The organism is Amycolatopsis sp. NPDC003865 (genome assembly GCF_053605345.1).
The window spans coordinates 53445-104572 of record NZ_JBSGJA010000031.1 but is presented as its reverse complement, the minus strand read 5'-3'; the positions used below and the strand labels follow the sequence as shown (position 1 = coordinate 104572).

The following is a 51128-nucleotide window of genomic DNA, read 5'->3' as shown; positions in this document are numbered from 1 at the left end:
GTGCACGCCCGGGCCCTGGCCGAGGGGCTGACGTGGCTCGCGGAGGGCGACCGCGTCGCCTACGAGGTGGCCAGTGGAGACAAGGGCCCGCAGGCCCGCGACGTGCACCTGGTCCGGGGCGCCGAGCCCCAGCCAGCGCCACAGCGGACGGCACCTGCCGCGGCCGCGGGGCCGGCGGCGCGGAACGTGCCCGTACGAGGCGGCGAGGGCGTCGTCGCGCGCTACGACGCCGACCGCGGCTTCGGCTTCATCACCCCGGACGCAGGCGGCGACGATCTCTTCGCCCACGCGTCGGTGATCATGGGGTCGGAGCCGCTGCGGAAGGGTGACCGGGTCCGGTACGCGGTGCGTCAGAGCGACCGGGGCCCGCAGGCCGACCGCGTCGAACGCCTCTGAAGAGGCGCGGCTGCAGCCTCCTCCAGGATATCGATCTCCCTCGCGGTGACGGGGCCCCGTGCCGACCCGAGGACCTGCTCGGCATTCAGAAGCTCACCAGTCACCTCCACCCAACGACACAGAGCTACCGATTGCGCCGGCTTTTGAGACCGGGTCTTCAGAGCGCGAAGACGATCCCGCGCAGCACGACAACGCCGATGAAGACGAGCGTGAAGGCGAGGTCGAGCGAGATCCCGCCGATCCGCACCGGCCGCACGACCCGCCGGACCGGCCCGATGACCGGCTCGGTGGCCGAGTAGGCGAGACTCCGCGCGCGCCGCGCCCACGGCGGGCTGTCGGCGATCATCCCGACCCAGTCGAGCACCATCCGCGCGATCAGCACGAGCAGGTAGACGGTCAGCACGAAGCCGAGCAGCGTCCCTAGTGCACCCATGGTTCCTCCTCCGTCCCCCTGAGAACGCGCCGGCGGGGCGGGGAGTGCCGGGTCTGCCCGATTCACAGCGTTTCACCAGGATCGGCGGCCGGCCCAGAGCTCTTCGTCGCGGTCGACGTCGTAGGACTCCGGTGCGGACGGGGTGACCGCGCCGGTCGATGTACGCGCCGGATGCGCCGGACCGTGGCCCGAAAGCGGCGTCGGCCAGCAGCCCGCCCGCCTCGGTGGCGGTCATGGCGAGCGGGGTCGCGGCGAGCGAGCGCAGCAGTATGCGCGAGAGGAACCGGACCGCCGGGCTCGCTCGTGGACGAGCCCGGTCCCGGGAACGAGGCCGGGTTTGAAGGTGTAGACGTCGACGCCGTCCGGCAGCCGCCTGGCCAGGGCGTGCACGAGGTAGACGACGGCGAGCTTGCTGGTCGAGTAGGCCCGGCGGCCGTCGGTGGCGGTCCGCTGGTCCGGCCGCGGGCGGGCGAGCGGGGTGGGCACCATGCCCAGGTTGTGCCGGAAGTCGCCGAAGTGGGTGTCGCTGCCGACGAGCACGATTCGGGCGGGTGCGGCGAAGGAGTTCCACAGCCGGCGGATGAAGAGGTGGTTGGCCAGGACGTTCACCGCGAAGGTCGGTTCGACGCCGTCTCCGGTCGCGTGGGCGCGGCTGGTCAGCTGCAGGCCGGCGCCGATGAAGCCGTGCAACGGTTTCATCGGCGAGCTCCGCGGCGGCGGCCCGGATGGCCGCGCTCGACGTGAGACCGCAGGTCAAGGCCGCGCTGGGGGCGCACGTGGGACTGGCGTGCTTCCGGGCGGGCCGCGCTGTCGCGGGCGACGATCCCGACGCGTTCGGGCCCGCCGTCGACCGTGCTTTCGAGGGATTGCTGCGGGACTGGTGAGTCACCCGAGCTGACGGCGGACGGTCATCCGGCTTCGACCCGGCCGGGTTCGCGGCGACAGGCTTCAGGATTGCCCGCTCGGGCGGAGGCGGTGCGGGGCGATGAGCCCCGGTCTGCTGAGCACGGCGAGCTGATCCTCGAGGGATGCCAGCCGCTCCTCGATGCTCGTTTCGATGGTCTTGATCTGGGAGCGGTCGCACCCGTACTCGAACGCGATCGCGCCGAGGTAGCAGCCGGCTATCACGATGACCGCGCCGAGCCACCACGCGGCGCTGACGACGTCCGGACCGTCCGCGACCCAGTCGAGCACCAGTGCGAGCGTGGCCAGTACGGTCGCCGACGCCGCCAGCGCGATGTGGGGGAGGGTGACCCACGGGCTCCGCTTGCGCCACCACCCGACCAACCGGGACGTTTCGGGTGCTCTGAGCGCGGCGACCGCACCGCGGATGCCGGCGAGTGCCACCTGGGCATCCCGCTGCTGGGCCAACGGCAGCGGCGCGGTCCACGATCGAAGCCTCGTCTCCAGCTCCACGCACGCACGCCGGACCCAGAACGGTGTGGCCACGGCGGGTCGCTCAGGCCAGTCCGGCGTTCGCGCCTGGTTACGCAGCCAGGCAACGGCCATGACCAGCACGGCGCCGAGAGCGATGGTCAACGCGAGCGTCAGCGTGCCGGCGTCGAGTCCGGACGCGGAGACGAGCATCAGCGCCACCATGACCAAGCCCAACAGGAAAACGCCCAGACCGAACACGACGAACGCGCGGTTGGGCGTCCGTGCGAGCCGCTCGTCGAGCCAGTCCATCGGGCGGCGGAGTGCGAACCTGCAGCCGCTGACGAACAGGCCGATCAGCAAGTAGAACGTCGGCACCCCGGCGAACAGAGCCGCGTTCCACACCGCGGAAATCCGCGGGAACGGCACGAATCCCACCGCGGTGTTCGCGCCGCCCAGCAGCACGGACAGGAGGAACACGCCCGCCGCGGCGCCGACCCTGGACCGGTCGGGCAGGGGTTCGGCCCGCACGACCAGTTCCGGCGGCCGCGGCGACACGACGAGCTCGATCTCGGCGACGACGGCCTGGACCCCGGCGGCGAGTGACCCGAACCGCAGTTCCACGCCCTGTGCGTGCGCCAGCTCGCCGATCGTCGCGGGAAGCTCGTGACGCTTCGGCATCGTCGCGCCGGCCAGCACCACCGGTACCAGCCGGATGCCGTTCTCCAGCGCGGTGGCGATCTCGTCGTGCACCCAGTCCCGGTGCCGGCCCGACCGGTCGGCCAGGTCCGAGAGCCAGGTCGGGTGGATGACCACCACCAGCACGCCCGTCTCCGCCAGGCGCGCGCGAAGCGCCGCGGGGTAGGGCTCGCCGACGCGCAGCGTCGTGTCGAAGTACACCGCCTCGCGTCCGAAGTAGACGGCCAGCTGGTCGGCGAGCGCCTCGACCAGCAGGGCGTGGGGCAGCAGCTCGTCAGCCGCGTTCCGCTGCCGGTAGTTGACGAAGACCTTCCCGTTCACTCATGACCTCGCTCGGCCGGCGCTCCGTGCGCGGGAATCAGGAAAGTGAGTTTCTGTTGCCAAGCCGCGATTTCCGCGCTCCACCGTCGCGAGTCACGCCTGTCGAGCAGGCGGTTCGCGTAGAGCGCCGCCGCGGTGAACGCGATCGCGATCGCGATCGTCAGTCCCGCCGCGCGGAGTGACCGCCCGAGCGCGGGCTCACCGAACACGCTGACGCCGATCGCCGTGAACTCCAGCGCGACGACACTGCCGAACCAGCTGAGGTAGGCGATTGCCTCGGTCCGGTGGCCGCCCTTGAGCCACGCCGGGATCGATGCGCGGGCTCGGCGGTCCAGTTCCTCGCGAGCACCGTCTAGTCCCGAGAGGATCGATTCCGCGTCCCGCCGATCGGCCTTCGTGAACGGCTTCCGCGACTTCCCGCCGGCGATCAGCCGTTGCTCCAGCCGATAGGCGGCCCGGCGGAAGACGACGGGCTCGGTGGTCACCGGCGGCGGCCACGCTTCCTCCCGCTCCGCCGTGCGCAGGTACCAGAGCCACAGAACCCAGATAGCGACCGAGAAGAACGCGACGTAGGAGAATATCTTCTCCAACCTGAGGTACTGATCTTCGACGATCGCATGAACGCTCGTGAAGACACTCGACAGGATGATGAGAAAGGGTACGATCCAGTAGCGTCTGAACATCTTCTGTATGCCACTCGCGCCTGCGCCCTTCTCCCATCGGTTGGTCAACGGTTGAAAGATGAAAACGAGCGCGGTCGCGACCGTCGAGACCAGGCCCAGTAGCACGGTCGAGATGGCGGCGGGACGTGCAAAGAATTCCCATGCGGTTCCACCTGTGTAGAGGAGAACCGGTGTCAGTGCGAACAACGAGACCGTGCTGACCAGCAGTCGCAGCCAGAGCCGCTTCTTGCGCGGCGCGGAACTTTCGGCGGGGGTGCTGGCTGGTGCGACGTGATTCTCGAGCTGGCGGATCAACCTGTCGAGGTCGGCGGCATAAGTGGTGGACCGGATGTGTGCTCCCTGGCGATGGGCGAGCTCGCCGATCTCGGAAGGCAGTTCCTCCCACGTCGGCATCGCGGCATTCCCGATCGGTACGGGGATCACGTGGATCCCCCGGTTCAGCGCGGTCTTGATCTCGTGGAGCACCCAGTCCTTGTGCCGAGACTCGGAGAAAGTGTCTGTCCACCCTTCGTGGATCATCACGAGGAGCACGGAGCAGTCGCGCAACCGCGACTCCAGGACAGCCGGGTATTGATCACCGGAAAGTATGCCGTTGTCGATGAACACCTCGTCGACACCGAAATAGTGCTGCAGCCCGTCGGTGATGGCGGCGACGGTCGTCCCGTGTGGATTCTTGCGGTAGCTCACGAATATGCTGGACATGGTTCTCTCGGCTTGCGTTTCCTGTCTTCGGTCAGTATTTTCGATGCTGTGGAAAACAATACGGAAGCGCTCGCCGGTGTCGAAGAAACGCTCAGAGGCATCCGAGGCGAGCTTGCCGGTCTGCACGCGCAGAGCAAATTCCTGAACGAGGTCGTAGACCGGCTGCACGCCGAGAACGAGCAGCTCCGGCGGGCCGGTTCCAAGGCCGCCGTGCAACCGGCCCTGCGCGAACTGATCAAACTGGCCGACGACTGGCGGAGCAGAGCGCTCGCGATCCGTGACGACATCGACCCGGGCCGGCTGTGTGCCGATGTCATCGAGGACGTGACGCTGGTTCTGGAACGGCAGGGGATCGAGGCGTTCTCGGCCGAGGCCGGTGCCGAGTTCGACCGGCACCAGCACCGCGCCGTCGGCACCCAGGAGACCGAAGACGAGGCCCTCGCCGGCCGGGTCGCCGAGGTGCGCAGGCCCGGGTATCGCAACGACGAGCGCGTCGTGCGGTTCGCCGAGGTCGTGGTGTACAAGGTGACGGCCGGCCGCTAGACGGTGACCGGCTGGCTCGCCAGGATGCCGATCAGCACGACCACTCCGAGCGCGGTCAGCGTCACGGCGATCACGAGCATCGCCACGGCTACCCGTCTTCCGTTCACCACAGCTTTCGGCACGTCGTTCACGAGACCGCCTTCCTGTTGATCAGCCACAGCACCGGTGCCGCGGGGTCGTCGTTGAGGACGCCACCGGCTGGTGAGTCGTGCGAGGTCACGTCGCGGGCGTCCTCGTAGCTCACCACGAAGTAGGCGACCGTCGCGAACTGGTTGTCGATCGAGGCCAAGAGATCGCGCTGCCCCGCCGCGTCCAGCCACGCCCGTACCGCGGCGTCCCGCTCGGTGCGGCTCGTCGTCGTCATGCCGGCGTAGGGGTGGTCTGTGCCGGACGATCGGGTCGTCAGCGCGTCGGACTTGGTCAGGACGACGGCGACGGGCATCTTCAGGGGACCGCCCGCCTTGACCTTGAGGTGCTCGCGCTGGGCTTCCACGAAGCGCTCCAGCGAGGTCTTCGGCGGTGTGTTCGACGCGTGCACCCGGCCGAGAACCGACCGGTCCGCCTCGGAGCGCACCTGCCGCAGCGAGAACGGGTCGACGACGAAGACCACACCCTTGGTGTGCTTGAGGAACTGTGCTTCGGCGAGCTGATCGGGGCTTTCGGGGATCTCACCCGCCGGGTCGTAGAGGTACAGCAGGCGGCGTGCCCGGCCCCCGCCGACGTAGAGGTTGTATGCCCTCGGCCGCGTGAGCACGGTCTTGAGCGCGCGATTCGGGTCGTCGTAGACACCTCGCTGCAGGTTGCGCTCGAAATCCTGCTTAGCCCGTTCGTCGGCGAATTCGAACCCGTCGTTCAGCACCAGCAACCGGCTGACCGCCGAAAACATGTAGACGGACTTGCCTGCCGTCGGCCCGGCGATCACGGGAATGTGCACGGTCGGTGCGATCAGCCCGCCGATCGGCAGCTGGGACTCACACCCGGCGCACTGGGCCGGCAGTTCCGCCTTGCCGTTCGCGAGGAGGGTCGGCAGGACCTCTTTGCACCGGCAGGTGCGGTGCAAAACTCCCGCTGTGCCCGGCAACAGCTTCTTGTGCTCGGCTCGGCAGTTCGGACAGCGGTAGATCGGGCGCGTGGCACGCTCGTGGCAAGTGGGGCACTCGATCGTGATGCCGCGCACCCAGAGCACGCCGATCTCGAACACCCACGACACGCCCGCGGTCACCATCGCGACCAGCACGAGGACCGCCAGCAGAACCGCGAACACCGCGGACACGACAACGAGGAAGGCACCGGCGGCCGTGGCACCCAGCACCAGCCCGGCGATGACCGCCACGGCGAACGAGTACGTCACGGCGTGGTTCAGGGAGGAGTCCCGTGCCCGGTTCCACGTCTTGCCCGCCAGCGACCGGGAGAACCGGGGATCCGGCCGCGTCTTCGGATCGTCGGCGACGACCCGTGCCCAGGTCCGGCTGATCGCCTGGGTGAGCACCTTCTGGTAGTCGAGCAGTACCGGCCCGGCGTAGTAGCTCCGATAGGCGGGATCGGCGCCGGGCTTCCTCGATGCCGGGTCGATCCGCAGGTGCGCCGTCGGGCCGTACGGGGTGAAACCGGCGAATGCCGCCGTGACGAATTCGATGAGCCCGATGGTGAAGGCGACGAGCCCGCTCACGACCAAGAACAGCGAACCGAGGTAGAAGAAGGCGGTGAACAGCACGGGGATCAGGCTGCAGAGGAGGATCCCGCCGATCACGATTCCGATGAGGTAGCCCATCAGCGTTGCCTCCGCAGGCCGAGCAGGCTCAGCAGTCCACGGTTCTGCTCGTGCGCCGACCGCCAGTCACGCCACCACTTCGCCCAGCCAGCCTTGGGCGCGGCGCCGTCGAGCCGCGACCGCGCGGCGGTCGACTTGAGCTGGTCTCCGACCTTGTCGAGGTGTTTCGGCTTTTTCCTGGCGATCGCGGAAACCAGCGTCTCGTTGACGAGCCGCTGGCGGACCCGACGGTCGGAGAGGCTCCACCACACCACGATCACCGATGCGACGTAGTTCGGGGCCGCCTTGGCCAGCCGCATGCGCGCCTTTTCGCCGTATGCGGCCAGGAACTGGGCGCTGGGCTCTCGCAGGACCGTCTCCAGCAGGTCGTGGTGGGTGCAGATGTCGGCCCGCAGCACGTACTCGGCCAGGGCACCGAGCAACCGCTCCGCAAGCTCACGAGGCAGGGAAGACAGCAGTCGCAAGGCCTTGTCCACGCGAGGGCCGGCGTCGCCTTTCGGAGTGGCTTGCCGGAGGTCGCCGAGGAGCTCGATCGCCTCGAGCAGGACGGCGTCTTCCGCGCTCATCGATCCGACCAGCTCAGGGTCGAGCAGGTAGCCGACCAGTCGAGCGTGTTCGGGCTCCAGCTCGCCACCGGTCGCCCGGTCCAGCGTGTCGGTCACGATCCGGCTCAACAGACCGGTGCCGACCAGCGTCTCGGCGTGCAGTGAGCTCAGGGCTCGTTCCGCCTCGGAGGTCGTCAAGCCGGCCGGCCACAGCACCGGACCGAACTGCCGCCAGGCCAGCTCGTGATCGTCCAATACCTTGTCCAGCACCGAAACCTTGTCTTCCCGATCGGCCCGGGCGAGGACCAGGTCCGCGAGGAGCGCGACGCGGCCGCGGCCGCCCATCTCGCGGATGACCTTCCCCGCTCGCGTGGTCAGCGTGGTGCACAGCGGAATGACCTGCTGGGGGTCGGCGAGCCGCGCCGAGAGCACCCGCAGCGTCGCCGAGCGCAGCTCTGCGTGCCCGGCCAGGCGATCGAGGAGGCCGTTCGGGTCCGGAGCGGTCATCGCCGGGAGCACGGCCTCCGCCGCGATCCGGTCGAGTTGTGCCGGGGCGAGCCGGGGTAGCCAGAGCTGCTCCGGTGTCGTGAGCGCGGCGAGGTAGTACGTGCCGAGAAGCTCGGCGGGGACCGGTTCCCGAGCGCGGTCCGCGGCGTCGAGCAGCGTCGCCCAGCGGCGCAGATCGGCCGGGCCACCCGCGGTCCGCGCCCGCTCGGCGAGCCGGTGCCAGCCGTCGGGGGAAAGGGTTCCCGGCATCCGTTCGACCGCGAGCGCGATGGTGTCCAGCAACAGGTGTTCCGGCACGGCCGGACCGGCCGGCAGGTCCGCGAAGCACCCGACGAGCACGGCGAAGGCTTCCAGGTCATCCGCCGAGAGCGGCGACGTCAACCGGTCCGCGGGCAGCATCGCCGCCTGGACGTCACCCAGGCTCCACAGCGTCACCATCATTGCCGCGTACCGCGTTGGCTCCTCGGCCGCACCGGTCCGTGTCAGGTCCACGACGGTGAAGTCGCCGTAGTTGGGGAGCAGCACGTCCGGAGTGGTGCAGCTGACGAGCGTGCCCGCGTCCTCCGGCCGCGATGTGTAGGTCACGAACGAGATGGCGAGCCCGAGCCCGCGGGGGAAGGACCGGCAGAGCGCGGCCAGCCACAGCGCGGCCGTCCGGTCGTCCGGAACGACGAGCACGACCCGGCCCCGGCCGTCGGCGAGCACCCGTTGCACCACGCTGATCACCCGGGCCAGGCCTTCGGACCTGGCCGGTGCCGACAGGAACCGGCGAACTTCGGCGGGACTCGTCTCGCCGCCGGGAGTGAGTGCGTCGACCGCGGGGAGGTCGGTGCCGTTCTGCCGCGAATGGACCCAGACCGAACTGCGCCACATGTCGATCGGCAGCGCGCGCCCGAGCTCCCGGCCGGCGTCGTCGAGCAGCAGCGCGTGGGCGAAGTAGTTGCCGGTCCGGCCGGTGAAGTCGGCGCCCGTGTACCGGGTCTGGAACAACGCGGCGGACCGGCCGGTGCGGATGTACCCGAAGGCGACGGGGAAGGCACTGAGGTCGGATTCATCGGCGCTGGCGAGCTGCGGCCCCACTTCGTAGGCGCTGGCCCGCACCGCGAGGTCCACCAGCTGCTTGGGCGCGCCGGGGGTCAGGGCACTGATCTGAAAGCCCTGGATGCCCTCGAGCCCGTTCTCGCACGACGTGTAGTGGAGCTGGTGCATGCTCATCGCTTGCCTTTCGTCGTCCTGATCGCACCGAACCGCGCGAGGAGCCACAACATGGGATCTTCGAGGCGGTACGGGTGCACGCCTTCCGGTGCCAGGTGGTTGCCATCGAGCGGTGGCGATCCCAGCGCGGAGAGCCCGAAGTACTGGTAGGTCTCGAACGTGTTGGCCACGCTGCGGTCGAAGGCCGGGTCGTACCACTGGTCGAGCCACGCCCTGACTTCTTCGTGCACGTCGAGCCCGTCCGCCTCGTCGTAGCTGCCGACGTGCCGGGAGGGCTGCCGCAGCGGCGACTCGGGAGCCAGGGAGTCCGGCAACAGGTCCAGCTTGGTGAGCGCGACGGCCAGCGGAGTGCGCAGGCGCCGGTTGACCGAGCCGGCGCTGCGTTCCCGGAGCAGCTCGCCGAGCCGGTTCAGCACGTGCAGCTGGTCGGTGTAGCCGGTCTTCGCGCCGTTCGCACCGACCAGGTCGCGGACCTTGGGCATCTGCACGGGATCGAGCAGCAGAATGATCCCCTCGGCTGCGTCGAGGTAACTGATCAGCTGGTCCATCGCCGTGGCGCGGGCGACGTCCTCACCCGCCGTGTCGTAGAACACCGTGACCACCGGCGCGATCCGGACCGACCCGAGCAGCCCGTCGCGCCGGAAGCGCAGGCTGAACATCAACGGTTCCGGGTTGGCGATCCGGGCCGACGCCGTCTGCCGGAGCGGACGGTGCTCCTCGAAAAGCGGCTTGTCGAAGTCGCGCTGGTAGCGGACCCGGGACTCCTCGCCGAGCAGGTCGAGCGACATGCCGGTGAACCGCTCGTTCACCAGCCCGCGCTGGAACTCGTGGATCAGTACGCCGACCCAAGTGCTCTTGCCGGAGTCGGACGACCCGATCACCGCGATGTTGCGGCCGCCCCCGTCGAGGTACTCGCGCAGCAGCTCCCGTCCGCAGCTCGGGCAGACGCGCCGGCTCTGCGGGAGCTTCCCGTGTGGACAGTGGCCCTTCTTGAGCTGACGTTCCCCGAACGTCTCCCCCTTGTGGTCGCACTGCTCCCCACACCGCATGTGCAGTTCGTTGCGCCGGAAGCTCGTCCAGCAGTACGGGCACTTCGTCTTTGTCACACTCGTTCCCAGCACGCGAAGGAGTTGTCAGGTCAGTACGAGTTGGCCGGGACTGGCGGCAACCAGCTGCACGCTTCCGTCGCGGGAGAACGCGCGCAGGTGGACGGGTCGCCGCAGGTCCGGTGGCACCGTGAACTCGATGCGCAGCGGGGTCTCACCGGCTTCGGTCGCCAGCAGCTCGAGACCGTCGCCCGCCTCGCGCGGGCGGAGCCCCTGCTTCGCGACCACGACGATCGGTGGCACCGTCGTGCCCGGTTCGCCGTCGACGACGAGAATTCGGCGCGTCCGCCGGAACGACCACACCCGCTCGATCGAGTAGCGGATCGACACGGGCGTCGACGCTTGGCCGAAGACGAGCGGTCCGAAGCTGCGGGCCTGTCCGTCCACCAGGGAAGTGCACACACCGAACCAGTGGTCCCCGGCGCGCGCGGTGATCGAGACCCCTCGGCTGTCGTAGGTCACCCGGGTCACGTCGAGCTTGGCCGCGTCGGGATCGGTCGGGCCGGTGGGCTTCTTGCCGGTGCGCCACACCACTCGCGCCGAGGTCGCTCCCGCGGGCCACTCCCATGTCAGGCGGACAGTCGAACCGAGCCGGTCGGCACGCAGCGACCGGACGGTGCCGTGCCGGACGTCCACCACGCACGGGGTTCCGATCGCGGCGAGGTCGCCCAGCACAGTCACCGGCACGAACTTCCGGTGCCGGGCCGACGCGTCGAACTCGGCCCGGAGCCAGTCCCGCCCGGCGCCGGACGCGCTGCGTACCGGCACGCCGTAGGTGCGCGCCTTCGACACCGGCACGACCTCCTGGACCGGTGGGCTCACGTTCCGGCCCAGCTCCAGGATTTCGACGTCACCCAGAGCCGGCGCCGTCCAGCGCACGACGAGCTCGTCGCCGTTCGCTTCGGCGGCCAGGTCGGTGACGGCATCGGGAATCTCCTGGCATCGGGCGGAAGCGTGCACGCCTTCGCTCTCGACGATCGTGCCGTCCGCCAGCCGGTAGGTCGCCTTCACCACATATTCGTAGACGCGCCCGGCGCGTACCCCGGCGTCCGCGAACGTCGAGGTACGCACGTCCCGCACCACGCTCCCGTCGCGCCGCACCGCGGCTCCGACGGCGCCGGCGGGGAGGCGCCAGTGGCCGGTGATCCGGTCGGGTTCGCCGCGCAGCACCAGGTCGAGCACGTCGCGCAGCACCGTCACCGCTGCTGTGCGCGCCTGTCCTGTCGACGGTGTGCCGTCGCGAGTCGTGCGGACTTCGTAGCGCAAGGGCGTACCGCCCGGAGGTTCGTCGTCGACCACCTCGAGGTCGCGCGTCTCGTCGCAGATGAGCGTGCCGCCTCGGGTGACGCGGTAACCGATGCGGCCGACCCGTGCGCCGCTCGGCCGCCACGTCACGACGACCTTCCCGTCGCGGACGACCGCGGTGGCCGATGGGGGTGCCGGTGGTGCGCACCGCTCGATCGCGACGTCGACGTCGTGATCGGAAAGCTGTTCACGGATGCGGTGGTAGCCGGCCGCGGCCGCCTCGACGTCGTGGCGTTCGAGCTCTTCGCACCGCGCGATTTCGGCGTCGAGCCCGGCCAGCTGGGCGGCGAGGCCGGCGCGGCGTTCCCGCCATTCGTCCGGCAGCCCGGGCTGGCTGTCCAACACGGCGAGCGCGTGCCGCAGCCGCAAGTCGCGTACCGCGGCGCGGTAGTCGTCGTGCCAGGCCGGTTCGGTGCTCGTCGAGCTCGTGAAACGGCACCAGACGGCGTAGGCGGTGGCATCCTGGTCGGCAGGCAACCGCACCGAGGCCAGCAGGTCCGCGACCGCCCTGGTCGCCGCGGCGACTTCCGAGTAGCCGTACGGGACCTGTGCCGCGATGCCGGCCAGCACTTCGTGGCGCAGCACGGCGATCAGCTCGTCGTTGTCGAGCCACTGCTGGATCCGTTTCACCAGGGTCTGCTCGGCGGCGCTTTCGGCATCCCGGGAAACCCGCAGCGCACTCCGCCGCTTCTCGAGGTCGTTCTCGGTCGTCCGCGTACCGCTGAGCGTGCCGGTCAGGTAATCCCACAGCGAGACGTGGCCGAGCTGGATGAGCAAATGGAGGGTTTCGGACCACTGGCGCGGCTCGGGGGTGGGCGGCAGCGTGACGGGTTCGAGCTGCCGGGCGCCGATCTCGGCGAGTGCCGCCAGCACCGAGGTCCGCGTCAGCGCACCGGATGACTCCCGGACGAGCGACTCGATGCGCTGTTCGGGCAGGCCGGGCGCACCGTGCAGACGTTGCCGCAGGCTCGCACCCAGCTTGCGCGTCCGTGCGGACACCTCGGCCCGGTGCGCTGCCAGCTTCGCCGGATCCGTGAGCGTCGCCGTCGCCGACTCGTGCAGCGCTCTCAGCTGGGTGCACGCCCGTTTGAACCCGCCGTACTGCCGGTTGCCCAGCTGGCTTTTGACCCCGGCGAGCGCCGCGCGCACCACGGTGGCGTCGGTGACGTCCGGCGGCAACAGGTAAACGCGGAACAGGTCCTCGTCAGGCCGCCAGCCGTTCTGCACGGGTTTGAGCACTTCGTCGACGAACCGGCTGCTGTCGAACTGCCACCCGTTCACCGCTGGAGAGCGGGGAGCGGCGCCCGCTTCACCTCCTCCGGCACCAGGCCACTGATCTTGGCCTCGAGCCGAAGCTCCTTGCCGTTACTCGCGACCGCGGATACCCGGAGGATCCCGTCCGCCTGGAGGGTGAACGAGACCGTGAGCGGCTGCCCGGCCGGCTGGTTGGGCGGCAACCCCACCAGGTCACCCTGCACGAGTTCGAGGTTGTCCGGCAGTTCCACGCTCAGCACGTCGGTCTTCGACTCGTAGACCACGATCTCCACCGTTTCCTGGCCGTCGGAGACGGTGCGGAAGGTGCCCTGCGGCGATGCGGGAATCTCGTCGTTCGGCTTGATCAGCCACGAGACGATCCGTTCGCCGTCCTGCTTGTGGGGGTCGCGGACGATCGCGATCCCGTAGCCCTTGGACGTGACGTCGACGATCTTGGGGATGGGCTTGCTCCCGGGGAGGCTGCCGAACGAGGACGACGACGAACCGTCCGCCTCCGCAACGCTGTTCGCGGCGAATAGCGCCGCGCCCTTGGCGACGATCTGGTCCGGGTCGGCCAGCTGCGGTGCCGGGAGGTCGGGGAAGCTCTCGGCGAGCCGCTGCTTGACCGCGGGGGAGTGCGACATGCCGCCGACGAGCAGCAGCTCGTGGATCTGGCTCACACCCTTGTTCCGGGCGTGTCCGAGCACGTCCCGGGTGAAGTCGAGCGTCCTGCCGAGCAGGTCCGCCGTGGACTCTTCGAGCTCCTTGCGGGAAATCTCGATCTTGGCGCGCTCGCCGTGCGCGACGATCGTGCTGCTGAACGTGTCGCGCCGGGAAAGAGCCTTCTTGGCTTCCTCGGCGAGCAACTCGACGGCGCCCGCGGCGTCGAGGTCGGCCCTCGGGTCGGCGTCCGGATGCTGCTCCTGGAACTTCTCGCTGATCAGGTCCGTGAGGCGCTCATCCCAGTCGGCGCCGCCGAGCTGGTGGTCGCCACCCGTCGCGACCACGCGGATCTCGTTTTGCGAGACGTTGATGATGGTGACGTCGAACGTGCCGCCACCCAGGTCGTACACGAGCACCGTGCGGTCATCACCGGGATTGACCAGTCCGTAGGCGATGGCGGCCGCGGTCGGTTCGTTGATGATGTTCACGACGTTCAGGCGGGCCATCTCACCGGCGTCGCGCGTCGCTTGGCGCTCGGCCGCGCCGAAGTAGGCGGGCACGGTGATCACGACGTCCGCGAGCGGCCCCTCGGCCGGCACCTCGACGCCGAGGACGCTGAGCGCGTCCTCGACGACCTGCTTGAGGATCATCGCCGAGATCGCTTGCGGGTAGCGTTCCTCTCCGTCGACCTCGCGGGTGTAGCCCTCCTCACCCATGTGCCGCTTGATGAGGTCGACCACACGATCCGGCTGGTTCTTCAGTTCGTTCTTCGCGAACTTGCCGACGGTGACGCTGCCCGTCTGCTCGAAGAACACGACGGACGGTGTCGTCAGCTCACTCTCCTGGTTGGGCAGCACGGTGGCCCGCCCGTTCTCGTCGAGGTGCGCAACGCAGGAGTAGGTGGTGCCGAGGTCGATACCGAGCACGGGGCGGGTCATTGTTGTTCCTTCGGGAGATTGGTGTTCTGGTCGTCGGGCCGGATGCCGCGCACCCGTTCAGCGAGGTCCGAGTGGTCGATGCGGCCGTGGCCGGTGACGCCGCCGCTCGTACCGCTCGGCACGGGTCTGGTTCTCGAACCGCCACGTCTTCGGTGAAGTCCATACGCGACGGCGGCGAGAGCCAGGAGTGCGCCGAGGAGACCGAGAAGTACCTCGGTCCAGGGGAAAACCGGCGGTTCCGGCTGGGGGAGGGCGGCGATGACCACACCGCACGAGCTCGCCACGATCCCGTAGAGCTGCCGCAGCAACCCGGCGGTATCGGTGACGAAGTAGTCCTGGCCGGCAATCGGCCCGGTCACGCTCGCGAGATTCCGCGTGCCGTCCTGGTCCAGGTCGATGCCGACACCGGCTACCCGGGTGCGGCCGGTTTTCAACTGGCCGGCCGCGGCAATGGCGGCCGGCACTGCCTGGTCGCCTTGCTGTACCGGGTTGCCGTAGGCGTTCGGGAGCCCGTCGGTGACGAGCACGGCCACGTCGAGGTCAAGCCCTTTCGCGGCGAGCAGCGCGGCTTCCCAGTTCGTCGCGCCGTCGTTGCTCCCATCGCGGACCGACAGGTCCTCGATCTGGTCTTTCAGCTGGTGACGCGAATCGTCGTCGGAGACGTCGACGCCCGACCTGATCACCTGGGCATCCGTGCCGAAGCCGATGATCGAGACCTCGGAACGCTTGTCGCGCAGGGCATCGACGACGTTGCTCGCCGCCTCGCGGACCTTGCCGAACCGGGGTTCCATGGAGGTCGACTGATCGATCAGCAGGCCGAGCCGTAGTGGGCAGTGGGCAGGCCAGGGCGGGTTCGCCTCGACCTCTTGGGCCATGGCGAAGGGATGTTGGCCGAACACCGACCAGAGGACAACAGTGCATATGACGGCGGCGCGTCGTGGTCGAGTGGACGTTGCCCGAACCGAGCTTGCCGTGAGTTTGGGCAGGTGAATCGCGAACGCTCCCTCGCCGTGGCCGAATCAGCAGCACGGGAGCCTAGCGGCCACCCGTCGGTCGCGGGCGAGGTTGGGGAATCTGTCAACAAACTGTCCAGAACCGCCTCGGGCTATTCGGCTTCAACCACTCATTCCGACGTTGGTGTCGGATATTGTGTAACGGGTCCTGAGCTGTGGTTTCGCCGATGAATCGGACGTCGGACTTGGGCTGGAGACGAGCGATCCGTTCCGCGGCAACGATCCTGGCCGACCAAGCGGTCGGTCAGCGGCGGCTGTTGTTCTTCAGTCATCCCACGCGGGTTCACGTCAAAGTGGAGTTCGGCACACGGAGACGAGTGTTCTTCCGAAGGGCGTTGGGTTGCCTTTGCCTGCATTGCCGAAGCAACGGAGAGTTCGCAGGTGAGGCGTTTTCCGGAATGCGAGCGCTCTCACGCCTGGCCAATACCGAGGACATGTGCTGCCGTTCCTGATGCGGCCACGGAGATGAGCAGCTACAGCAGACCCAGGCTTCCAGAGGTGAACCCGAGATGCGGTCCGCGCCTCCCGCGGACACGCCTCGGGCTCGACGGCCGGCACGCTGCGCTGAGCAGGTGGCAGGCAGTCGGAGTTCGGGGCCGCGACCGGTCGCTCAGCGGACCGGCCGGTCGATCGCTGTCGTGCTGGAGGTCCACGCCAGCTTCCTCGACGGCGGGGAGCAGGCCGCCCGGCGACAGGTCGAGACGGCACTGGGCACGCGTCGGTGAGTGTGGCCGTACATTGGCCGCTGGCCCCCGGATCCGGCCGTGGTCCGCCGGGGTTGGCCGGGTAAGACGCAAATCGGCCCCTACCGCGTTCTCGCTGGTAGGGGCCGGTTGGCTGGTGTAAAAGACGTGCCCTCGGCAGGATTGCCGAAGGATGGGAACGGGCCTGACCAGGGGTTTTACGTCGGCACGTTGGTGGTCGAGGCGAGCTTCCAGCTTCTGGTCACCGGTGGGCGTTCGACGTGAGCGCCAACTCGCAGGCAGTTGCTCGGTTTGTCACGACCACGATGGGCCTAGTCATCGGGCTGACCTTCCTGTTCGGGTTCGGGAACGTCCTGAACCTGGCACTGAAGCTGCAGGTGCCGGTGTTCGTGGCGCCGCTTGTGGCGCCTGCTGTTGACCTGACTGTGCTGGGGCTGCTCGTCGGGACGCGGCATCTGGCGCTGTCAGGTGCGCCTGATGAGGTGCTGCGGCCAGCTCGCCGGCTGCTGATGGTGGCGAGCGTGGTGACGCTTTTGCTGAACGTCGCGGACCCGGTTTGCGCCGGTCAGTGGGGTAAGGCTGCGTTCGACTCGGTCGGCCCGCTCCTGCTGATTGGGTGGGCAGAGGCGGGGCCTGCCCTTCTCCGCGCGCTGAGCGCCGCTGACGCTGATCTTGGCGCTGGGCAGCAGTGCGTCGGCGGCGAGCCGGAGATGCATGAACCTGCGAGCGTGCGGCACAACCGGCAGGGGATCACGACGTCGTGCCAGGGCGCTGACCTTGACGAAGAACTTGTCCAAAAGGCTCGCCTCGCCGACGCCGACCACTGGCGGCGGCACCGGCGGCCCATCTCCGCGGAGACTCTCCGGAAGCAGCTTCGGGTCGGCGCGGCGACGTCACGGGCCTTGGTTGCGGAAGTTCGGGCAGAGAGGGCTCCGCCCAACCCGGCGAAGACCGAGCCTGAAGCCGCCTGACCTGCCCGCCAGCGACAGATGAGGAAATCACCGCTATGAGAAGGGCGTGGAACATTGCATCGAACGGGAGTTCGATGTAGCAAGAGGAGTGGTAGTGCCCCATCGGTGTCTGATGGCCCTGTCCTAAGGTGATTGGCTGCCAGGAGGAGAGCGATGAGCGCCCGATCGAGTATCGAGTGGACCGAGACGACGTGGAACCCGACTACCGGGTGCGACAGAGTTTCTGCAGGTTGTGACAACTGCTACGCGCTCACACTGGCGAAGCGGTTGAAAGCCATGGGATCGGCCAAGTACCAACTTGACGGTGACCCCCGCACCAGCGGACCCGGCTTTGGCGTGGCTGTGCACCAGCCGACGCTAGCTGAGCCGTTCCGGTGGCGAGATCCACGCGTGGTGTTCGTCAACTCGATGAGTGACCTGTTCCACGCCAAGGTGCCGGTTGGCTTCATCAGGCAGGTGTTCGACGTGATGGCCGCCACGCCGCAGCACACCTACCAGATACTCACCAAGCGGACGGTGCGGCTCAAGCGGCTGGCGGGAAGCCTGCACTGGCCGGACAACGTCTGGATCGGGGCATCGGTGGAGAATCGGGAGGCCAGGGGGCGGATCGCTGATCTGGCGCAGGTCCCTGCGAAGGTCCGGTTTCTCTCCTGCGAACCGCTGATCGGTGCTCTGCCCGGCTTGGAGCTCGACCACATCGCCTGGGTCATCGTGGGCGGGGAGTCGGGTCCTCGCGCCAGGCCTATTGCTGAAGAGTGGGTCGTCGACATCCGTGACCAGTGCGTGCAAGCCGCGGTGCCGTTTTTCTTCAAGCAGTGGGGCGGACGTACCCCGAAGGCCGGTGGTCGGCTTCTGAGCGGACGGACCTGGGACGAAATGCCGATCCGGGCTGTTGCCTAGCTTCAAGCGGAACGCTGCGAGCCGAAGGGGGGACGCGGCGGCTCTGGTACGTACACCTGCTTGGCGTTGACCGCACGTGGTGCTTTGACGTCGGTGATCGGGATGTCGAACAGGCCGGCGGCACCTTGGGCTTCGTCCAGTTGGTTTTGCTTTGTCACCCGTCGTCGCGCCAGGGCGTCCTGACGCATGGATTCGTGTTGGTCAAGCGCTTTCCCGTAGAGATGTCGCATGATCCGGTCTCCGACTTCATGGTCGGACACGAAGATCATGTGGTAGAGCTCCTGGCCGCCGGTGTTCTTCATGGTAAACGGATGCGTGGACCGATAACCCAGTACGGTTTCCAGGCGCCACCGCATCAGGTTCACCAGTTCCCAGCGCATCGCGGTCGCATCGAGAGTGCCGTCTCGCCGGGCCTTGATGATCGGTATCCAGTCCTCGGATCCGAACATGGCCGTCAAGCGGTCACCGAACTTGGCATCCATGTGGTCTTGGCTGACTTGCAGGCCGCGGGGAAGGAAGCTGGTGCCGAACAGGATCCACATCTCCGCCTTTGTGCGCCCGCGCTTGAACTGCGCGATCTGCCTTAGCGTCGACCAGTGCACCTCGGCGGCGAACTGGTCCACGAAGGCGAACGTGGGAGCCCAGCGAACTGGGGCGAGCTTGCCGAGCGCCGCACTGATGGTTTCGTTGCAGTCTCCCGGGTAGACGCACAGGCCTTTGTGGTGCGGGTACTTTTGCCGTACCGCAGCCTCAAGCCGTTCTGCCTTGCTGGGAAGTTCGAAGAGGCAAACCTGCGTGAACGGTGGGTCCGCCGCCAGGGCTCGGTGTACTGAGCCAAGGATCTCCTCGCTGGTGTCCCGGCTCGAGTTTTCGGGCCAGCCCGCGAACAGGTCCAGATAGATACGCTCGTTCGCTTTCTTCGACGCTGTAGCGAAGGCCTGCAGGTAGTCGCCCAGGATCTGCAGCTTGTGCTGCGTCCACCAGCCCCAAGGTTTCGGCGCCACGATGCCTCCTCACCTGTACGTGTCTTCGACAGTAGGAGCGGTGACACAAGATTAAGTAGGTTGTTTGTGACGATTAGGCCGAACGTGTCCGATCAAACCACCCGCATGCAGTATGGCTGGTCGCCCCGCCGAGCGAATCGCCTTGAGCTCATCATCGTGGCCTGCTGCCTATGCGTGTCCTTGGCGGCAGGTCGCAGCCCCTGCGCACCCAGGACGTGAGGTTTGACGCCGGGGCGGACGACGTCGCCGCGGTGCTCAGGGACTTTCGGCGAATGACGCGACATGCTGGCGATCTCTGGCTCTTCGAGCACGCCCGCTTTGCCAAGCGGTCGCTGGGAGCTCGGCCAAGACGCCATCGCCCACCTGAGGACCGAGCTGGCGGGCGGATGCTACCCCAACCACGACCCTGCTGCGGCCACCCGCGACGCCAATGTCCGCATCGAGCAGCTGGAACGCATCCACTCCGCCACGCTCCGCTTCGTCTCGGCGCACACGCAGATCCTCGGCCGAGCCACCACGCCCGACCGCTGACTGTGTTCGTCCGATCGGGTGTCGATCGGCGCCGCCGTGCAACACCAAGGTGCGCTTGATCGACTGTGATTCCGTCGAGGACCTACCGGCGAAGGGAGCGCGGTGAAGAAGGAAGCCCGCCTTCTCAAGGAGAAGTCGCTCAACTCGCTGACATTGAGCGTCGAACACTTCAACCGTCCGTGGAACGTCGGGCGCGCCGAAGCGGTACTCATGCTGCTCGACCACTCCTTCGAAATGCTGTTGAAGGCGGCCATCCTGCACCGCGGCGGCCGGATCCGGGATCCCGGGGAGAAGAACACCATCGGTTTCAACCAGTGCGTCCGTCGGGCCTTGTCCGCCAAAGACCTCCAGTTCCTCACCGACGAGCAGGCCCTGACGTTGCAGGCGATCAACGGGCTCCGGGACGCCGCCCAGCACCACCTGCTGGACATCAGTGAGGGGCACCTCTACCTGCAGGCGCAGTCCGGTATCACGCTGTACAGGGACCTGCTGAAGCTTGTGTTCGGCGAGGAGCTGCGGGAGGTGCTCCCGGAACGAGTGCTTCCGGTGGCCACGATCGCGCCGCTCGACCCGATCGCGCTGTTCGCCGACGAAATTCACGAGGTCGCGCGCCTGCTGCGCCCGGGACGACGTCGCCGTGCCGAGGCCGCGGCCAAGCTTCGCGCGCTGTCCATCGTCGACGGTGCAATGCAAGGAGAGAAGCTGCAACCCAGTGAAGCGACCCTGCAGCAGCTGAGCAAGCGGATCGGAAGCGGCGAGACGGAGCTGGACGTCCTGTTTCCCGGAATTGCCGGCGTGCGCTTCGCCGCCGAGGGGACCGGTCCCGAGATCAACCTTCGGATCGTCAAGAAGGAGGGGATTCCGGTCACGCTCGTAGCGGAAGGGAACAGCGATTCCAGCGTCGTCGCGGTGAAGCGCGTGTCCGAGCTGGACTACTACAACCTGCGCTTCCGTGATTTGGCCCAGAAGCTCGGCGTCACCACGAACCAGACGACGGCACTGATCACTGAGCTCGGCGTCAAGGAGAATGAGGATTTCGCCAAGCAGTTCTTCAGCACTTGGTGCTACTCGCAGAAGGCGCTGCAGTGTCTGAAGAATGCCCTCGACGAGAGGGCCGCAGACGAGTGGTGGCTGTTGTACAAGGCCAGGCGTTCCGCCTGAGCGGTCGAGAGTGGATCAGCTGGACCTACCGGTTCAGCGTGCGTTGCCCGGGTAATCCGTGCGTTGACCGAAGCTTGCAAGTGCGAGTACGTGGCGATGTCCATGTGGTTGCCGTCCCAGCGCGCAGTTGATGAGATCCAGTGACGCCTGCGCGGCCGTGATTGGGGGTGGCCAACTCGGCCCGGTGGCACCGGAAGACGACCGTCCGTGCCGCACTCGGCCCAGCTGACTTGACCACGGCGCGGGAAGTCGGAGACCGGATTGGCCAGCCGATCTCCGACCGTCGTTTCCTGCGGGATCACTGCTGTATAGATGCTGCGCCCGGTTGTCACTTGCTTCGGACACCTCAGTGGCAGCCGGGCGGCGGAGTGTGACCAGCGCCAGCACGGCGCCCACCGCCGCGATGCCCGCGGCACCGGTGAACGCGGCCGAGAACCCGCCGGTCAGCGCGACCGGGTCACCGGTCTTCCCGGCTCCGGCCGCGACGCCGACCGCGGTCATCGCGGCCAGGCCTAGTGCCGAACCGATCTGGTACGCCGTGTTCACGATCCCGGCCGCCAGGCCGCCTTCCTCCGGGCGGGCGCTCGAGATCGCCGTGCCCAGTGACGGGATGAACGCCAATGCCTGGCCCAGCGCCGCCACCAGGGACGCCGGCAGCACGTCGACCACGAACGTTCCGGTCGGGCGCGCGAACGACAGCCACACCAGACCGGCCGCCAGGGCGAGCATCCCGCCTGCGATCATGGCCTTGAAGCCCCACCGCGCGATCAGCCGGGGTGCGACGGCGACCATCAGGACCACGATCAGCAGCGTCATCGGGAGCAGTGCGGCGCCGCTGGCGAACGCGCCGTACCCGAGTACTTGCTGCAGGTAGAGGTTCAGGAAGTACCACATCGGGATCCACGCCGCGCCGAGCAGGAACTGGGCGAGGTTCGCGCCGCCGAGGTTCGGGGTGCGGAAGATGCCCAGGCGGACCAACGGAACCTGGCGGAGCCGCTGGACCGCGACGAACGCCGCCAGCAGCGCCACCGCGCCGGCCAGTGAACCCCACGTCGACGCCGAGCCCCAGCCCGCTTCCGGCGCCCGCACCACCGCGAACACCGCCAGGGCGAGCCCTACCGTGACCGCGACCGCGCCGAGTACGTCGACCGAGCCGCGGCGTGCCGGGGCCGACGGCATCAGCCGCCCGGTCGCCACGATCGCCACCAGCGAGATCGGCACGTACAGCCAGAAGATCCACGGCCACGACAGCCACTCGGTGATCACGCCGCCGAGGAACACCCCGGCCGTGCCGCCCGTGGGCGCCGCGGCGCCGTAGAGCGCCAGCGCCTTGGGCAGTTCCTTCGGCCGGTCGCCGAACAGCATCATCAGCAGCGTCAACGCGGACGGTGCGATCAACGCCGCCCCGGCGCCCTGCACGACCCGGCCGGCCAGCTCGACCCACGCCGTCCCCGCCAGCGCCGCGACGACCGACCCGGCCAGCGTGGCGACCCACCCCGCGGTGAACATCCGGCGCGCGCCGAACAGGTCCGACAGCCGCCCGCCGAGCAGCAGCAGCCCGCCCAGCGCGATCACGTAGGCGTTGAACACCCACGACAGGTCTTCGGCGCCGAACCCGAGGTCGCGCTGCATCCTCGGCAGTGCGACGCCGATGATCGACGTGTCCATGATGACCACGAACTGGGCAAGCGCGATGAGCCCGAGTGCCCACCAGCGCCGGGTTCCCACAGCCTTCTCCGACATGACAGCCCTCCAGTCGCCTATACCCAGAGGGGGTATCTGATAAGGCTGAGGAAACACCTTCGTGTGCGATCGCGCAAGTACCCCTACGGGGTATATGTGCGACGTCGGTCACTCGCTCGCGATCGTGGCGCGGCCGAGGATGTGGTCGTGGGGCGGGATGAACCGCAGCGGGGCGTAGTGGACGTGCTCCAGCTCCTCGATGTGGAAGCCCGCCGCCCGGATGGCCGCGGCGAGGTCGCGGTTGGGGCGGCAGCCGCCGGCAATGCGTGTCCACAGCGGGGTGATGGCGTCCTGGACGAGGCCGAGGACCGGGTTGGCGGAGCGGACGTGTTCGAAGAACCGCAGTTCGCCGCCGGGCCGGAGCACGCGGCGGATTTCGGCGAGGGCCGCGGCGACGTCGGGGACCGAGCAGAGGACGAGTGAGGTGATGGCGGCGTCGAAGCTGCCGTCGTCGGCGGGGAGGGCTTCGGCGTGGCCGGCGACGACCCGCACCGGCACGGGGGCGGCCGTGGCGGCGCATTCGGCGAGGGTGCGGAGCCGGTTTTCGGGTTCGACGGCCACGACTTCGGTGACCGTGGCGGGGTAGTGGCTGAAGTTCAGGCCGTTGCCTGCGCCGACTTCGATGACCCGGCCAGTGAGCCCGGCCAGTACGTGGTCGCGGTGTCCGGCGGTGCCGCGTTGTTCGGATTCGGCGCTGGTTCGCTGGTACATGCGGGCGAAGCGGGGGTGCTGGAACGGGGAGAGGTCGGTCATCGGTGTCGTCCTCCTGGCGTCAGGCCTGGTAGCCGAGGATGGTCGCCATGCCGGTTTCGGCGTGATAGGTGTTGTGGCAGTGGAGCATCCACTGTCCGGGGTTGTTCGCGTCCAGGTTGCCGGTGACGGTCTGCCCGGGCAGGACGGCGACGGTGTCTTTGCGCGGCCCGCTGTCGCCGAGCTGGAAGGTGTGGCCGTGGACGTGGATCGGGTGCCACATCATCGTGCGGTTGCGCAGGACGAGCCGGACGCGCTGACCTTCTTTGATGAGCAGGCGCTGGTTCATGTCGAGCCGCTGGCCGTTGATGCCCCAGTCGTAGTTCATCATCCCGCCGGTGAGGTCCAGGGTGTGCGTGACGTCCGGCGTCTTGGCGGGGAGCCGGACGTCGTCGGCCGGGACGAGCCGGTCGTAGCCCACCCGGTCGCGCTCGAGTTCGGTCGGCCGGATTGTGGCCGGGGGCGGAGTCCCGGCTCCGGTGCGGATCAGGGCGAGGGCGGTGGTGTCCTTGCCCTCGGCGAGGGCGACAAGCGGGAAGACGCCGTCGGCGAGGGTGGTGATGACGTCGTAGCGCTCGCCCATGGCGATCAAGAGCGTGTCGGTCTCGACCGGTTGGACGGGGTAGCCGTCGGTGTGAGTGACCCGCAGGCGGTGCCCGCCGAGTGCGACGCGGAAGGCGGTGTCGGAACCGGCGTTGATGATGCGGATGCGGGCGCGTTGCCCGGGGCGGGCGGTGAACGTCGCCGGTGCGGTGGGGACCTGGCCGTTGATCAGGTAGTGGGGATAGCGCAGATCGCCGGCATCTCCGCCGAGCAGCGGGCTGCTGCCGCCCATGCCCGACATCGACCCCATCATGCCGCCCATGGACCCCATGCCCTGCCGGAGTGTGGCCAGCACGTCGTCGGGGGTCTGCCCGGTTCCGTCGACCCAGTCGTCGAGTACGACCACCCAGTCCTGGTCGTAGCCGCTGGGCTCGTTCGCGTCTTCGACGATCAGCGGGACGTAGAGGCCGCGGTCGAGCTGGGTGCCGGAGTGCGGGTGGAACCAGTAGGTGCCGGGGTTTTCGGCAATGAACTGGTAGGTGAAGGTGGCGCCGGGGGCGATGGCTTTCTGGGTGAGGTCGGGCGGGCCGTCCATGTCGTTGCGCAGGGCGAGGCCGTGCCAGTGGACGGTGGTGTCGGCGGGCAGCCGGTTGGTCAGTTCCGCGTGGATCGTGTCGCCGGCGCGGACGCGGATCTCCTTGCCGGGCAGGACACCGTCGTAGGTCCAGGTGCTGACCTGCGGGCCGCCGAGGTCCACCGGCCCGCTCTGTGCGGTCAGCCGGATCGTGCGGACCTGGCCGGTCGCGCGCCGCCGGGCTTCGAACTCGGCCACGCGGGGATCGGTGGGTAGCACCAGGTTCGCGGTGCCGGTGGAGCTGGTGCAGGCCGTCAGCACGCCCGTGCCTGCCAGCGCGAGGCCGGCACGGAGGATGCTGCGGCGGCTGAGCGGGTTCATCGTGCCGCCGTTTCGAGTCGGTCGGTTTCGAGTTCTACCTGGGGTCGATCTTGGGTGGTTCGGCCGGGAGGCGAGCGATGGTCATGGGCGGGTATCCGGCGGAGTTCGTTCGCACGGAGGTGGCGAGGCGGTGGCCGAGGCAGCTGTGCGTGTGCTGTGATCGCGGCGCCGCAGGCGGCGGATGAGCGCCGTGATCGTCGAAGCCAGCAGGGTGACCAGCACGAGCACGCCGATCGTGGTGGCCGGCCAGACGCCGGTGGTCACTTGTCCGTATCCGGTTGCCATGGTGGTTCACCTTCCTTCGACGGGGGAGTTCACGGCACGGGTGCGTCCCAGATCGGGAACCAGCGCTCGAGGTCGGCTTCGACCGGCAGTTCCCCGCCGAGCGCGGCGCGGACCTGCATCTCCAGCGCGTTGTCGCGTCGCTGTTCGCCGCTGGGGGCGAAGGGGTAGACGGTGCCGCGCTTGAACAGGTACACCAGCCCGAGCCGGCGAGGCCGCTGCTCCTCTCCGCCGCGGAATCCGACGACCGTGCACAGCAGGGTGGGGCCGAAGCCGTTGTCGGTGAGGGTGGAGTTGATCGCGTGCAGGCCGGTCACCAGCGCGCCGAGGTCTACAGTGGACTGTCGGCAGGTGATCCAGGTGAAGCCGTAACGATCGTGGCTCACGGACACCTGCACCGTCGGGTCGAGGTTCAGCAGTGCGCGAATGTCGGACTGCGAGTGTGCTGACGCGGACTCTTCGGCAGCCTTGAAGCAGACCGCGCCGACGCCGGTCGGGGCGAAGCCGAGCGCGGCCTGCAGGGTGTATGCGGCTGAGGGGATGGCGAAGAGGACGTCGAGATTCGGCTGTACGGGCTTGGTCCGGCCGAGCAGGATGTCGAGGAATCCCATCGGTCAGACCTCCTCGCCGAGCTGGGTGGACAGGCTCGCCAGCTGGTCGAGCCGGCGTTCGAGGCTGGGATGGGTGGACAGCAGACTGGACAGGCTCGTGCCGGCGCCGAGGGCGGGGGCGAAGAAGAAGGCGTTGAACGCCTCCGCGGTCCGCAGGTCGCGGGTGGGGATCCGCTTGATGTCCCCGCTGACCTTGGTCAGGGCTGAGGCCAGCGCGGACGGGCGGCCGGTCAGCATCGCGCCGGCGCGGTCGGCGGCCAGTTCCCGGTAGCGGGACAGGGCGCGGATGAGCAGGAAGCTGATTGCGTACACCGCCACGGACACCGCCATCACGGCCAGGACGACGAGAAAGGTGTTGTCCCGGTCGTTGCGGCGGCCTCCGCCGAACATGCTGGAGTAGAACGCGAAGCGCGCGATGAGCCCGGCAAGGACACCGAGGAAGGACGCGACGGTCATGACGACCACGTCGCGGTGTGCGACGTGGGACAGCTCGTGCGCCAGCACGCCTTCCAGTTCTTCGGTGTCCAAGCGCCCCAGCAGGCCGGTGGTCACGCAGAGCACGGCACGCCGGGTGCTGCGCCCGGTGGCGAACGCGTTGGGTAGGTCCAGGTCGGCGACCGCGACACGCGGTTTGGGCATGTCCGCGGTCGCGCAGAGCCGGTCGACGATTCCGTGCAGATACGGTTCTTCGTCCGGGGTGACGATCCGCGCCTGCATGGCGTAGAGGGCGATCCGGTCGGAAAACCAGAACTGCGCGAACAACAGCCCGCCGGCGATGACCACGACCCAGACCACCGACTTGAGCAGGAAGACCAGCGCGACGACGAACGCCACGTAGACCAGCCCGAGCAGGAACGTGGTGAGCAGCATCCGGGCGGTGAGCTGGTGATCGGGGCGGAACCGGGTTCGCATGGCATTCAGCCCGGGATCAGGCCGTCGTCGGACAGCAGAGCACGCACTTCAGCCAGGTTGCTGTCGGCGGACGGCAGGACGAGTTCGGACGCGACGAGCGCGTCCTCGGCCAGCGGAGCACCCAGTTCGCGCACCGCCGCCAGCAGATCGGTCAACGTGGGGACGAACGCCTCCGCGTCGCCGGATTCCACCGCGGTCAGCAGCCGGGCGTCGAGGGCGTTGAGGTCGTCGATGCGGTCGTCGGCGACGTCGTACTGACCTTCGCCGAGAATGCGGATGATCACGACGAGACCTCCTGTCCGGGCTGAGTCGTGGTGACCGCCTTGGTGACGCCGGGTTCGAGCTCACCTGGCTTCCGGGCCTTCAGCTGGGCGAGTTCGCGGTCGATATCGGTACCGGGACCGGTGGCGGCGTCGAGAGCGGCCTGGATGTCGTCCCGCTGTCCCGTCGGCGACGAGGCGTCGTCGAGTGCGCCGGAGGCCATCAGTTCGTCGAGCGCCGCGGCGCGGGACTGCATCTGTGCGGTCTTGTCCTGCGCGCGCTGCATCGCCAGCCCGACGTCGCCCATTTCCTCGGAGATGCCCGAGACGGCTTCGCCGATCTTGCTCTGGGCCTCCGCGGCCGTGTAGGTCGCCTTGATGGTTTCCTTCCGGGTGCGGAACGCCTCCACCTTGGCCTGCAGGCGCTGCTGCGCCACGGTCAGCTTGTCCTCCTCGGCCTTCAACGCGTCGTGCTGGGGTTGCAGCTCCTGGATCTGCGAAAGGGCCGCCGCGCGCCGGGTCAAGGCCTCGCGGGCGAGGTCGTCCTGGCCGGCCTGCACCGCCTGGGCCGCTTGCGCCTGGAGGCGGTCGGCGCTCTGCTGCAACTGGCGGGCTTGCAGCTCCAGGCGCTTGCGGCTGGTCGCGACGTCGGCCAGGCCGCGCCGCACCTGAGCCAGCATCTCGGTCTGGCGCTGGTACGAGTAGTCCAGCACCTCGCGCGGGTCCTCCGCACGGTCCAGGGCCTTGTTCGCCTTCACCTTGAACAACAAGGCCAAGCGTCGAGCGATACTCACGAGCACCCACTTCCTTCCCGGCAGTCGAGGCGGCTGGTACCCGCAACTGTCGACCCGCGGCTCCGGTAGCGGGCAGGGACCAAGGTCTCCTATCCAGGGTCGTAGGTCCCCGATCTGTGGGACACCCGACGTCAACTATCCGGGATAGGACCTTGTGCCCCCGCGGCGATGACGTTGGCCAGTGGCCGGTCGACGCGGTGGCGCGGCACGGTGATGACACGAAAGGAAGGAGAGAGTCATGGCTCAGCACAAAGTCTCGGCGGCGCCCGGCGCTGTACAGGCGACCTGGCGCAGCGTGAACATCACGCCGATCGAACGGTGGGGCCGCATCCTGATCGGTCTCGCCGTGATCACCAGCGGCATCGTGCTCCTCACCGGTGCCGGTTCGGTGCTCGCGGTGGTGCTCGAAGTGCTTCTCGTCCTGGCCGGCGTCGACCTCCTGGTCACCGGTGCGTTGGGGCACTGCCCGCTGTACCAGAAGCTCGGCTACGTGCCCAGGTCGCTGCGGAGGACGCGATGATCACGCCCCGCGACCCCCGCGGTCGCATCCATGAACCGGACCAGCACCAACACCCGGCCGGCTCCGACCACCACGGCGGGCACAAGAGCGGCGGGCACGGCTGGATGATGATCGCCTGCTGCATTCCCATGCTGGTGATCGCCGTGGTCCTGCTGGCGACCGGTGTCGTCGGCGTCAACTTCTTGATCGTCGCCATCGCGTGCACCGTGATGATGGCGCTGATGATGCGAGGGATGGGGCATTCGTCATGATGTTCTGGTATGGCAACGGGATGGGCGGCTGGGGCTACGTGCTCATGACCGTGGGCATGGTGTTGTTCTGGGGCCTGGTGATCTTCGGTGTGGTGGCCCTGGTCCGTGTCCTCGGCCGCACACCGCAGCACCCCACTGTCCCGCCGGGCGGGCCGGCGGGTCCGGAACAGATCCTCGCCGACCGGTACGCGCGCGGCGAGATCGACGAGGACGAATACCACCGCAGGCTCGGCACGCTGCGCGGCCGCACCGGCCCGTCGTCGGAGTCCTGACGGTTGCGCCGGGCTGAAAGGACTCTGTGATGGCTGATGCCGCGTACGGCCTGTGGCCGCTGGTTATCCTCAACACCGCCCTGTTCGCGTTCTTCGCGGCGAGCTTCTTCCACCCCAAGACCAAGCGGGACTGGCGCGCGATGGGCGTGTTCACCGCGTTCCTGGTGGCCCTGTTCACCGAGATGTACGGCATCCCGCTGACGATCTACCTGCTCGGCTCGTGGCTGGGCTCGCAGTTCCCGCTGCTGCGCGACACCCACGCAGGCGGACATTTGTGGAACGACCTGATCGGCTGGACTGGTGACCCGCACCTGAGTCCGTTCCACCTGGCGAGCTACGTCGCGATCGGCGGCGGGTTCTGGCTGATCGCGGTCGCGTGGCGGCACCTGCACGACGCTGCCCGCGAGGACCGGCTGGCCACCGGTGGCCCGTACGCGCGGATTCGTCACCCGCAGTACGACGGGTTCCTGCTGGTGATGATCGGGTTCCTGCTGCAGTGGCCCACCATTCCGACGCTGATCATGTTCCCGATCCTGGTGGTGGTGTACGCCCGGCTTGCGCGCGCCGAAGAACGCGAAGTGGCGAAGCAGTTCGGCGAGGACTGGACGGCCTACTCCGCCCGGACCCCGGCGTTCTGGCCCCGGTGGGGTTCCCGCCGCACGCTCACCCCGCCGACAGGCCCGTCCCGGAGGAAGCCATGACGACCCGCAGCGTGCGCGCCGGCCTGATCGCCGCCGCCTGCTTGGCCCTGTTCTACGTACTCGTCGTCGGCGGCTTCGGCGGCATCGCGCACCTCGGCGAGCAGGTCGTGTCCGACGCGCCGTGGCTGCTGCTGATCGTGGCGGGATTCGGCACCCAGGTCGGGTTGTTCGTCGAGCTGCGTCGTCGTCAGCGCCTGCACGCCGGGATGAAGGCGGCAGCGGGAACCGGGGCCGGCGCCTCCACCGTCGGCATGATCGCCTGCTGCGCCCACCACGTCGCCGATCTCGCCCCGATCATCGGACTGTCCGGGCTGGCGGTGTTCCTCACCGACTACCGCGTCCCGATCATGATCGCCGGGATCGCGATCAACGCGGTCGGCGTGCTGCTCGCCGCCCGGCGGCTGCGCCACACGCCCGTGCCCGCGCCGACGGAAAGCTGACGGTCACCATGAGCACGCTGACACCCCATCGCCGCCGCACCATCATCCTGCTCACGCTGGCGGCCCTGCTCGCCGGCGCAGCCGCGACGTGGTGGGCAGTCACCCGAACCAGCACCACTCCGGGTTTGGAGACGCGCACGGTGCAGGCCGGGACGGTCGAGGTCCGCATGACCCCGCTGACCCTGGACACCACCGGCGCGGCGTTCCGCGTCGAGTTCACCACCCACAGCGGAGCCCTGGACCTCGACCCCGCCGCGGCGTCCCAGCTGCGCGTCGATGGCCGGCTCACCCCGGCCGGCACCTGGAGCGGCCCCGGACCGGGTGGGCATCACCGCGATGGCACGCTCCGCTTCATCACCACCGTCCCCAGCGGAGCCGGCGTCGAGCTGCGCATCACCGGCCTGCCGCAAGACGTCGCCGGAACTTGGACAGCGCCGTGACCACCACAACCGCGTCAGACCCGCCGGCCCGGACTGAACGCGACCTGTCGCCACTCCGCCAGCGCGTGCGGCGTGCGGCCGGCCAAGTGCTCGCGATCGACCGCATGCTCGGCGAAGACCGCCCCTGCGAGGACATCCTGATCCAGCTCGCCGCCGTACAGGGAGCCTTGCGCGCCATCGGGCAGCACGTCCTGGCCTGCCACCTCACCGACGCACTGGGTGCGGTCAGTACCGGTGACCTGTCCGCGGTCGCGGCGGCCGAGGACGCCGCCTACCTCGCGGGACTGCTCGCGAACGTGTCCTCACCCCGCAGCGGCGCACTCCCGACCAGCCAAGGGAAAGCGGGTGGACCCCGATGACCTCCACCGAAGGAACCGTCACCAGCACCCAGACCACACCGACGCCCGATGTTCGTGGCGAGCCGGTCCTGACCGCGTCCGGGATCGAGAAGACCTACCGGCGCGGGATCTGGCCGGCCCGCCACCACCAGCAGGTGCTGCGCGGCACCGACCTCACGCTCCAGCCGGGCGAGGTGGTCGGGCTGGTCGGCGAGAACGGCTCCGGCAAGTCCACGCTGATGAAGATCCTCGTCGGCGCGCTCAGCCCCGACGCCGGCACCATCGTCCACACCGGACTGCTCGGGTACTGCCCGCAGGAACCGATCGTGTACGAGCGGCTGACCTGCGACGAGCATTTCGACCTCTTCGGCCGTGCCTACCGCATGGCCCCCGACGCGGTGGCGAGGTCGCGCCGCGAGTTGTATGCCGCGCTGGGGTTCGAGCGCTATGCGGGCACCCGCGCCGACCAGCTTTCCGGTGGAACGCTCGCCAAGCTCAACCTCGGTCTCGCGTTGCTGGCCGACCCGCAGGTGCTGCTGCTGGACGAGCCCTACGCCGGGTTCGACTGGGACACCTACCTGAAGTTCTGGCAGCTGGTCGCCCAGCGCCGGGATTCCGGCCGCACGGTCCTGATCATCAGCCACTTCGTGGCCGACGAGGAGCGGTTCGACCGCATCGTGCACCTGAGCGACGGCAAGGCGGTGCCGAGATGACCGACACCGCGGTATTCGCCCGGCGTTTCCTGGCCGACTACTGGCGCAACCCGGTCAACCTGCTCGTGCTCGTCCTGGTGCCGGTCGTGTTCGTCGTCGTGGCCGCCGGACCCATGGCCAACGCTGCGAAGCTGCTCGGCGGCACTGGCCTGTCGGTCGAGACCGCCACGGCGGGCTGGGCCGCCGGGTTCCTCGCGGGCATCGCCATGTACTTCCAGACCCGCGCAGCCCGTGCCGCCGACCGCCGGCTGGTCCTGGCCGGTCTGCCCACCCCGCGGCTGGTTGCGGCTCGCCTGTTCACCGGGCTCGGCCTGGCCGCCATCGCCGCGGCAGCCGCCCTGCTCGCCTTGGCTGCCCGCACCGGCATCGACGAACCCGGCCGGGTGATCGCCGGCACCGCCATGTTCGCCGTCATCTACCTCGCCATCGGCGCGCTGGTCGGGGCGCTCGTGGCCAGCCCGGTCAACGGGACCGTACTGATCCTGTTCGCCTGGATCATCGACGTGTTCTTCGGCCCCGCCCTCGGCTCGCCCGACCGCGTCGCGACACGCTGGCTGCCCACGCACTTCGCCACGCTGTGGATGGTCGACCTGCCCTCCCGCCACGGCGGCCGGCCCGGCGACCTCGGCTGGGCCCTGGCCTGGACGCTCGGCGCGCTCGCGCTCGCCGTGCTGGTCGTGACCACGACCACCCGCGTCGCACACCGGACTCGCCACCGTACGGGCCAGTTCGTCACCGGCCTGCGCATGGGGTTGCGCGACTACCGGCGCAACCCGGTCCTGTGGGCGCTGCTGATCGTCGTGCCGGTCATCTTCATCTGGCTGTCCAAAGTGATCACCCGGAACCAGACGACCGTCCTGTCGTTGGTGGAGGACGGACAGACGGTCACGCCGACGTTCTGGCTGCCGAACGTGCACGCCGGCACCATGACCCCGATCGCGATCGCCTCCCTGGCCGCACTCGCCGGGCTGTTCATCGTGCTCGACGCCCGCACCGGCGACCAGCGCCTCGCCCTGGCCGGCTTCCGCGTCCCCGCCTTGCTCGCCGCCCGCCTCGGCGTGATCGCCGCCGCGGTCCTGCTCACCACCGCCGCCTCGCTCACCGTAACCGCGCTCGTGTTCGACGCCCACCAATGGGGCGTGTTCATCGCCGCGAACCTGCTGCTGGCCGCCACCTACGCACTGCTCGGCGTCTGCCTCGGCCCGATCTTCGGCCGGGTCAGCGGCGTCTTCATCGCCTTCCTCGTGCCGTTCCTCGACCTCGGCATCGGCCAAAGCCCCATGCTGCGCACCGCACCGCCGGTCTGGGCGCAGGCGCTGCCCGGGTACGGCGCCTACCGGGTGCTGCTCGACGGCGGCCTCACCGACCACTTCGACGAAACCGGCCCGCTCCTGCTGGGCCTCGGCTGGCTGGTCGTCCTCGGCATCCTCGCGACCTTGTTGTTCCGTCGCACGTCTTCCCGGAAGCCGGCATGAGATCCACGCAAACCATGCGGCAACGGAGGCGATCGGCATGACAACCGGATCGATTCTCGTCGTGGGCGGATACGGGGTGGTCGGCAGCCGAATCGCGGCCGACCTGGCCACGGACTTCCCGGACAGCGTCGTCGTGGCGGGCCGCGACCGGGACCGGGCGGACGGCTGCGCGGCCGGGATCGGGCACGGAGTGCGGGGCCGTCGGATCGACGTCACCGAGCCCTCGTCGATCGACGCGGCCCTGGAGGACGTCTCGGTCGTGGTCAACTGCGTCGACCAGCCCGAGCGGGGCCTGTTGCGGGCTGCTGTCGAGCGGGGCCTCGGCTATACCGACATCACCCCGCATCTGACCGACCTCGGGCGGGGCCCCGCCTACGAGCGGATCGACGCCGCGGCCGCGGCATCCGGTGCGCGGATCCTGCTGGGAGCGGGGATCGCGCCGGGTATCTCGAACGTGATGGTACGTGCGCTGGGGGACCGGCTCGGCGGCGCGACCGGCATCGAGACGGCGTTGCTGCTCAGCGCCGACGACGTGATGGGGCCGGGCTCGTTCGACTACATGCTGCAGGAACTGGCGATGTCCTTCGACGTCCATGTCGACGGGACCGATCGCCGGGTGCGGGCGTTCACCGCACCCCGGGTCGTCGACTTCCCGCCGTCGGTGCACGCCTACCTGTTTCCGTTCTCCGACCAGGTGCTGTATCCGCGCACCATGGGTGCCCGGACCGTGAAGACCAGACTGGCCATCGCTCCGTCGCGGATGAGCCGGCTGCTGGCGTTGCTGGTGGCGTCGCGCGCCGCTCACCTCGTCGCGACGCCGCCTGTTCGTGCCGCCCTCGGCCGGCTACGACGAAGCCACGCCGGACGACCGGACGCGCCGTACGCGGTGCGGGTCGACGTGACTCACGACGGTCGTGCCGCGCACGCGAAACTGGCCGGAATGGGACAGGCACACGCGACCGCGACCAGCACGGCGGCGCTCGTGCGCTCGCTGGTCGACGGCGAAATCTCCCAGCCGGGAGCCCGGATGCCCGAACAGGTCATCACCCCGGAACGGTTTTTTGCTCGGCTCGCCAGGGCGGGCCTGCGCGTCGAGGTTTCCGATCCGGCGCCGGCCCGATAGCCGGCCGGGGCCCATTCGGTCAGGACGACGAGTCCTCGCTGCCGTGCTGGTGGGGGAGACATGCTGACAGCAGTTCGATCACGGTGGCGGTCATCCGGCCGAGCGGCGGCAGGTCATGGCCTGGCGACGTCGCGCCGGTCTCGGCCAGTGGAAGGGTCACTACGGTTGCGACCTCGGCGAGGTTGGCCGAGGCGGTGAAAGCGGGCTTGGCCGACCAGGCCACGACCGGGGTGACGAGAAAGCCGGAGTCGGGGAGGGCGTGCGGGGGGAGGGTGCCGATGATCTCGACGGATCGTGGGTCGAGCCCGACTTCCTCGGCGGCTTCGCGCAGCGCCGCGGCGACGGGGCCGTCGTCACGGGGTTCCGCTGCTCCGCCGGGGAAGACGAGCTGGCCCGGGTATTGGGCGAGGTCCGCGGCGCGTTCGGTGAGCAGTACACAGGGGCCCGCCGGGGAGTCGGTGAGCAGCACCAGGACCGCGGCAGGCCGCAAGATGACCTGCTCGGGCAGCCTGCCCTTGGCGGGGCGGGTGTGGTGTGCCAGCTGCTCGACCCACGTGGGGTGTGCTGACACCCGGCGCGGGGGCTGGCCGTCGGGGTTGGCTGAGGTGAGCCAGTTGAGCTGGCCGGAGCGCACGGTCAGGAGGGCGACGCCGGGGTCGGTGTCGGGGGCGTGAACGAATCGGGTCTGCTGCCCGAATCCGGGATGCCCGAACAGGGCGCGGGCCGGGCTGCGAGTGACCGGATCACCGGCCTCGGCCCAGTCGGCCGGGTTGTTGGCCACGGCGACGAAGGCTTGGCACGAGCCGACGAGGTGTGCGGCGGGCCCGCCGAAGGGCACGAGGGTTTCGCTCATCGCCGGCACCAGGACCAGGTTCGCGCCCGCTTCGGCGAGAGCGTGCACCGCGTGCGGGTTGAGCAGGTCCCGGCAGATCGCGATCACCAGATGCCACCCGTCGGCCGTGACGTACACGCGTAGTTCCGGCCAGCCTTGTGGCTGGATGTCTTCGGTCACTGGGCGATCCGCCGGGGAGTGCTTGTCATGGGTGAGGGGACGGTCGCAGCCGCGGACCCAGGCCAGAGCGGTGTTGCGGCGGCGACGCGGGCTGCCCTCGTGGTGGTAGCTGCCGGCGACCAGGAGGCGGGGGCCGTCCGGTCGGTGCACCCAGTCCCGCAGGTGCTCGGCCAGTTCCTCGGTGACGCAGAGCTCCGGTAGCACGATGATGGATGCTCCCGCGGCGGTGGCGCGGGTCATGAGCTGCTCGATTTCGCCGCGCTGCCGGTCGATGTCGGCGGGGCGTACGGGGAAGGTTTGGTGCTGCTCGTCGCGGGGCAGTTCGAACTCGGCAAGCGTCCGGTTGGGGTGGCAGGTGGCGAGCAGGGTGCCGGCGGTGACCAGGCCGGCGAGTGTGTCGGCCAGGCTGTAGTCGAAGACGAGGCGGAACTGCGCGGCCCATTCCCCGGCGAGCCGGACCCGCCGGGTTTCGTCCAGCCTGTTGGCCAGCCGCCACGGCGGCGAGGTGGGGGGCATCGCGGTCACTGCGGGCAGGTCGGGGTGGTCCAGCGGGATCGGATCGCCGACTCCCGGCTGGTAGGGGCTGCGCCGCCGGAAGGATTCCGCGAACGTGTGGCCGTATGCGGTGTCGATGAACTGGGCGAGGCCGTGGGCGACGACGACCGCGGGCACGCCGTCGACGGGCTCCAGCGCAGCGGCGAACGCGCGCCGCAGGCGCGGGAACAGGACGTCAGGCTGCGGCGTGGACAGGAGTCGGGACAGGCTCGAGAGGACCGCCGCGACATGGGTACTGCAGGTGGGTGTGTTGACGCGTTCCCACAGCACGGCGTGCTCGTCACGGCACAATTGCAGCAGGTGCGTGAGAGTAACCAGCGGTTCCGGCTCCGCGGTCACCGTGGCGCGGAGCGCTGCCACCCGATCCGTGAGCGAGGTCAACCGCGGCATGCACGGCGCACAGAGTACGGGGTCTGACCCCATGGTCCTTTCCTCGGCGAGGGCCGGTGTGCGGTCGTCGGTCATGGCCGCTCGCTCGGATGACGGCTCGATGTGCCGACGGTGTCGTCGGGCGGCCGCGCGGGCGACGCGGTGGCTCTGCGCCTGGCGGCGTGGCCTGAACCCGCGACCACCGCGAGGGCGCCGATGACGATCGCGTCGCCGATGATCTCGGCGACGGTGACACCCTCGCCGAGGACGACCACTCCCAGCAGCACGCCGACGACCGGGACGAGCAGAGTCCAGGAGGTTACTGCGGTCAGGGAGGCGCGGCGCAGTTCGGCGAACCACAGCACGTAGGGCAGAGCCGTGGCCGCCACCGCGAGGACGACCAGGGCGGCGACGAACCGGGCGCTCCACGTGATGGCAGGCGGACCCTCGAGGATCGCGGCGATCACGGCGAGCACGGCGCCGCCCAGCAGGAACTGCCAGGCCCCCAAGACGAGGATGTCGACGGCGGCGAGCCGCCGGGCGAGCAGCGCCCCCGACGCGATCCCGACCGCGGCCGACAGCGCCAGCCACGCACCGCTCCCGGTTCCGGAGGGGAGCGCCACGACCAGCAGGCCGATGAACCCGATCGTGACTCCGGCAATCTCGACCCAGCGGGGGCGTTCCCCGAACAACCACCACGCGGGCAGCACGACCAGCAGCGCCTGGGTGTTGGCCAGCACGGACGCGACACCCGTGGTCACTCCGGTGGTACTGGCCGCCATCGCCCCGAACGCCACCGTCACGTTGAGCAGCGCGAGGACACCGATCAGCAGCCACGTGGTCGTGTCGCGAGGCACGGATTTCGGCACCGGTGATCGTGGACTCAGTGTGGCAGCGCCCAGCAGCGCGATTCCGGCAATGAGGGCTCGTAGCGCCGCGAACCACAGCACCGGCGAATCCCGCAGCCCCCAGCGGATCAGGACGAAACAGGACGCCCACGCCAGCACGACGACCAGCATCCGCCCCAGCCGCGGCCCGGGCCGTGTGCCGGGGCGGGTCCTTTTCGGCATGTCAGTCCTTTGTGGTCTCGGGCCCGGTGGTGGACTGCGTGACCAGCCAGTTCCACAGCGCGGGGAGGGAGGTGGTCGCGTCGTGGAGCACCACGGCGCGGCGGCGACGTGGGTCCACCCGGACGTCGACGACGCCCGGCTGCTGCTTCAGGAGCGAGGCCGCCTTGTCCGGATCCGCGCCCCAGGGGACACCCCGCAGGTCCAAGGTGACCTTGCACGTCGGGTTCGTCCGCGGACGCGTCCGCATTCGACGCAGGGGCGAGCGCCAGCGAGTGAGCCGCGCGTCGGGCTTCATGCTCTACCTCCTGTGCCGCGGATCGCCATTCTGCGGCCGACCGGGTCGGCGGTCGAAGGGCCGAACGGCACAGAGACAGTGACCATGGTCCCCGCCGGCCCGGGGGCGGGGGCTACTAATCGTGATAGGAGACCAAAGTCCCTGCGGAGTGGGTCTTCCAGCCGCTGCGCACACCCCGGGTGGGTACCGATCCTTTCCGTTGAGCGCTGCTGAGGAGCCCGGATGGCGGGTGAGTCGCAGACAACGACGACAGGAAGGCGGATGCCATGGCGTGGCATGACCCAAGAGTCGGTGCTGGGCCGCTGCGGGTGGTTGCCGCCGCGGTGGCCGCGGTGTTGCTGCTCGTGCTGCCCGCTGTCCCGGCTACGGCCGACGAGGAGGAGAGCACCCACTCCTCGGAACTCGTCGAGCAGGCCATCGCCCTGATCGCGAACGAGGGTGGCGACGAGCGGGTGGCCGAGCGGATTGATGACGCGTTGAAGGCGCCGGACAAGGAGGGTGTCGACCTGGCCAAGGTCGGCCAAGCGCGGGAGGTCGTCGAGGCTCCGGGTGAGGAGTCTGCCGCGACCGCGCAGGCCCGCGTCCTGCTGCTCGATTCGCTGGGCGGCAAGCTGCCGTCCGCCCCGGAGGGCGAGCACCAGGCGACTGGCATCGAAACCGGTACCAGCGTGGTTCTCGACGAGTACAAGCCCGCCCGCGGGGTCAGCGACGGGGGCGACGCGATCCTGCTGGGCCTGTCTCTGGTGGTGCTCCTCGGTGGGCTGTACCTGGCGTGGCGCCTGCGGCCCCGGCACAGCGTGCACCAGCTCACCCGCCAGACCGGCGAGCGTGCCGGCGGCCGGAAGGAGGAATGATGACCACTGAGCAGAAACCGTCTCCCGCTGTCGGCGACGCCGCTGAGAGTGAGCTCGCTCCAGCCGGGCGGCCCGGCTGGTTTCGCCGCGCGGTCGACGCCGTCGACGAGCGTATGGGAATCAAGGCACTGGCCTACCCGGTGCCCGAGCACGCCAACAACCTCGGCTGGAGCCTCGGTGGCCTGACCCTGGTGTCTTTTCTGATCCTGCTGGTCACCGGCGTCTACATCGCCCAGTTCTACGTGCCCATGCCGGAGACGGCCAACGAGTCGATCCGCGATTTGGTGACCCGGGTGTGGCTGGGCGGGTTCGCCCGCGGCCTGCACTACTGGGCGGCGCAGGCGATGTTCGTGCTGGCGCTGCTGCACATGCTGCGGGTGTTCTTCCACGCTTCCTACAAGAAACCCCGTGAGGGCAACTGGATCGTGGGGACCGCCATGCTGCTGCTCGCATTCCTGGCGATCTTCACCGGAAGCGTGATCAAGTGGGATCAGGAAGGCTACGAGGCGCTGGCGCACAACCTCGACGTCGCGAACCTGCTGGGCAACGCGGGCATCTGGTTCACCGCCCACCTCAGCACCAAGGTGCCGCTGGTGCTGCGCCTGTACACCGCGCATGCCGTGATCATTCCCGGGCTGATCGTCCTGTTGTTCGTCTGGCACGCGTTGCTGGTCAAGCGGCACAAGATCTCCGCCCACCCCAGGATCACGGCCCCGGAGGTGGAGACGCCGGAGCCGTTCACCGCGCACCTGAAGCGGGTCGGCGCGTTCGGTCTGGTGCTGCTCGGGGCGCTGTCCGTGCTGTCGGTGCTGATCCCGCCGGTGGTCGGGCCGACCCCGGTGGAAGGCATCGAAATCACCCGTCCACTGTGGATGTTCTGGTGGTTCTTCCCGATCGAGCAGTGGTTCGGGGTGGCCGCCATCGGATTCGTCATCCTGGGCGTGTTCCTCCTGCTGTTCGCGGTGCCCTTCCTCGACCGCAGCCCGAAACGCCGGTGGCGGGAACGCCCGATCGCCGTCACGGTCATGGTCGTGATCCTGCTGGCCCTGGTCGCCGTCAGCGTCAACGTGTGGATCTTCAACCCGAAGGGGCACTGATGAACGACATCGATGTCCGGCGCGCCCGGCGCTGGTTCTGGACGCTGACGGTGATCGCGATCCTGGCCATGAGCGGGCTGTACCGCGAACTCGGTGCCGCGCCCGGTGCCGGGACGGCCCTGCTGACCCTGCTGGCCGGGCTGGTGCTGCTGGCCTCCAGCGTGCAGGCGGCCCGCATCTTCACCAGGCTGGCGGGCCCGCCGCGCGTGTCATGGCGCCGGATCCGGGCCGGGCGCGGCAGGAGGCAGGCATGACCAAGCACGCGATCACGCCCCCGGAAGGCGGGACGCCGGCGCCGACCGCGCCACCGCGGCCGCCGGTGTGGCGGCACCTGCTGTGGCCTCTGGCTGTCGCCGTGACGATCACGCTGTGGATCCTGGTACCGAAGTTACAAGCCCCGGCGAAGATGGATCTGACCTACTCGGACTTCCTGGCCGACATCGCTTCCGGCCAGGTCAAGTCCGTCACGCTGGTCACCGACGGGGCGGCCACCGGCACCCTGACCAACGGCCACAACTTCACCACGGTCATCCCCGCCCAGGCCGGTGCTCCGCTGTTGGACCGCCTGGAGAAGGCCAAGGTCGCCGTCTCGGCGTCCGCGCCGTCGCCGTCGTTCGGCTCCCAGTTGCTCAACTGGGTGCTGATCCTGGGGCCGTTCCTGCTCATCATCTGGTTCTGGCGCCGCATGTCCACCGGCGCGATGGGTCACATGCAGGGCGCGATGGGCGTGGCCAAGTCGAAGGCGAAGGTGTTCGACGCCGAACGGCCCGACACCGCCTTCGCCGACGTCGCGGGATACGAGGGGGTCAAGGCCGAGATCGCCGAAGTGGTCTCGTTCCTGCGCGAGCCCGAGCGCTACCGCCGCGCCGGGGCGACGGCGCCCCGTGGAGTGCTGATGGTCGGCCCGCCGGGGACCGGCAAGACGCTGCTGGCGCGGGCGGTGGCCGGGGAGGCGAGCGTGCCGTTCTTTTCGGTGGCCGGCTCGAGTTTCGTGGAGATGTTCGTCGGGGTCGGCGCCGCCCGGGTGCGTGACCTGTTCGCCGAGGCCCGCAAACGTGCCCCGGCCATCGTGTTCGTCGACGAGATCGATGCACTGGGCGGCCGCCGGGGTGGCACCGGCGCGATGGTCGCCAATGACGAGCGCGAGCAGACCCTCAACCAGCTGCTGTCGGAGATGGACGGATTCGATCCCTCCGAGGGGATCGTGGTGCTCGCCGCGACCAACCGGCCCGAGGTGCTCGACCCCGCGCTGCTGCGGCCGGGCCGGTTCGACCGGCAGGTCACGATTCCCCTGCCGACGCTGGCCGAGCGGGTCGCGATCCTGACCGTGCACTGCCGCCGCAAGCAGCTGGGCCCGGATGTCGATCTCGATGTCGTCGCCCGCGGGACGCCGGGGTTCTCCGGAGCGGATTTGGCGAACCTCGCCAACGAAGCCGCGATCGTGGCCGTGCGCGATGGGCGTGAGGTGCTCATCGAAAACGACTTCGACATCGCCCGCGACCGCATACTGCTCGGCCGGCGGGAGGGTTCCAACGCCTTGCTGCCGGAAGAGAAACACGCGGTAGCGGTGCACGAGGCCGGGCATGCGCTGGTGGCTGCGCTCTCGCCCACCGCCGACCCGGTGGCCAAGGTGACCATCCTGCCCGCCGGTCAGACCTTGGGCGTGACGGAGCAGCTGCCGCTGGTGGAGCGGCACCTCTACGGCGAGGACTACCTGGAGCAGACGCTCGCGGTGCGGCTGGGCGGGCGCGCCGCCGAACTGGTCGAGCTCGGCCAGGGTTCCTCCGGGGCGGCCAACGACCTCGCCCAGGCCACCGAGCTGGCCACGAAGATGGTGCGCGAGTTCGGTCTGTCCAGCGAGGTCGGCCCGGTCGGCTACCCGCAGGGCGGGTCGGTCTTCCTCGGCAGCGGTGGACCAGGACTGTCCAGCCGCCCGTATGCCGAAGCCACCCAGGCTGCCATCGACGCCGACGTCGCCCGGCTGCTGCGCGAGGCCGAGCAACGCGCCACGGACCTCCTGGTCAGCCACCGCGACGAGCTGCGCAGCCTGGTCCGACTGCTACTGGAGTTCGAGACCGTCGACGGCGACGCCGTCTACGCCCTGGTCGGGCAGGACGCGCCGGAGCTGCGGCCCGGCGCGGCGACAGTCGCCCCCCGCCGGGCCGCCGCTCGCACCCAGGCCACCCTCGCTCAGCACGACCACACCGATCCCACCGACACGGCGAGCTCGCGCGTACACCACGTTGCGGCCGCCGAACCCGTCTCCCCGAAGGAGCAGTGACGATGCATGACCCCACCGGCCACCACGACCACCCGGGCGGAGCCGCGAACACTGTGGTCCTCGATGTCCGCGGTCTGCACTGGGCCACCGAGCAGAACGTCGTGAACGCGGTCCTGCGGCGCCGGCCCGGAGTGCTGGACGTGGCGGCCAATCCGGTCGCACAGACCGCGACCGTGACGTTCGATCCGGCCCGCACCTCGGTGGCCGAGCTGAGCGGCTGGGTCCGGGACTGCGGCTACCACTGCGCCGGCCAGTCCGTGCCGGACCACGTGTGCGACCCCATGCAGGAACCCGGGCCGTCGGAACACAAGCACCACGAGCACGCCGAGGCCGAGTCGCTGCGGTCCCCGCACGAAGCCATGGGCCACGGCGGGCACGCGGGCATGTCCATGGCCGCGATGGTGGCGGACATGCGCAACCGGTTCCTGGTCGCGGTGCTGTTCTCCATCCCGATCGTGCTGTGGTCGCCGATCGGCAGCCAGGTGTTCGGCTTGAACCTGCCGGTGCCCTTCGGCGTGCGGCAGGACGTCTGGGCACTGGTGCTGAGCCTGCCGGTGATCTTCTACTCGTCCTGGATCTTCTTCGACGGCGCCGCGCGGGCCTTGCGAGCACGCACCCTGGACATGATGGTGCTGGTGGCCGTCGCGGTCGGGGCAGGCTGGCTGTACTCGCTGGTGGTGACGCTCTCCGGCGGCGGCGACGTGTTCTACGAGGCGGCCACCGTGCTCGCTTCGTTCGTGCTGCTGGGGCACTGGTTCGAGATGCGTGCCCGCGGCGGCGCCAACGACGCTATCCGCACCCTGCTCGACCTCGCCCCGCCCAAGGCGGTCGTGCTCCGCGACGGCAAAGAGGTCGAGATTCCCACCGCCGACGTCGCCGCCGGGGACCTGCTGCTCGTGCGGCCCGGGGCGAAGATCGCCGTGGACGGCGTGGTGGAGGGCGGCGAGAGCGAGGTCGACGAGTCGATGGTCACCGGGGAAAGTCTCCCGGTGCACAAGGCCCCCGGTTCGGCGGTGATCGGCGCGACCATCAACGCCAACGGCACGCTGCGGGTCCGCGCGACCAAGGTCGGCTCGGACACGGCACTGGCCCAGATCGTCAAGCTGGTGCAGGAGGCGCAGAACTCCAAGGCGCCGGGCCAGCGGCTCGCTGACCGGGCCGCGTTCTGGCTCGTCTTCGTGGCCCTGCTCGGCGGCGGCGCCACCCTGGCGACCTGGTTGCTGACCGGCAGCGCGTTCTCGACCGCGATCCTGTTCGCCATCACCGTCGTGGTGATCACCTGCCCCGACGCGCTCGGGCTGGCGACGCCGACCGCGATCATGGTCGGCACCGGGCTGGGCGCCAAGCGCGGTGTGCTGTTCAAGAACGCCATGGCCTTGGAGACGTCTGCCCGTATCCAGGTCGTGGTGATGGACAAGACCGGCACGTTGACCAAGGGCGAGCCCGAGGTCACCGACGTGCTCACCGACAGCGCCGGGAGCGGGATCGACGAGCGGGAGCTGCTGCGGCTGGTCGCCGCGGTGGAGCGGGAGTCCGAGCACCCCCTCGCGGAGGCGATCGTCCGCCGCGCCGACCGGCTGGGCCTCGACGTCGTGCGTGCCGAAGGCTTCGAGAACGTGCCCGGACACGGCGCGATCGCCCATGTCGACGGGCACCGCGTGGTGGTGGGCAACCGGCGGTTGCTGGAGCGGGAGGAGATCTTCGCGGGCCCGCTGGCCGCGCGCCGGGACGAGCTCGCCGCCACCGGCCGCACCACGATCTTCGCGGCCGTCGACGGGCTGGCGGCCGGGGTGATCGGCATCGCCGATGCGGCCCGGGAAACGTCGGCCGCCGCAGTGGCCGCGCTGCACGAACTCGGGGTCGAGGTCGTCATGCTCACCGGCGACAACCAGGCCACGGCCGAGCGGATCGCCGGGCAGCTGGGCATCGACACCGTGATCGCCGAGGTGCTCCCGGGCGACAAGGCGGCCAAGGTCGCCGAACTGCAGCGCGACGGCCGGAAGGTCGCCATGGTCGGCGACGGCGTCAACGACGCACCGGCGCTGGCGCAGGCCGACCTCGGCATCGCCATCGGCGCCGGCACCGACGTCGCCATCGAAACCGCCGACGTCGTCCTGATGCGCTCCGACCCGCTCGACGTGCCCACCGCGCTGCGGGTGGGCCGTGGCACGTTGCGCAAGATGCGCCAGAACCTCGGGTGGGCCATCGGCTACAACACCATCGCCCTGCCGATCGCCGCGGGCGTGTTCGAGCCGGCGCTGGGTCTCGTGCTGCGTCCCGAGATCGCCGCGTTGTCGATGTCCGGCTCGAGTCTCATCGTCGCGCTCAACGCCTTGGCCCTCAAACGGCTTCGCCTGCCGAGTGCCGCGCCCGTGCAGACCTCGCCGGAACCCGCCATCGCCGCCCTCGGCGAGGCCCACCACGCCGCCTGAAACGAGATGATCATGAGGGGTGCGCAGGAGGAGTGGCTGCCGTCGGAACGCTTGGACGCGGTGTTGTTCGTGCTCAGCGGTCCGGGTTACGGCGATCTTGCGGGCCTTGGCGACCTGGCGCGGCTGGTGACGCGGCTGTCCGACGCAGGGCTGTTGACCGCAGGGGTTGGAGCCAGCGGCTTCACCGGACCGGAAGTGGCGCGGCTGTTCACCGTGGTGCCGGACGCGGGTGACACCGGATCCGCCCGGTTGCCGGACGTTCCCGATCCAGGACGGTTGTTGCACGCTGCGGACTTGCTGGGCGTGCATCCGGCACGGACCGCGGTCGTCTCGGCCACGGCGGCGGGAGTGGAGGCAGGCCTCCGGGGCGGGTTCGGGTTCTTCATCGGGGTGAGTTCACGCCACCGGTCCGGCCACGCCCTGCGCGCGCAGGGCGCCGACGTCGTGGTGAGCTGTCTCGACGAACTGGTCCCTGATCGGGAGCCGGCCGACCGGCCGATACGCGGCGAAGGGCCGGCGTCGGCGTGGCTGCTGGACTACCGCGGTTTCGATCCGGCGCTGGCGGGGGTTCGGGAGACCCTGTGCGGCCTGGGCAACGGCTACCTGGGCACCCGCGGTGCGGCTCCCGAGGCCAGGGCGGACGCCGTGCACTACCCGGGGACCTACGCTGCGGGCGTGTTCAACCGGCTCGGGCACCGGCTTCACGGTCACACGCTGGAGACCGAGAGCCTGGTCAACCTGCCGAACTGGCTGCCCTTGCGCTGGCGGGCCGAAGACGGCCCGTGGGTGGTGCCCGGTCACGCCGGGGTGGTCGAGTACCGCCAGACCCTGGATCTGCGCGCCGGGGTGCTGCACCGCCGTTACCGGTTCCTCGACCCGGCCGGCCGGGCCACCACGGTCGTGTCCCGGTGCCTGGTGTCGATGGCCACGCCGCACCTGGCGGCACTCGAGACGACGTTCATCGCGGAGAACTGGTCCGGCACCCTGCACGTCCGCTCCGGTCTCGACGCGCGGGTCGCCAACCGGCAGGGAGGTGAAGACGCGCTGCTCGGCGGCCGGCATCTGCGGTCGGCGGGGGCCGGCCGGAACGCCGCAGGCGTGTGGCTGCGTGTCGGCACCCGGCAGTCCCGGATCGTCGTCGGCATGTCGGTCCGCTCCCATCTCAGTGGTGCGGACCGGGTGCCGCGCCGGCTCGGCCCGGCGGCCACTCATCCCTATGAGGACCTCGAGATCCCGGTCCCGCGGGGAAGGCCGGTGTCGGTGGAGAAAGTCGCCGCCGTCTACACCTCCCGCGACCGCGCCATCACCGAGCCCGCGGCGGCCGCCCGCCAGGCGACCGCCCGCGCCGGAGGATTCGCCGGTCTGCTCTCCACGCAGGTCACCACCTGGCGGAAACTGTGGCAGCACAACCACATCGCACTGTTCGGCAACGAGGCGGCAAGCGAGCCGGCCGCGCGGCTGAACCTCCACATGTTCCACCTCCTGCAGACCGCCTCCGAGCACCTCCGCGATCTCGATGCCGGGCTGGGCGCGCGCGGCCTGCACGGGGAGGGCTACCGCGGTCACGTCTTCTGGGACGAGCTGTTCGTGCACCGGGTGCTGGCCCTGCACACGCCGGAGGTCAGCCGGGCCGTGCTCCGGTACCGCCACCGGCGGCTGGACGCAGCGCGCCATGCCGCGCGCGACGCGGGACACCGCGGGGCGATGTTCCCGTGGCAGTCCGGCAGCGACGGCCGCGACGAAACCCCGGCGGAACTGTTCAACCCCCGCTCGGACAGCTGGATGCCGGACCGCTCGGCCCACCAGCGGCACGTGGGGCTGGCGATCGCCTATTCGGTGTGGCAGTACCACCAGGCCACCGGTGACCTGGACTTCCTGCTCACCGAGGGCGCCGAGCTCATCCTCGAGATCGCCCGGTTCTTCGCCGACCTGGCCCACGAGAACCCCGAAACCGGACGGTACGAGATCACCGGTGTGATGGGGCCGGACGAATTCCACGACGGCTATCCCGGCGCCGACGCGCCCGGACTGCGCAACAACGCCTACACCAACGTCATGACCGCTTGGCTGTTGCGGCGCGCACTCGATGTCGTGACCCTGCTGCGGTGCCACAACGGGACCGAGCTGGTGGACCGGCTCGGCCTCGGCGAAGCCGAACTCGCGGGGTGGGCCGACCGGGCCGCCCGCATGTATGTCCCGTTCCACGGAGCGTGGATCATCAGTCAGTTCGACGGTTATGCCGACCTGGCCGAGTTCGACCTGGCCGGGTATCGGGCCCGCTACGGCAACATCGGCCGCCTGGACCTCATCCTGGCCGCGGAGGGCGATACCCCGAACCGCTACCAGGTCGGCAAGCAAGCCGACGTGCTCATGCTGTTCTACCTGCTCTCCGCCGAAGAAGTCCGCGAAACCCTGTCCGGTATGGGCTACGCGTGGCCGAAAGCGGCGCTGCAGACCACCGTGGACTACTACTTCGCGCGGGTGTCGCACGGATCGACCCTGAGCCGGGTGGTCCACTCGTGGGTGCGGGCCCGCACGGACCGGGCGTGTTCCTGGGACTGCTTCACCGAGGCGCTCGCGGCGGACGTCCTGGACACCCAGGGTGGCACCACCCGCGAGGGTATCCATCTCGGGGCCATGGCCGGCACGCTCGATCTGGCCGAACGGTGCTACCTCGGGCTGGAAACGCGCGAGGACGCGCTGTGGCTGAACCCCGTGCTGCCGGACGAGATCTCCCGTCTGCGGACCACGCTGACCTACCGGGGGCACCGGCTCGAGGTCGCGGTCACGGCCGCGGAACTCACGGTGACAGTCGTCGCCGATGGCCCCGAGCCGATCACCGTCCGCGTGCCCGGCGGCCGGCTGCGCTTCGGTGGTGCGAACGCCACGGCCACGATCCCGCTCGACCGGACGTCCACGGTGACCGCCGAGCCGGCCGCAGCCGAGGCGTGAACCGGCCGGTGCCCGACCCGAAAGGAGACCGCCATGGGTGAGGAAATCCGGCTCGGCCGGGTGGCCGGCTTCCCGGTGGCGCTCCACTGGAGCGTCCTGGTGACCCTCTGGCTGTTCACCTGGAGCCTCGCCTACTACACCCTTCCCGCCGAGGCCCCGGGTCATGCGACCGCGACGTACTGGGTGGCCGGAGCGGGCGGTGCGGTGCTGCTGCTCGGTTCGATTCTCACGCACGAACTGGCGCACGCGATCGTCGCCCGGCGCGCCGGGGTCGAGGTGAAGCACCTGACCATCTGGCTGTTCGGCGGCGTGGCCACCTTCGGCAGCGAGGTGAAAGACCCGCGGGGAGACTTCCGGATCGCCGCCTCCGGCCCGGCCACCAGCCTCGGCCTGGCGGCGGGTTTCGGTGGCGGTGCCGCGGTGCTGAACGCGGTGGGCGTCGCGCACATCGTCACCACCGTGGCTTGGTGGCTCGCCGGGTTCAACGCGCTGGTCGGCCTGTTCAACCTCTTGCCCGGCGCGCCCCTGGACGGTGGGCGGATCCTGCGTGCCTACCTCTGGCGCCGGCACGGAGACCGGGCGCGGGCCGCGCTCGGCGCGACGCGCGCCGGCCGGATCCTGGCGTTCGGGTCGATCGGCCTCGGCCTGGTCGAGTTCCTCCTCGGTTACTTCATGAGCGGCCTGTGGATGATCTTCATCGGCTGGTTCCTGCACACCGCCGCCCGCGCCGAAGAGACCCAGGTGCGTACCCGGCAGATGCTGGCCGGGGTCCGTGTCGGCGACGTGATGAGCAGCCCTCCCCACACCGGTCCCGGCCGGCTCACCGTCGACGCTTTCGTGGACCAGTACGTGCTGGGCAAGCGGTACTCGGCCTATCCCGTCGTGGGACCGGACGGCCGCATCGAAGGGCTGATCACCCTCGCCCGGCTCCGCGCCGTCCGGCCCGGTGACCGCGCTTCGACGCTGGTGCGTGAGGCGGCGATCCCGCTCGCGCAGGTGCGGACCGCGACGCCGGACCAGCCGCTGTCCGAGATCCTCCCCGGCCTGTCTCCGGACACCGGTGGCCGGGTGCTCGTTTTCGACGGCGACCGGCTGGCCGGCATCGTCACCCCGACGGACGTCGCCAGGACGATCGCGGCCCACGAGCTGCACCAGGCCGCCGCTCGCCACTGATCCGGTCAGACACGCACGTGTGGCACCCGGTCCGGGCTGATCCGGGCGGCCACCGTGGCCCGGAAGTGCGGGCACTCGGCGATGTCTTCGTGATCGCAGTCCAACGCGCAGTCGATCAGCTCCAGCGACGCCTGCGCCGCGGCGATCCGGGCGGCGAGCTCGGCGCGTCGGCGACGCAGGACAGCTGTCCGGCCGGCGGGATCCGGTGCGGCGAACATCTCCCGGATGTCGTCCAGGCTGAACCCGGCTTCCTTCGCGCGCAGGATCACCGCGACCCGGTACAGGTCGGCTGAGCCGTAGCGGCGACGGGAGGCGGTGACCCGAGACGGAGCCAGCAGTCCCACCGACTCCCAATGCCGCAGCACGTGGGTGGCCAGGCCGAAGCGCTGCGCGACCTCGCCGATGCTCATCTCCGCGTCGCTTGACTTCATGTCGACATTAAGTCGCAGCATGGCGGACATGTCCAGCACCACGACCTCTCAGACCGACGCCACCGAGTCCCTGATCCGCCTGCTCGACGCCGCGGACACGCTGCCCGGCGCGGCCGACCTCCGCGCCCACACCTACGACCTGCTGCAGCTCGACGAAGGTCAGCAGGTCGTCGACGTCGGCTGCGGCCCCGGCCGCGCGGTCGCCGAACTCGCCGCCCGGCGGGCCCGGCCGATCGGCGTCGACCCGGACCCGCTGATGCTCGACGCCGCGCGGCAGCGCTGGCCGGAGCAGGACTTCCGCGAAGGCGTCGCCGATCAGCTGCCGCTCGACGACGGCAGCGTGGCGGGATACCGCGCCGACAAGGTCTTCCACGAGCTCGCCGATCCCGCGGCCGCGGTGGCCGAGGCACGACGTGTGCTGGTGCCGGGCGGGCGGAGCGTCCTGATCGGCCAGGACTGGGACACCTTCGTCATCGACTCCGACGACCCGGAACTGACCCGCGCCATCGTGCACGCCCGCGCCGGCACCGTGCCCAGCCCGCGGGCCGCCCGGGGATACCGGACCCTGCTGCTCGACGCCGGCTTCGAGGACGTCACCGTCGAGGTCCGGACGGCGATCTTCACCGACCGGCTGATGCTGCCGATGCTGACCGGGCTGGCAGCCACGGCATCGGCCGCCGGGCCGGTCGAGCGTGCGGAGGCGGACGCCTGGGTGGCCGAGCAGGCCCGGCGTGCGGAATCGGATCGGATGTTCCTGGCTGTGCCGCTGTTCATCGCCGCGGGCGTCAGCCCGAAACGGTGACGGCCAAGGCGACCCAGCCCACGCTTGTCGCGGCGAACACCGCCGCGGCGAGCGCCTGAAAGCCGCGTGCCCGACTGAGCCCAGGGCGTACTGCCAATGGCAGAAACAGCAGCGGTTGCGCAACGGCGCCGATGGCGATCAGCGCGGCGATCCAGAACAGCGGCTCGGGGACTGCGGCACCGACGGCGACCTGGATCGTGCCCATCATGACCAGGTCCAGATGGGCCTGCCGGATGCGCTTGGGCCGGCTGACTCCGGCGCGACGTAGCACCGACGGCGCCTGGATCACCAGAACCATGAGCCAGCCTGACAACGCGGCGACGGCGAGTTCGACGATCCCGGCCGTAACGAGCGGCTTCATCGGGCGAGAACCAGCTCGGCCACGCGGTCCGGATCGTCGATCATCGGCACGTGCCCGCTCCCCGGAAGGGGAACGTGCCGGGCAGCGGGCAGGACTGCTTGCGCCCGAAGGAATTGGTGCGGTATGAGCAAGCGATCCTTGGTACCCCAGGCAATGGTGATCGCGTGCTGGTCGAGTCCGGAGCTGTTGCGGAATCGATAGTGGCGGCTGTGGGGGAGGATCGCGCCGACACCGGCGGCCCCGGCGAATCCTCGAACCGTTCGTGTCGCCTCTGCCGCGCTGAACCGGCTCGGCTGGCCGAAGTAGACGCCGAGTGCGACCGCGCGCAACGCTTGCCGGCGCATCAGGTGGGACGCGATCGGTGCGAGAAGTTTGGCGAGTACGCGGGAGGCTCGCAGCACCGCGACGACGTACGTCACGTCCCGGGAGGACCAGAACCCTATCGGCGAGAGGGCGACCACGGCCCGCGCCCGCCCTCGCCGCGCCAGCTCCAGCGCGATCGCCCCGCCCAGCGAGTTGCCCACGACGACCGGCCGGTCGAGGCCCAGGCCGGCCAGCAGTCGCTCGACCTGCCCGGTCAGCTCCAGCACGTCCAGGACGCTTCCGCCGGGAAGGGAAGAGGCACCGTGGCCGGGCAGGTCGACGAGAACGAGTTCGCGGTAGGGCGTGAGCAGCTCGGCGATCGGGTCCCAGGCGTGCCGGTCGTGGCCGATGCCGTGCAGCAGCACGACCGGCGGGCCGCTGCCACGCCGCTCGAACGCCAAGGCGGGTTCCATCAGGGCCTCCTCAATAAAGCGAACACTACTGTTCGACTTATCTGCGATCGAAGCGTACCTTAACTCGAACAGTAGTGTTCGAGTTAAGGAGCTGGCGATGACACACCCCAGTACTCACGTGGCGCACGACGCGCCACCCACGATGCGCCGCTGGTGGGTGCTCGTGCTGTTGTGCCTGGCCCAGTTCATGGTCATCCTCGACGTCACCGTCGTGAACGTGGCGCTGCCGGTGATCGCCGACCAGCTGCACCTCGATCGCGCCGGGCTGACCTGGGTGGTCACCGCCTACACGCTGTGCTTCGGCGGGCTGATGCTGCTCGGCGGCCGCCTGGCCGACGCGCTCGGCCGGCGGCGGATCTTCCTTGCCGGGCTGGCCGTGTTCACCGCCGCCTCGCTGGTGTCCGGGCTCGCGGTGAACGCGACGATGCTCGTCACCGCGCGCGCCGCGCAGGGTGTCGGTGCCGCGATGCTGTCGCCGTCCGCGCTGTCGATCGTGACGACGATCTTCCGCGGCCCGGACCGCAATCGGGCGCTCGGCGTGTGGGCCGCGATCGGCGGTGCGGGCGCGGCCGTCGGCGTCCTGCTCGGTGGGGTGTTCACCGCGGGCCCCGGCTGGGAGTGGGTGTTCTTCATCAACGTGCCGGTCGGCGCGGTGGTCGCGATCGCGCTGCCGCCGCTGATCCGAAGCCTTCCGGCGCCGCGGTCCGCGCGGGTGGACGTGCCGGGTGCCCTGGTCGCCACCGCCGGGGTCGCCGCGGTGATCTACGGCCTCGTGCGCGCGGGGGACACCGGCTGGACCGACCTTT

At 69.7% G+C, this 51128-nt stretch carries 50 protein-coding genes and 1 pseudogene (1 of these 51 only partly in view); 26 read left to right on the top strand and 25 right to left on the bottom strand.

The window, feature by feature from the left end; translation table 11 throughout:
• On the top strand, positions 1-396 hold a 396-nt coding region (locus ACWEVP_RS45185; protein ID WP_452068762.1), incomplete at its 5' end, for a cold-shock protein.
• A gap of 157 nt (positions 397-553) precedes the next feature.
• On the opposite strand, the gene ACWEVP_RS45180 is transcribed toward ACWEVP_RS45185, so the two are convergent.
• Together ACWEVP_RS45180 and ACWEVP_RS45175 are read right to left on the bottom strand one after the other, a co-directional pair.
• Positions 554-829: a YggT family protein gene (locus ACWEVP_RS45180; RefSeq protein WP_452068761.1), complete on the bottom strand. Its 276-nt coding sequence runs from the start codon at positions 827-829 to the stop codon at positions 554-556.
• Between the two features lie 231 nt (positions 830-1060).
• On the bottom strand, positions 1061-1528 hold the full coding sequence (locus ACWEVP_RS45175) for a hypothetical protein (protein ID WP_452068760.1): 468 nt from the start codon (positions 1526-1528) through the stop codon (positions 1061-1063).
• Between the two features lie 41 nt (positions 1529-1569).
• Here ACWEVP_RS45175 and ACWEVP_RS45170 point away from each other — a divergent pair, with 41 nt between their 5' ends.
• A complete protein-coding gene (locus ACWEVP_RS45170; RefSeq protein WP_452068759.1) occupies positions 1570-1713 on the top strand; it encodes a hypothetical protein in 144 nt (47 codons plus the stop codon).
• Between the two features lie 64 nt (positions 1714-1777).
• Here ACWEVP_RS45170 and ACWEVP_RS45165 read toward each other — a convergent pair whose 3' ends face one another.
• Positions 1778-3223: a hypothetical protein gene (locus ACWEVP_RS45165; RefSeq protein WP_452068758.1), complete on the bottom strand. Its 1446-nt coding sequence runs from the start codon at positions 3221-3223 to the stop codon at positions 1778-1780.
• On the bottom strand, positions 3220-4593 hold the full coding sequence (locus ACWEVP_RS45160) for a hypothetical protein (protein WP_452068757.1): 1374 nt from the start codon (positions 4591-4593) through the stop codon (positions 3220-3222). The genes ACWEVP_RS45165 and ACWEVP_RS45160 overlap by 4 nt, the downstream gene beginning before the upstream one ends.
• A 27-nt stretch (positions 4594-4620) precedes the next feature.
• Here ACWEVP_RS45160 and ACWEVP_RS45155 point away from each other — a divergent pair, with 27 nt between their 5' ends.
• On the top strand, positions 4621-5151 hold the full coding sequence (locus ACWEVP_RS45155) for a nucleotide exchange factor GrpE (protein WP_452068756.1): 531 nt from the start codon (positions 4621-4623) through the stop codon (positions 5149-5151).
• Here the strand turns inward: ACWEVP_RS45155 and ACWEVP_RS45150 are convergent.
• From ACWEVP_RS45150 to ACWEVP_RS45120, 7 genes are read right to left on the bottom strand one after another with little or no spacing between them, the layout of a single operon-like run.
• The gene (locus ACWEVP_RS45150; RefSeq protein WP_452068755.1) at positions 5148-5282 is read right to left on the bottom strand and encodes a hypothetical protein; all 135 of its coding nucleotides are present in this window, start codon (positions 5280-5282) and stop codon (positions 5148-5150) included. The two genes, ACWEVP_RS45155 and ACWEVP_RS45150, sit on opposite strands and share 4 nt — an antisense overlap.
• A complete protein-coding gene (locus ACWEVP_RS45145; RefSeq protein ID WP_452068754.1) occupies positions 5279-6922 on the bottom strand; it encodes a TRAFAC clade GTPase domain-containing protein in 1644 nt (547 codons plus the stop codon). Before ACWEVP_RS45145 ends, ACWEVP_RS45150 begins: the two co-directional genes overlap by 4 nt.
• A complete protein-coding gene (locus tag ACWEVP_RS45140; RefSeq protein ID WP_452068753.1) occupies positions 6922-9189 on the bottom strand; it encodes a GTPase-associated protein 1-related protein in 2268 nt (755 codons plus the stop codon). The genes ACWEVP_RS45145 and ACWEVP_RS45140 overlap by 1 nt, the downstream gene beginning before the upstream one ends.
• The gene (locus ACWEVP_RS45135) at positions 9186-10295 is read right to left on the bottom strand and encodes a TRAFAC clade GTPase domain-containing protein (RefSeq protein WP_452068752.1); all 1110 of its coding nucleotides are present in this window, start codon (positions 10293-10295) and stop codon (positions 9186-9188) included. Before ACWEVP_RS45135 ends, ACWEVP_RS45140 begins: the two co-directional genes overlap by 4 nt.
• A gap of 27 nt (positions 10296-10322) precedes the next feature.
• Entirely contained in the window at positions 10323-12881 is a 2559-nt protein-coding gene (locus ACWEVP_RS45130) for a hypothetical protein (RefSeq protein WP_452068751.1), read from the bottom strand.
• Positions 12878-14455 (bottom strand): Hsp70 family protein, encoded by a 1578-nt coding sequence (locus ACWEVP_RS45125; protein WP_452068750.1) that lies wholly within the window; start codon positions 14453-14455, stop codon positions 12878-12880. The genes ACWEVP_RS45130 and ACWEVP_RS45125 overlap by 4 nt, the downstream gene beginning before the upstream one ends.
• Positions 14452-15330 carry a vWA domain-containing protein gene (locus ACWEVP_RS45120; RefSeq protein WP_452068749.1) on the bottom strand — a complete coding sequence of 293 codons (879 nt, stop codon included), beginning with the start codon at positions 15328-15330 and terminating at the stop codon, positions 14452-14454. The genes ACWEVP_RS45125 and ACWEVP_RS45120 overlap by 4 nt, the downstream gene beginning before the upstream one ends.
• Before the next feature lie 1102 nt (positions 15331-16432).
• On the opposite strand from ACWEVP_RS45120, the gene ACWEVP_RS45115 reads away from it, so the two are divergent.
• A complete protein-coding gene (locus tag ACWEVP_RS45115) occupies positions 16433-17143 on the top strand; it encodes a hypothetical protein (RefSeq protein ID WP_452068748.1) in 711 nt (236 codons plus the stop codon).
• Between the two features lie 153 nt (positions 17144-17296).
• Positions 17297-18043 carry a DUF5131 family protein gene (locus ACWEVP_RS45110; protein ID WP_452068747.1) on the top strand — a complete coding sequence of 249 codons (747 nt, stop codon included), beginning with the start codon at positions 17297-17299 and terminating at the stop codon, positions 18041-18043.
• 2 nt (positions 18044-18045) lie between these two features.
• Here the strand turns inward: ACWEVP_RS45110 and ACWEVP_RS45105 are convergent, their stop codons facing one another.
• On the bottom strand, positions 18046-19047 hold the full coding sequence (locus tag ACWEVP_RS45105; protein WP_452068746.1) for a three-Cys-motif partner protein TcmP: 1002 nt from the start codon (positions 19045-19047) through the stop codon (positions 18046-18048).
• 282 nt (positions 19048-19329) lie between these two features.
• Here ACWEVP_RS45105 and ACWEVP_RS45100 point away from each other — a divergent pair, with 282 nt between their 5' ends.
• A complete protein-coding gene (locus ACWEVP_RS45100; protein WP_452068745.1) occupies positions 19330-19578 on the top strand; it encodes a hypothetical protein in 249 nt (82 codons plus the stop codon).
• A gap of 102 nt (positions 19579-19680) precedes the next feature.
• Positions 19681-20739, top strand: coding sequence for a DUF3644 domain-containing protein (locus ACWEVP_RS45095; RefSeq protein WP_452068744.1), 1059 nt, complete (start codon positions 19681-19683; stop codon positions 20737-20739).
• Positions 20740-21090: 351 nt separating this feature from the next.
• Here the strand turns inward: ACWEVP_RS45095 and ACWEVP_RS45090 are convergent.
• The 7 genes and pseudogenes from ACWEVP_RS45090 to ACWEVP_RS45060 form a co-directional block, all read right to left on the bottom strand.
• Positions 21091-22482 (bottom strand): annotated as a pseudogene (locus tag ACWEVP_RS45090) (MFS transporter); the annotation flags it as partial.
• Between the two features lie 108 nt (positions 22483-22590).
• Positions 22591-23235: a class I SAM-dependent methyltransferase gene (locus ACWEVP_RS45085; RefSeq protein WP_452068743.1), complete on the bottom strand. Its 645-nt coding sequence runs from the start codon at positions 23233-23235 to the stop codon at positions 22591-22593.
• A 19-nt stretch (positions 23236-23254) separates the two neighbouring features.
• Positions 23255-24730 carry a multicopper oxidase family protein gene (locus ACWEVP_RS45080; protein ID WP_452068742.1) on the bottom strand — a complete coding sequence of 492 codons (1476 nt, stop codon included), beginning with the start codon at positions 24728-24730 and terminating at the stop codon, positions 23255-23257.
• A 314-nt stretch (positions 24731-25044) separates the two neighbouring features.
• A complete protein-coding gene (gene pspAB, locus ACWEVP_RS45075; RefSeq protein ID WP_452068741.1) occupies positions 25045-25623 on the bottom strand; it encodes a PspA-associated protein PspAB in 579 nt (192 codons plus the stop codon).
• A gap of 3 nt (positions 25624-25626) precedes the next feature.
• Complete coding sequence (htpX, locus tag ACWEVP_RS45070; protein WP_452068740.1) at positions 25627-26535, bottom strand: zinc metalloprotease HtpX; 909 nt, start codon at positions 26533-26535, stop codon at positions 25627-25629.
• A 5-nt stretch (positions 26536-26540) separates the two neighbouring features.
• Positions 26541-26819, bottom strand: coding sequence for a PspA-associated protein PspAA (gene pspAA, locus ACWEVP_RS45065; protein ID WP_452068739.1), 279 nt, complete (start codon positions 26817-26819; stop codon positions 26541-26543).
• Positions 26816-27589: a PspA/IM30 family protein gene (locus ACWEVP_RS45060; RefSeq protein WP_452068738.1), complete on the bottom strand. Its 774-nt coding sequence runs from the start codon at positions 27587-27589 to the stop codon at positions 26816-26818. The genes pspAA and ACWEVP_RS45060 overlap by 4 nt, the downstream gene beginning before the upstream one ends.
• A 238-nt stretch (positions 27590-27827) precedes the next feature.
• On the opposite strand from ACWEVP_RS45060, the gene ACWEVP_RS45055 reads away from it, so the two are divergent.
• The 10 genes from ACWEVP_RS45055 to ACWEVP_RS45010 are packed head-to-tail and all read left to right on the top strand — an operon-like array spanning position 27828 to position 33862.
• Complete coding sequence (locus ACWEVP_RS45055) at positions 27828-28109, top strand: YgaP family membrane protein (RefSeq protein WP_452068737.1); 282 nt, start codon at positions 27828-27830, stop codon at positions 28107-28109.
• The gene (locus tag ACWEVP_RS45050; RefSeq protein ID WP_452068736.1) at positions 28106-28360 is read left to right on the top strand and encodes a hypothetical protein; all 255 of its coding nucleotides are present in this window, start codon (positions 28106-28108) and stop codon (positions 28358-28360) included. The genes ACWEVP_RS45055 and ACWEVP_RS45050 overlap by 4 nt, the downstream gene beginning before the upstream one ends.
• A complete protein-coding gene (locus ACWEVP_RS45045; RefSeq protein WP_452068735.1) occupies positions 28357-28632 on the top strand; it encodes an SHOCT domain-containing protein in 276 nt (91 codons plus the stop codon). Before ACWEVP_RS45050 ends, ACWEVP_RS45045 begins: the two co-directional genes overlap by 4 nt.
• Before the next feature lie 29 nt (positions 28633-28661).
• Positions 28662-29333: a methyltransferase family protein gene (locus ACWEVP_RS45040; protein WP_452068734.1), complete on the top strand. Its 672-nt coding sequence runs from the start codon at positions 28662-28664 to the stop codon at positions 29331-29333.
• Positions 29330-29773, top strand: a complete 444-nt coding sequence (locus tag ACWEVP_RS45035; RefSeq protein WP_452068733.1) for a hypothetical protein — start codon at positions 29330-29332, stop codon at positions 29771-29773. The genes ACWEVP_RS45040 and ACWEVP_RS45035 overlap by 4 nt, the downstream gene beginning before the upstream one ends.
• Positions 29774-29781: 8 nt before the next feature.
• On the top strand, positions 29782-30213 hold the full coding sequence (locus ACWEVP_RS45030; RefSeq protein WP_452068732.1) for a hypothetical protein: 432 nt from the start codon (positions 29782-29784) through the stop codon (positions 30211-30213).
• Entirely contained in the window at positions 30210-30572 is a 363-nt protein-coding gene (locus ACWEVP_RS45025; RefSeq protein ID WP_452068731.1) for a metal-sensitive transcriptional regulator, read from the top strand. Before ACWEVP_RS45030 ends, ACWEVP_RS45025 begins: the two co-directional genes overlap by 4 nt.
• On the top strand, positions 30569-31264 hold the full coding sequence (locus ACWEVP_RS45020) for an ABC transporter ATP-binding protein (protein WP_452068730.1): 696 nt from the start codon (positions 30569-30571) through the stop codon (positions 31262-31264). The genes ACWEVP_RS45025 and ACWEVP_RS45020 overlap by 4 nt, the downstream gene beginning before the upstream one ends.
• Positions 31261-32739, top strand: a complete 1479-nt coding sequence (locus tag ACWEVP_RS45015; protein ID WP_452068729.1) for an ABC transporter permease — start codon at positions 31261-31263, stop codon at positions 32737-32739. The genes ACWEVP_RS45020 and ACWEVP_RS45015 overlap by 4 nt, the downstream gene beginning before the upstream one ends.
• A 37-nt stretch (positions 32740-32776) precedes the next feature.
• A complete protein-coding gene (locus tag ACWEVP_RS45010; RefSeq protein WP_452068728.1) occupies positions 32777-33862 on the top strand; it encodes a saccharopine dehydrogenase NADP-binding domain-containing protein in 1086 nt (361 codons plus the stop codon).
• Positions 33863-33881: 19 nt separating this feature from the next.
• On the opposite strand, the gene ACWEVP_RS45005 is transcribed toward ACWEVP_RS45010, so the two are convergent.
• The 3 genes from ACWEVP_RS45005 to ACWEVP_RS44995 all read right to left on the bottom strand — a co-directional run bounded on the left by ACWEVP_RS45005 (position 33882) and on the right by ACWEVP_RS44995 (position 37163).
• Complete coding sequence (locus tag ACWEVP_RS45005) at positions 33882-35789, bottom strand: NUDIX domain-containing protein (protein ID WP_452068727.1); 1908 nt, start codon at positions 35787-35789, stop codon at positions 33882-33884.
• 101 nt (positions 35790-35890) lie between these two features.
• Positions 35891-36868 (bottom strand): DMT family transporter, encoded by a 978-nt coding sequence (locus ACWEVP_RS45000; RefSeq protein WP_452068726.1) that lies wholly within the window; start codon positions 36866-36868, stop codon positions 35891-35893.
• A 1-nt stretch (position 36869) separates the two neighbouring features.
• On the bottom strand, positions 36870-37163 hold the full coding sequence (locus tag ACWEVP_RS44995; RefSeq protein WP_452068725.1) for a hypothetical protein: 294 nt from the start codon (positions 37161-37163) through the stop codon (positions 36870-36872).
• 266 nt (positions 37164-37429) lie between these two features.
• Between ACWEVP_RS44995 and ACWEVP_RS44990 the strand changes: the two genes are divergently transcribed.
• Genes ACWEVP_RS44990 through ACWEVP_RS44960 form a run of 7 tightly spaced genes read left to right on the top strand, consistent with a single transcriptional unit; the run spans position 37430 to position 47952 of the window.
• Positions 37430-38017, top strand: a complete 588-nt coding sequence (locus tag ACWEVP_RS44990; protein WP_452068724.1) for a hypothetical protein — start codon at positions 37430-37432, stop codon at positions 38015-38017.
• A complete protein-coding gene (locus tag ACWEVP_RS44985) occupies positions 38017-39114 on the top strand; it encodes a cytochrome b (RefSeq protein WP_452068723.1) in 1098 nt (365 codons plus the stop codon). Before ACWEVP_RS44990 ends, ACWEVP_RS44985 begins: the two co-directional genes overlap by 1 nt.
• A complete protein-coding gene (locus tag ACWEVP_RS44980) occupies positions 39114-39368 on the top strand; it encodes a hypothetical protein (RefSeq protein WP_452068722.1) in 255 nt (84 codons plus the stop codon). Before ACWEVP_RS44985 ends, ACWEVP_RS44980 begins: the two co-directional genes overlap by 1 nt.
• Positions 39365-41395 carry an ATP-dependent zinc metalloprotease FtsH gene (gene ftsH, locus ACWEVP_RS44975; RefSeq protein WP_452068721.1) on the top strand — a complete coding sequence of 677 codons (2031 nt, stop codon included), beginning with the start codon at positions 39365-39367 and terminating at the stop codon, positions 41393-41395. The genes ACWEVP_RS44980 and ftsH overlap by 4 nt, the downstream gene beginning before the upstream one ends.
• Positions 41396-41397: 2 nt before the next feature.
• The gene (locus ACWEVP_RS44970; protein WP_452068720.1) at positions 41398-43827 is read left to right on the top strand and encodes a heavy metal translocating P-type ATPase; all 2430 of its coding nucleotides are present in this window, start codon (positions 41398-41400) and stop codon (positions 43825-43827) included.
• Positions 43828-43839: 12 nt separating this feature from the next.
• On the top strand, positions 43840-46779 hold the full coding sequence (locus tag ACWEVP_RS44965; RefSeq protein ID WP_452068719.1) for a glycosyl hydrolase family 65 protein: 2940 nt from the start codon (positions 43840-43842) through the stop codon (positions 46777-46779).
• Between the two features lie 33 nt (positions 46780-46812).
• Positions 46813-47952: a site-2 protease family protein gene (locus ACWEVP_RS44960; RefSeq protein WP_452068718.1), complete on the top strand. Its 1140-nt coding sequence runs from the start codon at positions 46813-46815 to the stop codon at positions 47950-47952.
• Between the two features lie 5 nt (positions 47953-47957).
• On the opposite strand, the gene ACWEVP_RS44955 is transcribed toward ACWEVP_RS44960, so the two are convergent.
• On the bottom strand, positions 47958-48413 hold the full coding sequence (locus ACWEVP_RS44955; protein WP_452068717.1) for a MerR family transcriptional regulator: 456 nt from the start codon (positions 48411-48413) through the stop codon (positions 47958-47960).
• On the opposite strand from ACWEVP_RS44955, the gene ACWEVP_RS44950 reads away from it, so the two are divergent.
• Complete coding sequence (locus tag ACWEVP_RS44950; protein WP_452068716.1) at positions 48412-49185, top strand: methyltransferase domain-containing protein; 774 nt, start codon at positions 48412-48414, stop codon at positions 49183-49185. The genes ACWEVP_RS44955 and ACWEVP_RS44950 overlap by 2 nt on opposite strands.
• Here ACWEVP_RS44950 and ACWEVP_RS44945 read toward each other — a convergent pair.
• Both ACWEVP_RS44945 and ACWEVP_RS44940 read right to left on the bottom strand, forming a co-directional pair.
• Positions 49169-49546, bottom strand: coding sequence for a hypothetical protein (locus tag ACWEVP_RS44945; RefSeq protein WP_452068715.1), 378 nt, complete (start codon positions 49544-49546; stop codon positions 49169-49171). The genes ACWEVP_RS44950 and ACWEVP_RS44945 overlap by 17 nt on opposite strands.
• On the bottom strand, positions 49543-50322 hold the full coding sequence (locus ACWEVP_RS44940) for an alpha/beta fold hydrolase (protein ID WP_452068714.1): 780 nt from the start codon (positions 50320-50322) through the stop codon (positions 49543-49545). Before ACWEVP_RS44940 ends, ACWEVP_RS44945 begins: the two co-directional genes overlap by 4 nt.
• A 97-nt stretch (positions 50323-50419) precedes the next feature.
• Between ACWEVP_RS44940 and ACWEVP_RS44935 the strand changes: the two genes are divergently transcribed.
• Positions 50420-51128 carry the beginning of an MFS transporter gene (locus ACWEVP_RS44935; RefSeq protein WP_452068713.1) on the top strand. The gene runs 719 nt beyond the window's last position, so 709 of the gene's 1428 nt are visible here — the first part of the coding sequence; its start codon is at positions 50420-50422; its stop codon lies beyond the right edge, outside the window.

Excerpts from the sequence above, each read along its gene's own strand:
- ACWEVP_RS44945 (WP_452068715.1), bottom strand. The coding sequence starts at position 49,546 with ATGAAGCCGCTCGTTACGGCCGGGATCGTCGAACTCGCCGTCGCCGCG.
- ACWEVP_RS44940 (WP_452068714.1), bottom strand. The coding sequence starts at position 50,322 with ATGGAACCCGCCTTGGCGTTCGAGCGGCGTGGCAGCGGCCCGCCGGTC.
- ACWEVP_RS45080 (WP_452068742.1), bottom strand. The coding sequence starts at position 24,730 with ATGAACCCGCTCAGCCGCCGCAGCATCCTCCGTGCCGGCCTCGCGCTG.
- ACWEVP_RS44965 (WP_452068719.1), top strand. The coding sequence starts at position 43,840 with ATGAGGGGTGCGCAGGAGGAGTGGCTGCCGTCGGAACGCTTGGACGCG.
- ACWEVP_RS44985 (WP_452068723.1), top strand. The coding sequence starts at position 38,017 with ATGACCACTGAGCAGAAACCGTCTCCCGCTGTCGGCGACGCCGCTGAG.
- ACWEVP_RS44960 (WP_452068718.1), top strand. The coding sequence starts at position 46,813 with ATGGGTGAGGAAATCCGGCTCGGCCGGGTGGCCGGCTTCCCGGTGGCG.
- ACWEVP_RS45100 (WP_452068745.1), top strand. The coding sequence starts at position 19,330 with ATGCTGGCGATCTCTGGCTCTTCGAGCACGCCCGCTTTGCCAAGCGGT.
- ACWEVP_RS45125 (WP_452068750.1), bottom strand. The coding sequence starts at position 14,455 with ATGACCCGCCCCGTGCTCGGTATCGACCTCGGCACCACCTACTCCTGC.
- ACWEVP_RS44970 (WP_452068720.1), top strand. The coding sequence starts at position 41,398 with ATGCATGACCCCACCGGCCACCACGACCACCCGGGCGGAGCCGCGAAC.
- ACWEVP_RS45055 (WP_452068737.1), top strand. The coding sequence starts at position 27,828 with ATGGCTCAGCACAAAGTCTCGGCGGCGCCCGGCGCTGTACAGGCGACC.
- ACWEVP_RS45020 (WP_452068730.1), top strand. The coding sequence starts at position 30,569 with ATGACCTCCACCGAAGGAACCGTCACCAGCACCCAGACCACACCGACG.
- ACWEVP_RS45085 (WP_452068743.1), bottom strand. The coding sequence starts at position 23,235 with ATGACCGACCTCTCCCCGTTCCAGCACCCCCGCTTCGCCCGCATGTAC.
- ACWEVP_RS45145 (WP_452068754.1), bottom strand. The coding sequence starts at position 6,922 with ATGGGCTACCTCATCGGAATCGTGATCGGCGGGATCCTCCTCTGCAGC.
- ACWEVP_RS45110 (WP_452068747.1), top strand. The coding sequence starts at position 17,297 with ATGAGCGCCCGATCGAGTATCGAGTGGACCGAGACGACGTGGAACCCG.
- ACWEVP_RS45140 (WP_452068753.1), bottom strand. The coding sequence starts at position 9,189 with ATGAGCATGCACCAGCTCCACTACACGTCGTGCGAGAACGGGCTCGAG.
- ACWEVP_RS45030 (WP_452068732.1), top strand. The coding sequence starts at position 29,782 with ATGAGCACGCTGACACCCCATCGCCGCCGCACCATCATCCTGCTCACG.
- ACWEVP_RS45015 (WP_452068729.1), top strand. The coding sequence starts at position 31,261 with ATGACCGACACCGCGGTATTCGCCCGGCGTTTCCTGGCCGACTACTGG.
- ACWEVP_RS44980 (WP_452068722.1), top strand. The coding sequence starts at position 39,114 with ATGAACGACATCGATGTCCGGCGCGCCCGGCGCTGGTTCTGGACGCTG.
- ACWEVP_RS45040 (WP_452068734.1), top strand. The coding sequence starts at position 28,662 with ATGGCTGATGCCGCGTACGGCCTGTGGCCGCTGGTTATCCTCAACACC.
- htpX (WP_452068740.1), bottom strand. The coding sequence starts at position 26,535 with ATGCGAACCCGGTTCCGCCCCGATCACCAGCTCACCGCCCGGATGCTG.
- ACWEVP_RS44955 (WP_452068717.1), bottom strand. The coding sequence starts at position 48,413 with ATGTCCGCCATGCTGCGACTTAATGTCGACATGAAGTCAAGCGACGCG.
- ACWEVP_RS44995 (WP_452068725.1), bottom strand. The coding sequence starts at position 37,163 with ATGAAGCCCGACGCGCGGCTCACTCGCTGGCGCTCGCCCCTGCGTCGA.
- ACWEVP_RS45175 (WP_452068760.1), bottom strand. The coding sequence starts at position 1,528 with ATGAAACCGTTGCACGGCTTCATCGGCGCCGGCCTGCAGCTGACCAGC.
- ACWEVP_RS45045 (WP_452068735.1), top strand. The coding sequence starts at position 28,357 with ATGATGTTCTGGTATGGCAACGGGATGGGCGGCTGGGGCTACGTGCTC.
- pspAB (WP_452068741.1), bottom strand. The coding sequence starts at position 25,623 with ATGGGATTCCTCGACATCCTGCTCGGCCGGACCAAGCCCGTACAGCCG.
- ACWEVP_RS45010 (WP_452068728.1), top strand. The coding sequence starts at position 32,777 with ATGACAACCGGATCGATTCTCGTCGTGGGCGGATACGGGGTGGTCGGC.
- ACWEVP_RS45000 (WP_452068726.1), bottom strand. The coding sequence starts at position 36,868 with ATGCCGAAAAGGACCCGCCCCGGCACACGGCCCGGGCCGCGGCTGGGG.
- ACWEVP_RS45035 (WP_452068733.1), top strand. The coding sequence starts at position 29,330 with ATGACGACCCGCAGCGTGCGCGCCGGCCTGATCGCCGCCGCCTGCTTG.
- ftsH (WP_452068721.1), top strand. The coding sequence starts at position 39,365 with ATGACCAAGCACGCGATCACGCCCCCGGAAGGCGGGACGCCGGCGCCG.
- ACWEVP_RS45180 (WP_452068761.1), bottom strand. The coding sequence starts at position 829 with ATGGGTGCACTAGGGACGCTGCTCGGCTTCGTGCTGACCGTCTACCTG.
- ACWEVP_RS44990 (WP_452068724.1), top strand. The coding sequence starts at position 37,430 with ATGGCGTGGCATGACCCAAGAGTCGGTGCTGGGCCGCTGCGGGTGGTT.
- ACWEVP_RS45120 (WP_452068749.1), bottom strand. The coding sequence starts at position 15,330 with ATGGCCCAAGAGGTCGAGGCGAACCCGCCCTGGCCTGCCCACTGCCCA.
- ACWEVP_RS45050 (WP_452068736.1), top strand. The coding sequence starts at position 28,106 with ATGATCACGCCCCGCGACCCCCGCGGTCGCATCCATGAACCGGACCAG.
- ACWEVP_RS44950 (WP_452068716.1), top strand. The coding sequence starts at position 48,412 with ATGTCCAGCACCACGACCTCTCAGACCGACGCCACCGAGTCCCTGATC.